This is a genomic window from Paenarthrobacter sp. DKR-5 (genome assembly GCF_018531425.1).
Lineage (GTDB): Bacteria > Actinomycetota > Actinomycetes > Actinomycetales > Micrococcaceae > DKR-5.
In genome coordinates this window covers 283,130-339,115 of record NZ_JAHBOI010000004.1, presented here as the reverse complement: position 1 = coordinate 339,115, position 55,986 = coordinate 283,130, and the positions used below count along the sequence as shown (strand labels likewise).

55 protein-coding genes, 1 other RNA gene, 1 pseudogene and 1 riboswitch (2 of these 58 only partly in view) are annotated in these 55,986 nt (G+C 68.7%); of the genes and pseudogenes, 23 read left to right on the top strand and 34 right to left on the bottom strand.

Features of this window, described 5'->3' with window-relative positions; translation table 11 throughout:
* On the bottom strand, positions 1–628 hold the 5' portion of the coding sequence (locus KIH31_RS10765) for a GuaB1 family IMP dehydrogenase-related protein (protein ID WP_214427109.1). Its footprint begins 818 nt before the window's first position; the window shows 628 of its 1,446 coding nt (coding positions 1–628); the start codon lies at positions 626–628; its stop codon lies beyond the left edge, outside the window.
* A gap of 297 nt (positions 629–925) precedes the next feature.
* On the opposite strand from KIH31_RS10765, the gene KIH31_RS10760 reads away from it, so the two are divergent.
* The 4 genes from KIH31_RS10760 (at position 926) to KIH31_RS10745 (ending at position 7,015) form a co-directional block, all read left to right on the top strand.
* On the top strand, positions 926–4,777 hold the full coding sequence (locus KIH31_RS10760; protein ID WP_214427108.1) for a multifunctional oxoglutarate decarboxylase/oxoglutarate dehydrogenase thiamine pyrophosphate-binding subunit/dihydrolipoyllysine-residue succinyltransferase subunit: 3,852 nt from the start codon (positions 926–928) through the stop codon (positions 4,775–4,777).
* Positions 4,778–4,870: 93 nt separating this feature from the next.
* Positions 4,871–5,473, top strand: coding sequence for a GDSL-type esterase/lipase family protein (locus KIH31_RS10755; protein WP_214427107.1), 603 nt, complete (start codon positions 4,871–4,873; stop codon positions 5,471–5,473).
* A 118-nt stretch (positions 5,474–5,591) separates the two neighbouring features.
* The gene (locus KIH31_RS10750) at positions 5,592–6,410 is read left to right on the top strand and encodes a DUF4097 domain-containing protein (RefSeq protein WP_214427106.1); all 819 of its coding nucleotides are present in this window, start codon (positions 5,592–5,594) and stop codon (positions 6,408–6,410) included.
* On the top strand, positions 6,410–7,015 hold the full coding sequence (locus KIH31_RS10745) for a PadR family transcriptional regulator (RefSeq protein ID WP_214427105.1): 606 nt from the start codon (positions 6,410–6,412) through the stop codon (positions 7,013–7,015). Before KIH31_RS10750 ends, KIH31_RS10745 begins: the two co-directional genes overlap by 1 nt.
* A gap of 15 nt (positions 7,016–7,030) precedes the next feature.
* On the opposite strand, the gene KIH31_RS10740 is transcribed toward KIH31_RS10745, so the two are convergent.
* Positions 7,031–7,993 (bottom strand): zinc-binding dehydrogenase, encoded by a 963-nt coding sequence (locus KIH31_RS10740; RefSeq protein ID WP_307857621.1) that lies wholly within the window; start codon positions 7,991–7,993, stop codon positions 7,031–7,033.
* A 129-nt stretch (positions 7,994–8,122) separates the two neighbouring features.
* Between KIH31_RS10740 and KIH31_RS18490 the strand changes: the two genes are divergently transcribed.
* On the top strand, positions 8,123–8,197 hold the full coding sequence (locus KIH31_RS18490) for a 50S ribosomal protein bL37 (RefSeq protein WP_369299106.1): 75 nt from the start codon (positions 8,123–8,125) through the stop codon (positions 8,195–8,197).
* Positions 8,198–8,303: 106 nt separating this feature from the next.
* Here KIH31_RS18490 and rsrA read toward each other — a convergent pair whose 3' ends face one another.
* The gene (gene rsrA, locus KIH31_RS10735) at positions 8,304–8,558 is read right to left on the bottom strand and encodes a mycothiol system anti-sigma-R factor (RefSeq protein WP_214427103.1); all 255 of its coding nucleotides are present in this window, start codon (positions 8,556–8,558) and stop codon (positions 8,304–8,306) included.
* The gene (locus KIH31_RS10730) at positions 8,555–9,259 is read right to left on the bottom strand and encodes a sigma-70 family RNA polymerase sigma factor (RefSeq protein ID WP_284676011.1); all 705 of its coding nucleotides are present in this window, start codon (positions 9,257–9,259) and stop codon (positions 8,555–8,557) included. Before KIH31_RS10730 ends, rsrA begins: the two co-directional genes overlap by 4 nt.
* A gap of 280 nt (positions 9,260–9,539) precedes the next feature.
* Between KIH31_RS10730 and KIH31_RS10725 the strand changes: the two genes are divergently transcribed.
* The 8 genes from KIH31_RS10725 (at position 9,540) to KIH31_RS10690 (ending at position 18,288) form a co-directional block, all read left to right on the top strand.
* On the top strand, positions 9,540–10,088 hold the full coding sequence (locus tag KIH31_RS10725) for a DoxX family protein (RefSeq protein WP_214427102.1): 549 nt from the start codon (positions 9,540–9,542) through the stop codon (positions 10,086–10,088).
* A gap of 6 nt (positions 10,089–10,094) precedes the next feature.
* A complete protein-coding gene (gene aroA, locus KIH31_RS10720) occupies positions 10,095–11,450 on the top strand; it encodes a 3-phosphoshikimate 1-carboxyvinyltransferase (RefSeq protein ID WP_214427101.1) in 1,356 nt (451 codons plus the stop codon).
* Positions 11,451–11,452: 2 nt separating this feature from the next.
* Entirely contained in the window at positions 11,453–12,553 is a 1,101-nt protein-coding gene (locus tag KIH31_RS10715; protein ID WP_214427100.1) for a ribosome small subunit-dependent GTPase A, read from the top strand.
* 55 nt (positions 12,554–12,608) lie between these two features.
* Positions 12,609–13,421, top strand: coding sequence for a histidinol-phosphatase (gene hisN, locus KIH31_RS10710; protein WP_214427099.1), 813 nt, complete (start codon positions 12,609–12,611; stop codon positions 13,419–13,421).
* Positions 13,422–13,503: 82 nt separating this feature from the next.
* Positions 13,504–13,618: riboswitch (SAM riboswitch) on the top strand.
* Positions 13,619–13,654: 36 nt separating this feature from the next.
* Entirely contained in the window at positions 13,655–15,022 is a 1,368-nt protein-coding gene (locus KIH31_RS10705; RefSeq protein WP_214427098.1) for an aminotransferase class V-fold PLP-dependent enzyme, read from the top strand.
* 88 nt (positions 15,023–15,110) lie between these two features.
* Complete coding sequence (locus KIH31_RS10700; protein ID WP_214427097.1) at positions 15,111–16,349, top strand: Nramp family divalent metal transporter; 1,239 nt, start codon at positions 15,111–15,113, stop codon at positions 16,347–16,349.
* A 19-nt stretch (positions 16,350–16,368) separates the two neighbouring features.
* Entirely contained in the window at positions 16,369–17,079 is a 711-nt protein-coding gene (locus KIH31_RS10695) for a metal-dependent transcriptional regulator (RefSeq protein WP_214427096.1), read from the top strand.
* Between the two features lie 102 nt (positions 17,080–17,181).
* Positions 17,182–18,288, top strand: a complete 1,107-nt coding sequence (locus KIH31_RS10690; RefSeq protein ID WP_214427095.1) for a glutamate--cysteine ligase — start codon at positions 17,182–17,184, stop codon at positions 18,286–18,288.
* 103 nt (positions 18,289–18,391) lie between these two features.
* Here KIH31_RS10690 and KIH31_RS10685 read toward each other — a convergent pair whose 3' ends face one another.
* The 4 genes from KIH31_RS10685 to KIH31_RS10670 all read right to left on the bottom strand — a co-directional run bounded on the left by KIH31_RS10685 (position 18,392) and on the right by KIH31_RS10670 (position 22,132).
* Positions 18,392–18,757: a YrdB family protein gene (locus KIH31_RS10685; RefSeq protein WP_214427094.1), complete on the bottom strand. Its 366-nt coding sequence runs from the start codon at positions 18,755–18,757 to the stop codon at positions 18,392–18,394.
* A gap of 75 nt (positions 18,758–18,832) precedes the next feature.
* Positions 18,833–20,224: an MFS transporter gene (locus tag KIH31_RS10680; RefSeq protein ID WP_374224868.1), complete on the bottom strand. Its 1,392-nt coding sequence runs from the start codon at positions 20,222–20,224 to the stop codon at positions 18,833–18,835.
* A gap of 90 nt (positions 20,225–20,314) precedes the next feature.
* Positions 20,315–21,601, bottom strand: coding sequence for a glycoside hydrolase family 3 N-terminal domain-containing protein (locus KIH31_RS10675; RefSeq protein ID WP_307857620.1), 1,287 nt, complete (start codon positions 21,599–21,601; stop codon positions 20,315–20,317).
* Between the two features lie 171 nt (positions 21,602–21,772).
* The gene (locus KIH31_RS10670; protein WP_214427092.1) at positions 21,773–22,132 is read right to left on the bottom strand and encodes a MerR family transcriptional regulator; all 360 of its coding nucleotides are present in this window, start codon (positions 22,130–22,132) and stop codon (positions 21,773–21,775) included.
* A gap of 97 nt (positions 22,133–22,229) precedes the next feature.
* Here KIH31_RS10670 and KIH31_RS10665 point away from each other — a divergent pair, with 97 nt between their 5' ends.
* On the top strand, positions 22,230–23,741 hold the full coding sequence (locus tag KIH31_RS10665) for a SulP family inorganic anion transporter (protein WP_214427091.1): 1,512 nt from the start codon (positions 22,230–22,232) through the stop codon (positions 23,739–23,741).
* A gap of 6 nt (positions 23,742–23,747) precedes the next feature.
* On the opposite strand, the pseudogene KIH31_RS10660 reads toward KIH31_RS10665, so the two are convergent.
* A pseudogene (locus tag KIH31_RS10660) lies at positions 23,748–24,721 on the bottom strand (IS481 family transposase).
* A gap of 160 nt (positions 24,722–24,881) precedes the next feature.
* Here KIH31_RS10660 and KIH31_RS10655 point away from each other — a divergent pair.
* Positions 24,882–26,285, top strand: a complete 1,404-nt coding sequence (locus KIH31_RS10655) for an HNH endonuclease signature motif containing protein (RefSeq protein ID WP_214427090.1) — start codon at positions 24,882–24,884, stop codon at positions 26,283–26,285.
* Positions 26,286–26,397: 112 nt separating this feature from the next.
* Positions 26,398–26,535, top strand: a complete 138-nt coding sequence (locus KIH31_RS10650; protein WP_214427089.1) for a hypothetical protein — start codon at positions 26,398–26,400, stop codon at positions 26,533–26,535.
* Between the two features lie 19 nt (positions 26,536–26,554).
* Here KIH31_RS10650 and KIH31_RS10645 read toward each other — a convergent pair whose 3' ends face one another.
* From KIH31_RS10645 to KIH31_RS10635, 3 genes are read right to left on the bottom strand one after another with little or no spacing between them, the layout of a single operon-like run.
* Complete coding sequence (locus KIH31_RS10645) at positions 26,555–27,424, bottom strand: ABC transporter permease (protein ID WP_214427088.1); 870 nt, start codon at positions 27,422–27,424, stop codon at positions 26,555–26,557.
* Positions 27,411–28,388, bottom strand: coding sequence for an ABC transporter ATP-binding protein (locus tag KIH31_RS10640; RefSeq protein ID WP_214427087.1), 978 nt, complete (start codon positions 28,386–28,388; stop codon positions 27,411–27,413). The genes KIH31_RS10645 and KIH31_RS10640 overlap by 14 nt, the downstream gene beginning before the upstream one ends.
* Entirely contained in the window at positions 28,385–29,446 is a 1,062-nt protein-coding gene (locus tag KIH31_RS10635; protein ID WP_214427086.1) for a hypothetical protein, read from the bottom strand. Before KIH31_RS10635 ends, KIH31_RS10640 begins: the two co-directional genes overlap by 4 nt.
* A 58-nt stretch (positions 29,447–29,504) precedes the next feature.
* On the opposite strand from KIH31_RS10635, the gene KIH31_RS10630 reads away from it, so the two are divergent.
* Together KIH31_RS10630 and KIH31_RS10625 are read left to right on the top strand one after the other, a co-directional pair.
* Positions 29,505–29,921 (top strand): YchJ family metal-binding protein, encoded by a 417-nt coding sequence (locus tag KIH31_RS10630; protein ID WP_307857619.1) that lies wholly within the window; start codon positions 29,505–29,507, stop codon positions 29,919–29,921.
* Positions 29,922–30,003: 82 nt separating this feature from the next.
* Positions 30,004–30,876, top strand: coding sequence for a glycosyltransferase family 2 protein (locus tag KIH31_RS10625; protein ID WP_214427085.1), 873 nt, complete (start codon positions 30,004–30,006; stop codon positions 30,874–30,876).
* Here KIH31_RS10625 and KIH31_RS10620 read toward each other — a convergent pair.
* Entirely contained in the window at positions 30,864–31,382 is a 519-nt protein-coding gene (locus tag KIH31_RS10620; RefSeq protein WP_214427084.1) for a hypothetical protein, read from the bottom strand. The two genes, KIH31_RS10625 and KIH31_RS10620, sit on opposite strands and share 13 nt — an antisense overlap.
* A 186-nt stretch (positions 31,383–31,568) precedes the next feature.
* Positions 31,569–31,935, bottom strand: a transfer-messenger RNA (tmRNA) gene (ssrA, locus tag KIH31_RS10615).
* A gap of 190 nt (positions 31,936–32,125) precedes the next feature.
* On the opposite strand from ssrA, the gene KIH31_RS10610 reads away from it, so the two are divergent.
* Complete coding sequence (locus tag KIH31_RS10610) at positions 32,126–33,196, top strand: hypothetical protein (RefSeq protein WP_307857618.1); 1,071 nt, start codon at positions 32,126–32,128, stop codon at positions 33,194–33,196.
* 220 nt (positions 33,197–33,416) lie between these two features.
* Here the strand turns inward: KIH31_RS10610 and smpB are convergent, their stop codons facing one another.
* The 5 genes from smpB to prfB all read right to left on the bottom strand — a co-directional run bounded on the left by smpB (position 33,417) and on the right by prfB (position 38,228).
* Positions 33,417–33,890: an SsrA-binding protein SmpB gene (smpB, locus tag KIH31_RS10605; protein ID WP_214427082.1), complete on the bottom strand. Its 474-nt coding sequence runs from the start codon at positions 33,888–33,890 to the stop codon at positions 33,417–33,419.
* A gap of 49 nt (positions 33,891–33,939) precedes the next feature.
* Positions 33,940–35,301: a M23 family metallopeptidase gene (locus KIH31_RS10600; protein WP_214427081.1), complete on the bottom strand. Its 1,362-nt coding sequence runs from the start codon at positions 35,299–35,301 to the stop codon at positions 33,940–33,942.
* A 42-nt stretch (positions 35,302–35,343) separates the two neighbouring features.
* Entirely contained in the window at positions 35,344–36,258 is a 915-nt protein-coding gene (gene ftsX / locus KIH31_RS10595; RefSeq protein ID WP_214427080.1) for a permease-like cell division protein FtsX, read from the bottom strand.
* On the bottom strand, positions 36,255–36,968 hold the full coding sequence (gene ftsE, locus KIH31_RS10590; protein ID WP_214427079.1) for a cell division ATP-binding protein FtsE: 714 nt from the start codon (positions 36,966–36,968) through the stop codon (positions 36,255–36,257). Before ftsE ends, ftsX begins: the two co-directional genes overlap by 4 nt.
* Positions 36,969–37,112: 144 nt before the next feature.
* Positions 37,113–38,228, bottom strand: a complete 1,116-nt coding sequence (prfB, locus tag KIH31_RS10585; RefSeq protein WP_214427078.1) for a peptide chain release factor 2 — start codon at positions 38,226–38,228, stop codon at positions 37,113–37,115.
* 47 nt (positions 38,229–38,275) lie between these two features.
* Here prfB and KIH31_RS10580 point away from each other — a divergent pair, with 47 nt between their 5' ends.
* The gene (locus KIH31_RS10580) at positions 38,276–39,706 is read left to right on the top strand and encodes a hypothetical protein (RefSeq protein WP_214427077.1); all 1,431 of its coding nucleotides are present in this window, start codon (positions 38,276–38,278) and stop codon (positions 39,704–39,706) included.
* Here KIH31_RS10580 and KIH31_RS10575 read toward each other — a convergent pair.
* The 9 genes from KIH31_RS10575 to KIH31_RS10535 form a co-directional block, all read right to left on the bottom strand.
* Positions 39,703–39,918 carry a hypothetical protein gene (locus KIH31_RS10575; protein WP_214427076.1) on the bottom strand — a complete coding sequence of 72 codons (216 nt, stop codon included), beginning with the start codon at positions 39,916–39,918 and terminating at the stop codon, positions 39,703–39,705. The genes KIH31_RS10580 and KIH31_RS10575 overlap by 4 nt on opposite strands.
* A gap of 375 nt (positions 39,919–40,293) precedes the next feature.
* Positions 40,294–40,704, bottom strand: coding sequence for a pilus assembly protein TadG-related protein (locus KIH31_RS10570; RefSeq protein WP_214427265.1), 411 nt, complete (start codon positions 40,702–40,704; stop codon positions 40,294–40,296).
* A gap of 38 nt (positions 40,705–40,742) precedes the next feature.
* Positions 40,743–41,213, bottom strand: coding sequence for a hypothetical protein (locus tag KIH31_RS10565; protein WP_250545808.1), 471 nt, complete (start codon positions 41,211–41,213; stop codon positions 40,743–40,745).
* Positions 41,194–41,577 carry a TadE/TadG family type IV pilus assembly protein gene (locus KIH31_RS10560; protein ID WP_214427075.1) on the bottom strand — a complete coding sequence of 128 codons (384 nt, stop codon included), beginning with the start codon at positions 41,575–41,577 and terminating at the stop codon, positions 41,194–41,196. The genes KIH31_RS10565 and KIH31_RS10560 overlap by 20 nt, the downstream gene beginning before the upstream one ends.
* On the bottom strand, positions 41,574–41,834 hold the full coding sequence (locus KIH31_RS10555) for a hypothetical protein (RefSeq protein ID WP_214427074.1): 261 nt from the start codon (positions 41,832–41,834) through the stop codon (positions 41,574–41,576). The genes KIH31_RS10560 and KIH31_RS10555 overlap by 4 nt, the downstream gene beginning before the upstream one ends.
* Before the next feature lie 52 nt (positions 41,835–41,886).
* Positions 41,887–42,825 (bottom strand): type II secretion system F family protein, encoded by a 939-nt coding sequence (locus tag KIH31_RS10550; protein ID WP_307857616.1) that lies wholly within the window; start codon positions 42,823–42,825, stop codon positions 41,887–41,889.
* A complete protein-coding gene (locus KIH31_RS10545; protein WP_214427073.1) occupies positions 42,822–43,676 on the bottom strand; it encodes a type II secretion system F family protein in 855 nt (284 codons plus the stop codon). Before KIH31_RS10545 ends, KIH31_RS10550 begins: the two co-directional genes overlap by 4 nt.
* A complete protein-coding gene (locus KIH31_RS10540; protein WP_214427072.1) occupies positions 43,673–44,902 on the bottom strand; it encodes a CpaF family protein in 1,230 nt (409 codons plus the stop codon). Before KIH31_RS10540 ends, KIH31_RS10545 begins: the two co-directional genes overlap by 4 nt.
* 180 nt (positions 44,903–45,082) lie before the next feature.
* On the bottom strand, positions 45,083–45,436 hold the full coding sequence (locus tag KIH31_RS10535) for a hypothetical protein (protein WP_214427071.1): 354 nt from the start codon (positions 45,434–45,436) through the stop codon (positions 45,083–45,085).
* A 189-nt stretch (positions 45,437–45,625) separates the two neighbouring features.
* Between KIH31_RS10535 and KIH31_RS10530 the strand changes: the two genes are divergently transcribed.
* Entirely contained in the window at positions 45,626–46,156 is a 531-nt protein-coding gene (locus tag KIH31_RS10530; protein ID WP_214427070.1) for a DUF1992 domain-containing protein, read from the top strand.
* A gap of 30 nt (positions 46,157–46,186) precedes the next feature.
* Here the strand turns inward: KIH31_RS10530 and KIH31_RS10525 are convergent, their stop codons facing one another.
* Positions 46,187–47,767, bottom strand: coding sequence for a DUF2142 domain-containing protein (locus KIH31_RS10525; protein WP_214427069.1), 1,581 nt, complete (start codon positions 47,765–47,767; stop codon positions 46,187–46,189).
* 19 nt (positions 47,768–47,786) lie between these two features.
* Positions 47,787–48,770, bottom strand: coding sequence for a UDP-glucose 4-epimerase GalE (gene galE / locus KIH31_RS10520; RefSeq protein ID WP_214427068.1), 984 nt, complete (start codon positions 48,768–48,770; stop codon positions 47,787–47,789).
* A gap of 217 nt (positions 48,771–48,987) precedes the next feature.
* On the opposite strand from galE, the gene KIH31_RS18145 reads away from it, so the two are divergent.
* The gene (locus KIH31_RS18145) at positions 48,988–52,485 is read left to right on the top strand and encodes a GH25 family lysozyme (RefSeq protein ID WP_250545807.1); all 3,498 of its coding nucleotides are present in this window, start codon (positions 48,988–48,990) and stop codon (positions 52,483–52,485) included.
* Between the two features lie 97 nt (positions 52,486–52,582).
* Positions 52,583–53,545: a glycosyltransferase gene (locus KIH31_RS10510; RefSeq protein WP_214427067.1), complete on the top strand. Its 963-nt coding sequence runs from the start codon at positions 52,583–52,585 to the stop codon at positions 53,543–53,545.
* Positions 53,546–53,573: 28 nt separating this feature from the next.
* On the opposite strand, the gene KIH31_RS10505 is transcribed toward KIH31_RS10510, so the two are convergent.
* The 4 genes from KIH31_RS10505 to KIH31_RS10490 all read right to left on the bottom strand — a co-directional run.
* Positions 53,574–54,716 carry a glycosyltransferase gene (locus KIH31_RS10505; RefSeq protein ID WP_214427066.1) on the bottom strand — a complete coding sequence of 381 codons (1,143 nt, stop codon included), beginning with the start codon at positions 54,714–54,716 and terminating at the stop codon, positions 53,574–53,576.
* A 32-nt stretch (positions 54,717–54,748) separates the two neighbouring features.
* Positions 54,749–55,129, bottom strand: coding sequence for a DUF2304 domain-containing protein (locus tag KIH31_RS10500; RefSeq protein WP_214427065.1), 381 nt, complete (start codon positions 55,127–55,129; stop codon positions 54,749–54,751).
* A gap of 4 nt (positions 55,130–55,133) precedes the next feature.
* On the bottom strand, positions 55,134–55,772 hold the full coding sequence (locus tag KIH31_RS10495) for a glycosyltransferase family 2 protein (protein WP_214427064.1): 639 nt from the start codon (positions 55,770–55,772) through the stop codon (positions 55,134–55,136).
* A 72-nt stretch (positions 55,773–55,844) separates the two neighbouring features.
* Positions 55,845–55,986, bottom strand: the 3' portion of a protein-coding gene (locus KIH31_RS10490; RefSeq protein ID WP_214427063.1) for a glycosyltransferase family 2 protein. 962 nt of this gene lie beyond the right edge of the window; only the last 142 of its 1,104 coding nucleotides appear in the window; the start codon falls outside the window, past its right edge; it ends in the stop codon at positions 55,845–55,847.

Genomic DNA, 55,986 nt, shown 5'->3' with positions numbered 1-55,986 from the left:
GCTGGTAGATGGTCGAGCGCAGCGCCCCGGTCCGGGTGATCACCCCGGCGAGGGCTCCGCCGCGGGTCACCGCGGCCAGCGACGCCCCGGCCTGGTCGAGGGTCTCGAAGGCCTTCCGCAGCGCCTCCTCCGAGTCGCCGAACTCCTCAGCCCGCAGCGTCGGAACCGGCCGGAGCACCGATTCCAGCGAGGCGAAGCGGTCCACGCCTTCGCAGTCGGCAGCCCGGACGACGCCGAGCGGCGCCGCTGCGTCGTCCACCACGACCGCAGCGCCGTGCGCCCTCTTGTTCATCAGATGCAGCGCGTCGATGACCGTGTCGGACGGGCCCAGAGTCACCGGCGTCTCGAACAGGACGTCGCGGCTCTTCACCCACGCCGTCACCTCGCGGAGCACTTCCAGCGGCACATCCTGGGGCAGGACGGCCAGGCCGCCGCGGCGGGCCATCGTTTCGACCATCCGTTTGCCCGTCACCGCCGTCATGTTCGCGACCACGAGCGGCACCGTGGTACCCGTGCCGTCGTCACTGGAGAGGTCCACGTCGAGCCGCGAGATCACCTCGGACCGGGACGGGACGAGGAAGACGTCCGAATAGGTCAGATCGGCCCCGGGCTCATTGATAAACCGCATTGCGACGCTCCTGATTGCGCTGGAAAGCTGGATCCCCGTCGAGTCTAGCCGCGGGTCGCGCGGCTCCGGAGCGGCGGCCCCGGCGGGATGTGACCAAGTTAACAGTGCCAAAAGACGGCGCGGGCGCGGGCAGCCGGCGGGACGGGACCAAAAGTGCCGTCTAGAGTTGGAAAGCGCGTAATAAACCTCACTAGACTGGCTAGAGGCCCGCGGGCAGCCGCCGGGCCGAGGTTGTAGCCACCAGGGCGTGCCCTCAGCGGGGGCGATTGAAGAATTATGGAACGAGGCGTATTTCAAGTGCCAGAACAACCCACTCACCGTCTGCCTGAGGAATTTGGCGGCAACGAATGGCTCGTCGACGAGCTGTACGAGCGCTACCAGCAGAACAAGGGCTCTGTGGACGCGAAGTGGTGGCCGCTTTTTGAACAGTTCGACGCCGAAAACGGCGCCGGGGCAAACGGCAAGGCCGCGGCCCCGAGCGAACTCGGTTCGAACCCGGTGACCCGCCAGCTCCCCGTGGTGAAGGCCGCCGATGCGGCCCCTGCAACGACGCAGGCAGCACCGCAGGCAGCAGCTCCTGCCGCTCCCCCGGCTCCGGCGTCCGCGCCGGCCGCACCTGCAGCTGCCGCGGCAGCCGCCCCTGCACCGGCAGCTCCCCCGGCGCCGGCCAAACCGGCGGCCCGCACCCAGGCCCGTGACGGCGCGGCCCCGACGTCGGGCCTGATCCCGGCGCAGCTGCCCAAGTCGGACAAGAACAACGTCCCCACCGAAGAAGACGTCGTCAGCGTGCTGCGCGGCCCGGCGAAGGCCATCGCGGCCAACATGGTGACCAGCCTGACCGTGCCGACCGCCACGAGCGTGCGCGCCGTACCGGCCAAGCTGCTCATCGACAACCGCGTGGTCATCAACAACCACCTTTCCCGCGCCCGTGGCGGGAAAGTCTCCTTCACCCACCTGATCGGCTACGCCGTGATCCGGGCGCTGTCCCAGTTCCCGTCGCAGAACGTCTACTACGACGAGGTCGACGGCAAGCCGGTTGCGGTTCAGCCGGCGCACGTGAACTTCGGCATCGCCATCGACATGCCCCGCCCGGACGGCTCCCGCCTGCTCGTGGTGCCGAACATCAAGAAGGCCGAGACGCTGAACTTCTCGGAGTTCTGGCACACCTACGAGGACCTGATCAAGCGCGCCCGCGGCGGCAAGCTCACGGCCGACGACTACGCCGGCACCACCGTCTCGCTGACGAACCCGGGCGGCATCGGCACCGTGCATTCGGTGCCCCGCCTCTCCAAGGGCCAGGCCTGCATCATCGGCGTCGGCGCCCTCGAGTACCCGGCCGAATTCCAAGGTTCGAGCGAAAAGATCCTGGCCCAGCAGGCCATCGGCAAGATCATCACGCTGACCTCCACCTACGACCACCGCGTCATCCAGGGTGCCGGCTCGGGCGAATTCCTGCGCATTGTGCACCAGCTGCTGCTGGGCGAGCAGGGCTTCTACGACGAGATCTTCGAGTCACTGCGCATCCCCTACGAGCCGGTGCGCTGGAGCCCGGACGTGCAGGTGGACCCGGCGGACCAGATCAACAAGGTCGCCCGGATCCAGCAGCTGATCCACGCCTACCGTGTCCGCGGCCACCTGATGGCGGACACCAACCCGCTGGAGTACGTCCAGCGCAAGCACCCGGACCTGGACGTGCTCAACCACGGTCTGACCCTGTGGGACCTTGACCGCGAGTGGCCCACCGGCGGCTTCGGCGGCAAGCCCTCGCTGAAGTTCCGCGAGATCCTCGGCGTCCTGCGCGACGCGTACTGCCGCACCACCGGCATCGAGTACATGCACATCCAGGACCCCGAGGAACGCCAGTGGTTCCAGGACGAGCTGGAGCACCCCTACTCCAAGCCCAGCCGCGAGGAGCAGCTGCGCATCGTCTCCAAGCTGAACGCCGCCGAGGCGTTCGAGACCTTCCTGCAGACCAAGTTCGTCGGCCAGAAGCGCTTCTCGCTCGAAGGCGGCGAGTCGCTGATTCCGCTGCTTGACGCCGTGATCTCCAACGCCGCCGACGACGGCCTCGACGAGGTCGCCATCGGTATGGCCCACCGCGGCCGGCTGAACGTGCTCACCAACATCGCCGGCAAGACCTACGCCCAGGTGTTCCGCGAGTTCGAAGGCACCCAGGACCCGCGCTCGGTGCAGGGCTCCGGCGACGTCAAGTACCACCTAGGCACCGAGGGCACCTTCACGTCCGACAACGGCAACGAGACCAAGGTCTACCTGGCCGCCAACCCGTCCCACCTCGAGGCCGTCGATCCGGTCCTCGAAGGCATCGTCCGGGCCAAGCAGGACCGCCTGAACAAGGGCGAGGGCTTCCCGGTGCTGCCGATCCTCGTCCACGGCGACGCCGCGTTCGCCGGCCAGGGCGTGGTCGCGGAGACACTGAACCTGTCGCAGCTGCGCGGCTACCGCACCGGCGGCACGATCCACGTGATCGTCAACAACCAGGTCGGCTTCACCACCGCGCCCTCCGCGTCGCGGTCCTCGGTGTACTCCACCGACGTCGCCAAGATGGTCCAGGCGCCGATCTTCCACGTCAACGGCGATGACCCGGAGGCCGTGGTCCGCATCGCGCAGCTCGCCTACGAGTTCCGCCAACGGTTCCACAAGGACGTCGTCATCGACATGGTGTGCTACCGCCGCCGCGGGCACAACGAGGGCGACGACCCCTCGATGACCCAGCCGCTGATGTACAACCTGATCGAGGCCAAGCGCTCGGTGCGCAAGCTGTACACCGAGGCGCTGATCGGCCGCGGCGACATCACCCAGGAAGAAGCGGAGCAGCTGCTGCGCGACTACCAGGAACGCCTGGAGCGTGTCTTCGCCGAGACGCACGCGGCCCAGACGTCGCCGATCCCGGTGATCACCAAGGACGCGGCCGCCGTCTCCGACCTCGAGCGCCCGTCGGCGCAGCAGGCGGACAGCGGCGTCGGCTCGCCCTCGAGCACCGCGATCCCGGCCGCCGCGCTTGCCCGTATCGGCAAGGCGCACGTCGAGATCCCGGACGGTTTCACCGTGCACCCGAAGCTGCGCGCCCTGCTGGAGAAGCGTGAGCAGATGTCGCGTGAAGGCGGCATCGACTGGGGCTTCGGCGAAATCGCCGCCTTCGGCTCGCTGCTGCTCGAAGGCGTGCCGATCCGGCTCGCCGGCCAGGACTCGCGCCGCGGCACCTTCGTGCAGCGCCACGCGGTCTTCCACGACCGGGCCAACGGCAAGGAATGGTCGCCGCTGACCAAGCTCTCGGAGGACCAGGCCAAGCTCTGGATCTACGACTCGCTGCTGTCGGAATACGCCGCCATGGGCTTCGAGTACGGTTACTCGGTCGAGCGCCCGGACGCCCTGGTGCTGTGGGAAGCGCAGTTCGGCGACTTCGCCAACGGCGCCCAGACCGTGATGGACGAGTTCATCTCCTCGGCCGAGCAGAAGTGGGGCCAGCGTTCGTCGCTGGTGCTGATGCTGCCGCACGGATATGAAGGCCAGGGCCCCGACCACTCCTCCGCACGCATCGAGCGGTACCTGCAGATGTGCGCCGAGCAGAACATGATCGTGGCGAACCCGACCACCCCTGCCAGCCACTTCCACCTGCTCCGCCGCCAGGCCTACAGCCGGCCGCGCAAGCCGCTGATCATCTTCACCCCGAAGCAGCTGCTGCGCCTGAAGGCTGCAGCCTCCGCGGTCGAGGACTTCACCACGGGCTCGTTCCAGCCGGTGATCCCGGAACACGCGGACCTGGCCGCCAGCGAGGTCACCCGGGTCCTGCTGGTCTCCGGCCGGCTCTACTACGACCTGCTGGCAGCCCGCCAGAAGTCCAACGACCGGTCCACGGCCATCCTGCGCGTCGAGCAGCTCTACCCGCTGCCGGTCGCCGAGCTGCAGCAGCAGCTGGCCAAGTACCCGAACGCGGACATCGTCTGGGCGCAGGATGAACCGGCCAACCAGGGTCCGTGGCCGTTCATCGGCCTGAACCTGCCGGGCGAACTGGGGACGGCGGTCCGGCTGGTGTCCCGCCCGGCGTCGGCGTCCACCGCCACCGGATCGGCCAAGCGCCACGCCGCCGAACAGGAACTGCTGGTCAAGCAGGCGTTCGACCGCAAGTAGCGTCACGGCTCCGCCCGGCCCCGTTCAGCGGGCCGGGCGGAGCCGTATCCACCGGCAACAACAGCGGCGCCGCCGCACAGGGAAGGTTTGATTGTGGAGGACAGGAAACTGCGGATTGCCGCCGTTGGAGACGAACTCCTGGCCGGCGTCGGTGATCCCCGAGCGCTCGGCTGGTGGGGCCGGACCATCGCACGCACCCCGCAGGACGGCCTCGCCTCGCTGGAGGCGTTCGCCCTGGCTGCGCCCCAGGAAGGCACCGAAGCCCTCGCCGCACGCTGGCTGCAGGAGGCCGGCCGCCGCTTCGACGACTACCACGAGAACCGTCTCGTCATCGGCCTCTCCGGCCGCGACATCGAGTTCGGCCTCTCCCCCGCCCGGAGCCGGCTCAACCTTGCCAACATCCTCGACGGAGCCGCGCAACTGAACATCCGGGTGTTCGTCGTCGGCCCGCCGCCGGCGCTGGACCCGGTGCAGAACAAGCGCCTCGCCGAACTGAACGCCGCCTTCGCGGACGTGACCACGCGGCGCAAGCACGTCTACGTGGACACCTTTTCCCCGCTGCTCAACCACGAACAGTGGCGCACCGACCTCGCCGCCAACGGCGGAACTCCCGGGCAGGCCGGCTACGGGCTGATCGCCTGGCTGGTGCTGCACCGCGGCTGGTTCCAGTGGCTGGACCTGCCGCAGGGCGAGTAGCAACCAGGCAGGAACACGGCCGTCCCGGCTGTTTCCTGACCAAAGGCTCTTGCCGCCGCCCTACTCGAGATATATCGTGTCTTCATTCACACGATATATCTCGACTTGAGGAGTTTCCGTGGCAGCAGAGAACTGGTCCGTGGCAGAACCCCGGACCATCGACGTGGACGGGGTCACCGCACTAAGAGCCGCCATCATCGGCGGCCGGCTGGACATCGTCTCGCACGAACAGCCCACCACCCGGATCGAAGTGACCGAGGTGTCCGGCCTTCCGCTCGACGTCAACTTCGACGGTTCGAAGCTGGAGATCAAGCCCTCGCAGCTGAGCTGGGACAAGTTCAGCTGGGAAGGCCTCAAGGGCATCTTCGCCAAGGGCGGCAAGGACGACCGGGCCGTGGTCAGCATTCTGATCCCCGCCGGCATCCCTGTTTCCGCCGCCACCGTCGCAGGCGAGGGCCTGGTCTCCGGCGCCGGCGGCAAAGTGACCGTCAGCACCGTCACCGGCTCCATGATGGCCGACGCCACCGCCGGGAAGCTGACCGCCAACACTGTCTCCGGCGAAGTCATCGTGCGGGACCACGAGGGCACACTGGTAGGCAACAGCGTTTCCGGGGAACTGACCGCCTCCGGCACGCTGGACCACGTCCGGATGAACACCGTCGGCGGCGACGTGAGCCTGGACCTGATCGGCCAGCCCTCGGACCTGGCGGTCAACACCGTCTCGGGTGATGTGCTCGTGCGGGTCCCGGCCGGAACAGGAATCACGCTCAACGCCAATACCGCCACCGGCACCATCCTCGTCAACGACGAGAAGTTCCCCGGAGCCGGACGCAGTGTGCACCGGCAGGTCGGCCCGGCCGAACCGAGCCTGAAGTTCAACGCCAATACGGTGTCAGGCAATGTCTCCGTGTTCCAGCCGGCGGGAGCGCAGCACTGATGCCCCCGGTCTTCGCTCACGGCGCCCTGCGCCTGTACCTGCTCGCCCTGCTGGAGAACGGGCCAAAGCACGGCTACGAGCTGATCCGGGACCTCAGCAGCCGCTTCGGCGGGACGTACTCCCCCAGCGCCGGGACCATCTATCCCCGGCTCGCGAAGCTGGAGGAGGACGGCCTCGTGGCGACCACACCGGAGGGACGCCGGACGATCTACTCGATCACGGAGGCGGGCCGGTCCGAGCTGGACTCCCGGCGCAGCGAGCTCGTCGACGTCGAGGACAGCATCACCGCCTCGGTCCGCCGTCTGGCCGACGATCTGCGCGAGGACATCCGCGCCAACATGCGCGGCCTGCGCGCCGATTTGGCTGCGGCCGCGGAAAACGCCCGCCACGGGGCGACGCACGCTCCGGCAGCGGAGCCGGGGCGGCACAGCGACCTGCGCACCCTGAAAGAGGCGGAGATGCTGCTGCAGCGCTTCCGGGACGACCTGCGCGTCGAACTGCGCCTGCAGGCCAGCCGAGGCACGCTCGGGGAAGCGACCCTGGAAACGGTGCGGACTGTCCTGGACCAGGCCCGCGCGTCCGTCCGGGCGACCTTCGGTTCCTGAAGCGGCGCTCCTTCCCTAATGGGTGAAGACGACCTTGCCCTTCACATCCCCGTCCAGCATCCGGGCGAAGCCGGTGCGCGCGTCGGCCAGCGGCAGCACCGAGTCGATGACCGGTCGCACCCCTGTCGCGACCAGGAAGCGGGTCAGGCGCTGGAGTTCCTCGCGAGTGCCCATGGTCGAGCCGAGGACCTTCAACTGGGTGAAGAAGACCCGGTTGAGGTCGGTGCTGGCAGCGCTGCCCGACGTCGCCCCGCAGGTGACAATGGCGCCGCCCGGCCGCAGGGACTTCAGTGAGTGCGCCCAGGTGGCCTGGCCCACGGAGTCGAAGACGACGTCGACCCGCTCGGGGAGCCGGGCGCCGTCCTCGAAGACCGCAGCCGCGCCCAGCGTCAGCGCGAGGTTCCGCTTGTCCTCGCTTCGGCTGGTCACCCACACCCGGAAACCGGCGGCGGCCGCCATCGCGGTGAGAGCCGTGGCCACCCCGCCGCCCGCGCCCTGGATGAGGATGGTGGAACCGGGGGCCGCGGGCGAGACGGAGAAGAGCATCTTGTAGGCGGTCAGCCAGGACGTGGGCAGCGACGCCGCTTCCTCCCAGCTCAGTTCGGCCGGCTTGGGGACCTTGTTGCCCGCGGGCACCCAGACGTGGTCGGCCATCGTGCCGTAGTGGCGTTCGGACAGCAGCGTGCGCCGCGGGTCCAGGGTCTCGTCGCCGCGCCAGCCGGGTGAGGCGACGACGGCGTGCACGATCACCTCGTTGCCGTCGGCGTCGATTCCCGCGCCGTCGCAGCCAAGGACCATCGGCAGGTCGTCACTGGAAAGCACCGACCGGAGCGAGAACAGGTCGTGGTGGTTCAGCGCGGAGGCCTTCAGGGTGATTTTCTCCCAGCCGTCCGGGCCCTGCTGGTCGGGCAGCTCACCCACCTCGAGCCCCGAGAGCGGGTCGTCGGCGGATACGGACTTTGCGTAGACTGCGCGCACTGCGGACTCCTTTGCACCGGGCATCTCCTGAGGGCACCAACCACTGAACCCTACCCCGATTTACCTGCTGCTGTGTTGGTGTGGGAGACTGGGAGGCGACTCTTTCGAGGACAAAAGTTAGGAGCAGCTATGAGCAAGCGAGCACGCAAGCGTCGTGACCGTAAGCGCGGCGGCGCGAACCACGGCAAGCGCCCCAACACCTGAGCCACCGGCTCTCGTCAGCTACGCAGAAGGACCCCCGCGCCATCCGGCACCGGGGGTCCTTTCGTTTGCGGGCAGTGCCGGCGGCTGCAGCCAGGGCAGCGCGGCCTCAGGCGCTGCGCGTGGAGTGGATGCGGTCCAGGATGGAGTTCTTCAGGTTCTCCGGAGCCGCTTCCTTGCAGGACCGCTTGACCACAGTCCTGATGACGCACTCCAGATCGTGCTGCTCCCGGCAGTCGGGGCATTCATCAAGGTGCTTCTTGATCTCGACGATGTCGGCCTTGGGCACAGCCCCGTCGAGGTATTCGTAAATCCGCTCGATGCGGGAATCGTCGCAATCGCCCAAACTCTGGCAGTCGCTCATTGCTTGCTCTCCTGGTAGTTTCCTCCCGTGAAACCGCGCTCATGTGCGTAATCCGCCAGCATGTCGCGCAGCATCTTCCTGCCGCGGTGCAGGCGGGACATGACCGTCCCGATGGGGGTGTCCATAATTTCCGATATTTCCTTGTAGGCAAAGCCTTCGACGTCGGCGAAATACACCGCCAGTCGGAATTCCTCCGGGATGGCCTGCAGCGCGCTCTTCACATCGGAGTCCGGCAGATGGTCCAGCGCCTCGGTCTCGGCCGACCGCAGGCCCGACGACGTGTGCGACCCGGCGCGCGCCAGCTGCCAATCCTCGATCTGGTCTGACTGCGACTGCAGCGGCTCGCGCTGCCGCTTCCGGTACAGATTGATGTACGTGTTCGTCAGGATCCGGTACAGCCATGCCTTGAGGTTGGTACCCGGCTTGTACTGATGGAAGGCCGAGAAAGCCTTCGTGTACGCCTCCTGCACCAGGTCTTCCGCGTCGCTCGGGTTGCGGGCCATGCGCATGGCGGCCGAGTACAGCTGGTCCACGTACTGCATCGCGTCGCGTTCGAACCTGTCGCGGCGTTCGTCCTCGGATTCCGCGGACACGTCCGGAACGGATTCGTCAACCTTGTCGGCCTTCGCGGCCGGATCCACGGTACTCATTGTGCTCAAGTCTACTGCGCGCGCTGCGCCCGCCCGGCGGGCCGCCGCCAGCGGACCGGGCGTTCGGAGAGCGGGCCGCCGACTGCGCGGCTGCGCCTGGGTCTGAAGTGTCTGCGTTGGTCCCAACGTGTGGTTTCTCCCCTCCGTACGACACGTTTCCGGCACGTCCCGCCGCTACTGCAGCAAGGCGTCTTTCGCTGTTTCCAACCACCGGCCGGAAGCAAATATTCCGCAAAAATGTAAGACTAGAAAGGCTTCACCACGCTCTGCCCGAATTACCCAAGCACACTGAAACAGACAGATAACACTTCAGGATCAGCAGGAGGCAGTCATGACCGTCATTCGCTCGCTCGCCCGTCCCATGTTGGCGTCAAGCTTCATCGTCGCCGGCGCAGACCGGCTCCGCAAGGCTGACGAGACGGTCGCCCAGCTCTCACCCGTGCTTCGCCGCGCGGCTGACGCCTTGCCGTTCCCGACCAACGAGAAAATGCTTGCCCGCGTCATCGGCGGCACCCAGATCGGAGCCGGCGCACTGCTGTCGATCGGCAAGTTCTCCCGGCTGTCCTCCTGCCTGCTCGCGCTGACCTCGGCACTGAACACCTTCGTGGAGTACCGCTCCGCGGACATCACCACCAAGGAGGGCCGCGAGCACCGCCGCAACCAGCTCCTCAAGAACGTCGCCCTGACCGGCGGCGTGCTGCTGGCCGCGGTGGACACCGCCGGCCGTCCGGGCCTGGCCTGGCGCGCCGAGCACCTGGCTGCCGACGCCCGCCGTTCCTCGAAGAAGCTCACCGCCGATGCCCGCCGTTCGTCGAAGAAGAACCTCAAGCGCGCCGACAAGGCGGTCCGCGGTGCTGCCTCCTCGGTGACGGGGGCCTAGCACCCGATGACCTCGCTGCCCGCGGACGCCGCCGTTCCAGCTGACGGGCGGAGCGCCGCAACTGTTCCCGGCCACTGGCCGGCGCCGCGGGCGGCGGAGCCGGTGCGGGCCACCGTGTCCGTGCCGGCGTCGAAGTCGCTGACCAACAGGTACCTCGTGCTCGCGGCCCTCGCCGACGCTCCGTCGCGGCTGAGGGCGCCGCTGCATTCCCGCGACTCCGACCTTATGGTCCAGGCCCTGCGGCAGCTGGGCGCCACCATCACCGAAGTGCCCGGCGACGGCCGGTTCGGCCCGGATTTCACTGTCGGACCGATTGCGCATGGACAGCACGGCAGCGCCACGATCGACTGCGGCCTCGCCGGCACCGTGATGCGGTTCGTCCCTCCGGTCGCGGCCCTCGGCAGCGGCAGGTTCACCTTCGACGGCGACCCGCACGCACGCAAGCGCCCCATGGGCACCATCATCGAGGCGCTGCGCAGCCTCGGGGTCGCCGTGGACGACGGCGGGCGCGGCTCGCTGCCGTTCAGCATCGACGCAACCGGATCGGTTGCCGGCGGCCGGCTGGTCATCGACGCCAGCGCCTCCTCCCAGTTCGTTTCCGCCCTCCTGCTGGCCGCCGCCCGGTTCGAAGAGGGGTTGGAACTCGAGCATTCCGGCAAACCGATGCCGAGCCTGCCCCACGTTGAAATGACCATCGAGGTGCTGCGCCAGGTCGGCGTCGACGTCGACAGCTCGGTCAAGGACCGCTGGCGCGTGCCGCCGTCGGCCATCCGCGGCTTCGACGTGCGCATCGAGCAGGACCTCTCCAACGCCGGGCCCTTCCTCGCCGCGGCGCTCGCCACCGGAGGCACGGTGCGGGTGCCGGACTGGCCGGAGCGCACGACACAGGGCGGGGACCATTGGCGCACCATCCTCACGGCTTTCGGCGGCCGCGTCGACGCCGCGGACGGCACGCTAAGCGTGAGTGCCGGGCCGCAGCTGCAGGGCGTGGACCTGGATCTTTCCGAGGCCAGCGAACTGGCTCCCACCGTCGCCGCCCTGGCCGCCCTCGCCTCCACCCCCTCCCGCCTGCGCGGGATCGCCCACATCCGCGGCCATGAAACGGACCGGCTCGCGGCCCTGGCCGCCGAAATCAACGGTCTGGGCGGCAGCGCCCGGGAGACCGAGGACGGGCTGATCATCGAACCGGCGCAGCTGCACGGCGGCGTCTTCCACAGCTACGCCGACCACCGGATGGCCACCGCCGGCGCCATCATCGGCCTCGCCGTCGACGGCGTCGAAGTTGAGGACATCGGCTGCACCGCCAAGACCATGCCCGAATTCCCGCAGCTGTGGCGGGACATGGTCGGGGCCCCGGCCTGAGCATGGCACGCACCTGGGACGAGTCCGATGTGCGGATCCGGCCGAACAAGAAGGGCAGCCGGCCGCGCACGAAGGACAGGCCGAGCCATGAGGACGCCGCCGTCGGACGGATCATCACCGTGGACCGCGGCCGCTACACCGCCGTCGTCGACGAGGACACTCCGCGGGAACGCGTCGTCATCGCGGCCCGGGCCCGCGAACTGCGCCGCACCCCCGTGGTGGCCGGGGACTTTGTCGCCCTGGTCGGGGACGTCTCGGGACGGCCGGACACGCTCGCCCGGCTGGTCCGGGTCGAGGAGCGCCGGACCCTGCTGCGGCGCAGTGCCGACGACACCGACCCGGTGGAACGGGTGGTGGTCGCCAACGCGGACCAGCTGGTGATCGTGGTGGCCACCGCCAACCCCGAGCCGCGCACCGGCTTCATCGACCGGGCCCTCGTGGCCGCCTATGACGCCGGCATCGAACCCCTCCTGCTGGTCACCAAGGCGGACCTGAAGGATCCGGCGGAGCTGCTCGAGAACTACCGGCATCTCGACCTGACCGTCGTGGTCAGCCGGGCCGCAGCCTCGGCCGAGCCGGACGAGGAGGAGCCCGGAGGGTCGACGCCCCTGGATGAGGAGGCGCTCAGCCGTCTGCATGAGCTCCTGGAGGGCCACGTCTCGGTGCTCCTGGGCCATTCCGGCGTCGGCAAGTCCACCATGGTCAACGCGCTCACCGGTTCCCGTCGCGCCACCGGCGGGGTGAACGCCGTGACGGGCCGCGGCCGGCACACCTCCTCCTCGGCCCTGGCTCTCCGGCTTGCCGACGCCGCCGGCGGAAGCTGGATCATCGACACGCCGGGGATCCGGTCCTTCGGCTTGGCCCACGTGGACCCGGACAGGATCCTCAAGGCGTTCCCCGACCTGGCGCCGGGAACGGACTTCTGCGAGCGCGGCTGCAAGCACGACGCCGACGCCGTCAACTGCGGCCTGGACCGCTGGGTGGCGGAAGGATCCGCCGGCGACGCCGGACCCTCCCGGCTGGCGTCGCTGCGCCGCCTGCTGGGCGCCGGGGTGCGGACGGAGAACCGCGCGGAGGCAAAGGAACTGGGCACCGTCCAGTAGCCGCCCGGGCCGCTGCCTCCCCGAGGGCGCCGGCAAATACCGGTACCGTGAGGCTATGAACCTTGCGCCCTCGAGCTACAACGACGACCTCCGCCTGGCCCACGTGCTGGCGGATTCCGTTGATGCCCGGACCATGGACCGTTTCAAGGCCCTCGACCTGCAGGTGGAGACCAAGCCGGACATGACCCCGGTGACGGATGCGGACAAGGGCGCGGAGGACGCCATCCGGGGCCAGCTCTCCCGCTCGCGGCCGCGCGACGCCGTACTCGGCGAGGAATTCGGCAGCACCGGCCACGGCGCGCGGCGCTGGATCATCGACCCGATCGACGGAACCAAGAACTTCGTCCGCGGCGTGCCGGTCTGGGCGACACTGATCGCGCTGGTGGACGAGGGCCAGCCGGTGGTCGGCGTCGTCAGCGCCCCGGCCCTGGGCAAGCGCTGGTGGGCCGCACGCGGCACCGGCGCCTTCACGGGGCGTTCCCTTGCCAGCGCCACGCGGCTGAAGGTCTCCAACGTGTCCCGGCTCGCGGACGCCTCGTTGTCCTACTCGAGCCTCACCGGCTGGCGCGAGCGGGGCAACCTCGACGAGTTCCTGGCGCTCACGGACGATGTGTGGCGTACCCGGGCCTACGGCGACTTCTGGTCCTACTGCCTCGTGGCCGAGGGAGCCGTGGACATCGCCTGTGAGCCCGAGCTGAACCTGTACGACATGGCCGCCCTGGTGCCGATCGTCACCGAGGCAGGCGGCCGTTTCACCTCCCTCGAGGGCGCCGACGGGCCGTTCGGCGGCAACGCGCTGGCCACCAACGGCATCCTGCACAGCGAGGTGCTGCACCGGCTCAACCCGAACCTGGACGACCTGCTCTAGCGCCAGCCCGCTCCAGCCCCGGCGTCATATTGGGCGTAACAGACTCGCAGGCCGGCGCACGGATGCCCTAGTGTGCTGTGCAGGTCACGAGTGCCAGCGCGAAACCCCGGTTTGCTGGCCGGCAACCCTCCTTCCGCGGCGGGGTGCCCCGGGTGACGACCTGGCCGGCCCGGAATGCGGGTCGGCAAGCGCGGGCCCTGCACCATGGCGGGGTCCTGTCGAAACGAGGGCCCATGAGCACACCCACCCTTTCCATCCCTTCCGCCCCTGCGGGCGCGGCTCCGCTGCTGCCGGTGGTCGGAGCGGACCTCCAGGCGCCGCTGGTCCACGGCGGCAGCATCCGGTATGCCAACCTCGATTACGGCGCTTCGGCGCCGGCGCTGGCCGAGGTGGCCGCCCACCTCACCGGGATCCTGCCGTATTACGCCAGCGTGCACCGCGGGGCCGGCTACGCCTCGCAGATCAGCACGTCCCTCTACGAGAATGCCCGCCGGACGGTGCGCACGTTCCTGAACGCCCGCGACGACGACGCCGTCATCTTCACCCGCAACACCACCGACTCGCTGAACCTGCTGGCCGGCGCCGTGCCCTGCGGCGAGGTGCTCTACCTCGACGTCGAGCACCATGCCAACCTGCTGCCTTGGCAGGCCCTCCCGCATCGCAGCCTCGCCGCCTCGGAGACGCTCGCGCAGACCCTGGAGAACCTCCGGCTCGAGCTGGCTGCCGGCAACGTGTCGCTGCTGGCCGTCACCGGGGCGTCCAATGTCACCGGCGAGCTGCTGCCGGTTGCCGCGCTCGCCGCCCTGGCGCACGAGTACGGGGCGCGGATCGTCGTCGACGCCGCCCAGCTGGCTCCCCACCGCCGCATCGACGTCGCCGGCTGGGACATCGACTACCTCGCCTTCTCCGGCCACAAGCTCTACGCCCCGTTCGGCGCCGGCGTGCTGGTGGGCCGGACCGACTGGCTCGACGCCGGGCGGCCGTATCTGGCGGGCGGCGGCGCGGTGAAGGAAGCCCGGCTGGAGTCCGTCTCCTGGACCACGGGCCCCGCGCGCCACGAGGCCGGCTCCCCCAATGTGCTCGGCGCTGCCACGCTCGCGAAGGCGGCCGAGATCCTTGGCGGCCTCGACCCGGAGGCGTGGCACGCCCACGAAGCGGGCATCCGCCGGCGCCTGGTGGAGGGCCTTGAGGCGATCGACGGGGTGAGCGTGCACCACATTTTCTCCGACTCGGACCGGGACCAGGGCACGATCGGCGTGGTCAACTTCTCGGTGGGCGGCTACGACGCCGGCCTGGTTGCGGCCTACCTCTCCGCCGAGCACGGCATCGGGCTGCGGGACGGCAAATTCTGCGCCCACCCGCTGCTGAAGCGGCTCGGCCTGCCCTCGGGCTCGCTGCGGGCCAGCTTCGGTCTCGGCTCCCGGCTGGAGGACGCCGACCGGCTCGTCGCCGGCGTCCGCGCGCTGACGGAGCAGGGCCTCGGCTGGGACTACGTCGTCGACGCCGGCCGCTGGGTGCCCGCCAACGACACGCGCGAGTATCCCGAGTGGGCGCCGAACACCCCCGGCACTGCGGGGGCCGCGCCCTGCAACACCGACTGAAGCCGTTGCCGGAGGCCGCGGGCGCCCCGTAAAATTTCGGCATGCCTAAAAAATTGCTTTAGGCAGGCGGAACAGGCAGGAGGCCCCGGTGCTACGGGTCGAGAAGCGCCTTGGCAGGCCGAAGCCGGCAGCTGCGGCGGCAGTCGGCCTCATCGGGCCTGCGTTCGTGGCATCCATCGCCTACGTGGACCCCGGCAACGTCGCGGCCAATCTGACCTCCGGGGCCAAGTACGGCTACCTGCTCGTATGGGTGCTCGTCGCCGCCAACCTCATGGCCGTGCTGGTCCAGTACCAGTCTGCCAAGCTGGGCGTCGTCACCGGCCGCTCCCTGCCGGAACTGCTGGGCACGCGGATGCGAACCGGCCCCCGGCGCGCCTTCTGGCTGCAGGCCGAACTGGTCGCCGTGGCAACCGATCTGGCGGAAGTGGTGGGCGGCGCCGTCGGCCTGCACCTGCTGTTCGGCCTCCCCCTGCCGCTGGCCGGGGCGATCATCGGCGTGGTCTCCGTGGGCCTGCTGACTGTGCAGAACAGAGGGGGCCAGCGTCCCTTCGAGTTCGTCATCATGGGCCTGCTCGTGGTGATCACCCTCGGCTTCCTGGCCGGCCTGGTGGTCAACCCTCCGGACCCGGCTGCCGCAGCGGCGGGACTGCTGCCCCGGTTCGACGGCGCCGGTTCGGTCCTGCTGGCCGCCAGCATGCTGGGGGCGACCGTGATGCCGCACGCCATCTACCTGCATTCCGCCCTCGCCCGCGACCGGCACTACGGCAACCACGAGACGACCCGCCTCGTGCGGGCCACGCGATGGGACGTGGTGAGCGCGCTGGCGGTGGCCGGGGCCGTCAACATCGGAATGCTGCTCCTCGCCGCCGCAACCCTGCCGGGCGTGGACGGGACCGGGACCATCGAAGGGGCGCACGCCGCCATCGTGCAGCATCTTGGCCCTGTCATCGGCGTGGTCTTCGCGGTGGGCCTCCTCGCCTCGGGCCTGGCATCCACGTCGGTAGGCTGCTACGCCGGTGCGGCGATCATGCAGGGCCTGCTCCGCGTGCGGCTGCCGCTCGTGGCGCGCCGGGTCGCCACGCTCATTCCGGCGCTGCTGTTGCTCGTCCTCGGCGTGGACCCCACCTGGGCGCTGGTGATCAGCCAGGTGGTGCTCAGCTTCGGCATCCCGTTCGCCCTCGTGCCGCTGATCCGGCTGACCGGAAGCCGCGACGTTATGGGCGAGCACGCGGACGGATGGCCGCTGCGCATTGCCGCCGGGGCGAGCGTGAGCCTCGTCGTCGCCCTCAACGCCGCCCTGTTGTTCCTCACCCTGACCGGCCGCTGACGGCGGTAGGCTGGTCCGTGTGAAAACCTTCCCGACGTCCTCGAGCGTGGAGGACTACGTCAAGGTGATCTATGCGTTCACCGAGTGGCAGGACAAGCCCATCACCTCCTCGCAGCTGGCCGTTCGGCTCGGCGTGGCGAATTCGTCCGTCTCCGAGATGGTCCGCAAGCTGCGCGACCAGGGCCTGGTGGACCACCGGCCGTACAGCGCCATCCGGTTGACCCCCGAAGGCCTGCGTCTGGCACTCGCCATGACCCGCAGGCACCGGCTGCTGGAGACGTACCTGGTCCGCGAGCTGGGTTACAGCTGGGACGAGGTGCACGACGAGGCAGAGCTGCTCGAACACGCCGTCTCGGACACGTTCATCGAAAGGCTCGCCGAAAGGCTCGGCCACCCGGTCCGGGACCCGCACGGCGACCCCATTCCCGACGCGCACGGGGCCGTGGAAGCGCCGCCCGCGCGGCGCCTGCTGGAGCTCGACGCCGGCCACAGCGGCCGCATCGCGCGGATCAGCGATGAGAACCCGGACCTGCTCCGCTACCTCAGCGCCGAGGATATCGGCCTGGACGCTGCCGTTGAAGTGCTTGGACGCAAGCCCTTTGGCGGCCCGCTCGCGGTGAGGGTCGGCAGCGGTCCCTCGGCCCGGACCCTCGACCTCGGGGACGAGATCGCAGCCGCCCTGTGGGTGCACAGCGAGCACGGCCACGCCGGATGCACCCTCTCCGCCTAAGCGTCCGGCTCAGCGTCCGTCCGGGCGTCTGTCCGGGGCAGGGACGGACGTCCCGATAGGCTACGGAGAGACGAGTTCGCCCACCGACCCGATGGAGAAACCGTGCCCACCTTCGGCATCGAAGAAGAATATCTGCTGCTCGACCCGGCGACCGGTTTCCCCGCGTTCGCCAGCTCGGAGGTGGAGGAGTACCTGCACCGCTCCCCGCGCGTGGACAACGCCGACGTGCAGCGCGAGCTGCTCAGCTGCCAGCTCGAGACCTCGACGCCGCCCTGCGCGACGCCGGCGGAAGCCCTTGCTTCGCTGGCCGGTTTCCGGTCCGAGCTCGGCGCCGCCGCCCTCAAAGCGCGGGTGAAGGCCGCCGCCGTCGGAACGGCGCCCTGGTTCGACACCGCCGCCACCGAGCTGACCGACAAGGCCCGCTACCACCGGATCAAGGAGAACGCGCGGGCCATCGTGGTTGACCAGTACTGCAACGGCCTGCATGTGCACGTGGAGGTACCGGACCGGGAATCCGGCGTCGAGGCGCTGAACCGCATCCGCCCGTGGCTGCCGGTCATCACCGCGCTCAGCGCGAATTCACCGTACTGGCAGGGCCAGGACAGCGGGTTCGCCAGCTGGCGGACGGTGCATTTTCGCCGCTGGCCGGTCCAGGGCGTCCCGCCGCTGTTCGTCGACGCCGCGGACTACGACCACCGCGTGGAGGGCCTGGTCCGCACCGGCGCTATCTTCGACCGGGGGCTCGTCACCTGGATGGCGCGTCTGTCGGACAACTACCCCACCCTTGAGGTTCGGGCCGCGGATGTGCAGCTGACAGCCCGGGATTCGGTGTTGCTGGGGGTGCTGTGCCGCGCCCTCGTGGTCACGGCACTGGCCGAAGGCCGCCAGGGAACACCTCCGCAAGAGGTGGCACCGGAACTGCTGGACGCAGCCCTCTGGCAGGCGGGACGCCACGGCCTCGACGGCGAGCTGGTGAACACCCGATCCGGCGGCCTGGTTCCGGCCCGGGAGGCCGTCGGCGCGTTCCTCGAGCACATCGGTGCTGCGCTTGAGCAGAGCGGTGACACCGCCTACGTCGCGGCGGGCATGGCCCGCCTGAACGAACTCGGAACCGGCGCACAGCGGCAGCGGGCCGCTTACGAACGCGGCGGCCTGCCGGCCCTGGTGGATCTGTTCAGCTCCTCGCTGACCGAAGCCCCCGGCGACTAGCCCGATGCCGCCGGCGGCTGGGCCGATGCCGCCGGCGGCTGGGCCGATGCCCCCGGCGGCTGGCCCGATGCCGCCGGCGCCTGGGCGGTCCGGCCGCGAAGGCTTAGCTGCGGCGCTCGAGGTAGAAGCTCAGCACCGTGTTGCCTGCTGCGACGACGGCGAAGACCACGCCCGCCGCCGGCTGTCCAGCGGCTGCGAGCGCCAGGGCGCCGAGCAGGAACAGGCCCAGTGCGACCAGCGGCTGCAGCGGCCAAGGCAGCCTGCGGGAGCTTTTCGGCGCCATGAAAACGCTCCAGAAGAGCACGACCACGGCGGGCAGGCCTATGCCGGCAACGAAGTTCCAGGGGGCCGGGGCATGAAAGCCAAAGACCGCCACGGCCACAAGCAGCGCCACCTCGAGCAGGAACGCCACAGCTTGCTGCACTCCGGTCACGGCCAGGGGTGCACTCGGGGCCCTGCGCCTGCTCATCGATCTCTCCGCCGCATCGTGCTGACCATGATCAGATGTTACCCAATCGTGCCGGGCCTTCCGGCCCGGCCGGGATCAGCGCGCCGGGTTCCGGATACCGGCAGCTGAAATCGCCGCCCCGACGAACAGCAGGACCGCCGTGACCAGCACGGCCCGGTGCAGCCCCGCCAGGTCGAGGCTGGAGCCGGTCACGACGCCGGCGAACGCGATGGTCACCAGCCCCGCGACGCGCGCAACGGCGTTGTTCACTGCGGATCCGATACCCGCCCGCGCCGCGCTCACGGACCCGAGAATCGCCGACGTCAGCGGTGCCACCGTGACGGCCAGCCCGAGGCCGAACACCAGGATGCCGGGGAGCACCTGGCGCCAGTAATCGAGCTCCGGCCGCATCTGCAGGAGCAGCAGGAAGCCCAGACCTCCGAGTGCCGGTCCGGCCGCCATGAAGAGCCGCGGGCCAAAGTGGCCCGAGAGGCGGCCGAAACTGGACGAGAGCAGCAGGAGCAGCACCGTCGCGGGCAGCAGCGCGACGCCGGCCATCGTGGCACTCATCCCGCCGACCTGCTGCAGGTAGAGCCCAAGCACGAAGAATCCCAGCGACATCGCTCCGTACACCGCCAGGGTGGCCCAGTTCCCTGCGGAGAAATTGCGGATCCGGAAGAGTTCCAGCGGCATCAGCGGGTTCGGCGCGCGGGATTCCCGCACCAGGAAGGTCGCCAGCGCAGCCGCCCCCGCTGCCAGGGGGCCCCAGACCACCGGGCTCCCCCAGCCGTAGGCGCCCTGCTGGATCAGCGCAAACACCGGGCCGCCGAGCCCGGCAATGGCAAGGCCGGCGCCGGGCCAGTCGACGGCGACGGAACGGTCCCGCGGCGCATCCGTGGACCGCAGACCGGTCAGGACCGGCAACGACAAGGCGACGGGCAGGAGGTTGATGAAGAACACGAAGCGCCAGGAAAACAGGTCCACGGCGAGCCCTCCGATCAGCGGCGAGACGATCGTGGACGCACCCGTCCAGGCCGTCCACTGTCCAATGGCACGGCCCTGCGCCGGTCCGCTGAACTCGCTGATGATCAGCGCCAGTGAGCTGGGGACGAGCAGGGCCCCCGCCATCCCCTGCAGCGCCCGGCCCGCTACGAGCACGAAGGCACCGGGGGCCACGCCGCAGACGATCGAGGTTGCTGCGAACACCACCAGCCCCCACTGCAGCACCCGGACCCGGCCGAACAGGTCCGAGAGGGACCCGGCCACCAGAATGAGCGAACCGAGGGTGAGCAGGTAGGCGTCCATGACCCATTGCTGAACCAGCAGGCCGCCGCCCAGCTCCCTTCCGATGGCAGGCAGCGCCAGGCCCACCACGCTTCCGTCCAGGATGGCCACGAACGAGGCCACGACGGCCACGAGGAGCACCCGCCGCTCGTGCGATGTCCGGGCGGGAACGAAGGATCCTCCGGCGGCGGTCACGACTGCCACGGTACCCCTCCGCCCCGGCAGCGGCCAGAGCCGGGAAACCAGCACAGGAAAGGCCAACGCAGGAAAGGCCAGGCAGGAAAGGCAGAGGCCTCAGCCGCCGGCCTTCACCTGCAGCACCTTCAGCGCGGCGGCCTCGACCTTGGCCCGGAAACCGGCGTCCTTGCGGGCGAGCGCGAGCGCGGCGTCATACATCGGCGCCAGCAGGTTCTGGTTCGTGCACAGCGCCATCGTCCCGCCGGCGGCCAGGAAGCGCGTGGCCCGCTCCCCCGGCGTCCAGGGCGACAGCGCCTTGGCGTTGCAGAGGTCGTCCGAGACCACGATGCCGGTGAAGCCAAGGTCGTGCCGCAGCATGCCCTGAATGATGGTGGGGGAAAACGGACCGATGTTCGCGGGGTCGATCCGCTGGTACCGGGCGTTGGAGAGCATCATCCAGCGGGCGCCTGACGCCACGGCGGCGCGGAACGGCCCCAGAGCCGCGTCGTTGCGCGTGGTGCGCACGTCGGTCACGTCCGCGGCGGTGTCGGTGTTGGCGGGGACCCGGCCAAGGCCCGGGAAATGCTTCGGCACCGCGGAGATTCCGGCGTCACGCATCCCTGCCGCGAACGCCGTTGCATGGGCAGTCACCACCGGTGGTGTGTAGCCGTACTCGCGCAGAAAACGGCCGATCGGCGGGTTCGCCGCTGCGGCTGCCGCCGAGTCCACGGTGTCCATGACCGGGGCAAAGTTGACGTTCACTCCCGCCCGGGCCAACTCGCCGCCCCATGTCCTGGCACTGATGCGCAGGTCAGCCGGGGGCAGCCCTGCTTGTTCAAGAGCGCTTGGGATGCGGCTGAAGCCGGGGCCCGTGAGCACCTGCACGTAGCCGCCCTCCTGGTCGGTGGCCACAAACGGCTGCACGCCGGAACCAGCAACTGCTGCCCTGCGCAGCGTCCCCGTCACCGCGGCAGTGGCGCCGACGCCGGAGCCGGACCTGCCGGCGAGGAAAACGTTGCCCACATGCCGCTCCTGCAGCGCCGCGAGTGTCACGGCGTCGGGTCCCGCCACCGCCGACTTCACCATGAAGAGCTGCCCGACCCGCCGTGGCAGATCGAGCGAGTCAAGCTGCCGGCGGGCCGCGGCCAGGGCCGGGTCCGCGGGCGCGGCGGACGGAGAAGGGCTCGACGGCGCCGCAGCCGAAGGCGCAACAACAGAGGGCCGCGCGGGCTGCGGGGACGGTGGGACCGGCGAGGGCGATGCGGTCGCGGGGGCCGTCGCACGGGTCGCTGAGGGCGCCGCCGGGGGCTCGGGCCACCATCCGTTGACCACCACGACAACCAGAACCACAACGGCAAGGGCCGCCACCAAGGCCGCCCCGGCTGCTTTGCGCGCTCTCGTCACTGTCCACCTCCCCGGCCCCACCAGCCTACAGGTGCCTTTGCGGGCACCGGACAGCGAGCGCCTGATCGTGGGCTTAGGGCACTGTCCTTCCGTCGCGCTCATGCCCTTTCGTCGCGTTCGTCGCGGCGCAGACGCTTTTGGAACGGCTCCTCCGGGTCCGGCCCGGGTCGGCTAGTCCTGCAACCGGCGCAGATCCGCCAGGAACTCGTCCGCGCGTGAGAGGTTCAGGGCCAGCTTGTCCCGCTTGGCTTCGGTCTCGTCGATGTACCGGCCGAGCAGCCCGCGCCGGGCTGCGTCGCCGCTCCCCGCCGTCAGAGCGTCCACGAGTTCGAGCAGTTCCGCCATCTCATCGAGGCTGAAACCCAGCGGCTTCATGGACCTGATCACCAGCAACCTGGCCAGATCCGCGTCTGTGTAGACGCGGAAACCGCCTTCGCTGCGGGTGGTCGCCGGAAGCAGGCCAATCTCGTCATAATGGCGGATCGTGCGCAGGGACAGACCCGTCTTCTCCGCCAGTTCACCGATGTGCATGGTTGGAACTCTACCCTTACGTTAGGGTAGAGTTCCAACCATCCCCGACGACGCTCCCGGCGTTTCGTCCTGCCGCAGCAACCCGAACGGAGCCTTCTTGGCCACCGCCCTTGCCGATCCTTCACCCGAACAACTCCAGTCCATCCGCGCGACGCTGGCCTCACCACAGCGCCTCAAAACCGAGGTGCTGGCCGGTCTTGTGGTCGCCCTGGCCCTCATTCCCGAGGCGATCGCGTTCTCGATCATTGCCGGCGTGGACCCGCAGGTGGGACTCTTTGCTTCCTTCACCATGGCCGTAACGATCTCCATCGTGGGAGGCCGGCCCGCGATGATCTCCGCGGCCACCGGCGCCGTCGCCCTGGTGATCGCCCCGCTGGTCCGCAGCCACGGGGTGAATTACTTCGTGGCCGCCGTCATCCTCGCGGGCGTGTTCCAGATAGTGCTCGGTCTCGCCGGGGTCGCGAAACTGATGCGCTTCATCCCGCGCTCAGTCATGGTCGGCTTCGTCAACGCGCTCGCCATCCTCATCTTCAGCGCCCAGGTCCCCGAACTGATCAACGTTCCGTGGATGGTGTATCCGCTGACAGCCCTCGCGCTCCTGATCATCTTCGGCCTGCCGAAACTGACCAAGGCGGTCCCGGCACCGCTCGTGGCCATCATCATCCTGACCCTCGTGGCCGCAGTAGCCGCCATCAAGGTACCCACTGTCGGAGACAAGGGCGAACTGCCTCACAGCCTCCCGTCGTTCTTCATCCCGAACGTGCCGTTCAGCCTCGAAACGCTGCAGATCATCTTCCCGTTTGCCTTGGCGATGGCACTGGTGGGGCTGCTTGAGTCCCTGATGACCGCCAAACTGGTCGACGACGTCACCGACACCCGCTCCCCCAAGGGCCGGGAAGCCTGGGGGCAGGGCATCGCCAACATCGTCACCGGCTTCTTCGGCGGGATGGGCGGCTGCGCCATGATCGGCCAGACCATGATCAACGTGAAAGCCTCCGGCGGCCGAACCCGCATCTCCACCTTCCTCGCCGGGAGCCTGCTCCTGGTGCTCGTCGTGGCCTTCGGCGGTCTCGTCTCGCAGATCCCGATGGCTGCGCTCGTGGCGGTGATGATCTTCGTTTCCGTGGCCACCTTCGACTGGCACAGCATTCGCCCCTCCACATTGAAGATGATGCCCAAGAGCGAAACCGCCGTCATGCTGGCCACCGTGCTGGTCGTGGTTGCGACGCACAATCTCGCCATCGGCGTCGGCGTCGGCGTGCTGGTAGCGATGGTTCTCTTCGCCCGCAGGGTGGCGCATCTGGTGAGGGTTGAAAGGTCTGTCAGCGGGGACAACGACGGTGGCACCGCCACCTACACGGTCACCGGCGAACTCTTCTTCGCCTCGTCAAACGAGCTGTACACGCAGTTCGAATATGCCCACGACCCGCGGCACGTTGTCATCGACCTGGCCGCATCACATGTCTGGGATGCCTCCACCGTCGCCTCGCTCGACGCCATCGCGGAGAAGTACCGGCACCACGGCAAGGACGTGCAGGTCACCGGCCTCAACGAAGCGAGCGCGGCGATGCGGCGGCGGCTCGGGGGCAAGCTGGGCGGCGGCCACTAGGTGTACTCAGTCAGTAGGTTGGTTGCATCTACTGATGGGTGGGTTTCCTCCGAGGCTGCCGTGTGGGCGGTGGTTGTTGTAGAAGTTTAGCCATGGCTGCAGGGCGTCCGTGCGGGCTTGGTTGGAAGTGAATGGTTGGCGGTAGGCCCAGCCTTCTTGCAGGGTGCGGTTGAAGCGTTCTGCTTTGCCGTTCTGCCATGGATGGCGGGGGTTGATCAGGATGTGTTTGGCCCCCAGCCGGGCAGGGCGTCCTGGAAGTCGCGGGAGAGCCGGTAGGCGAAGGCGTTGTCGGTCATGACCCGTTTGACCGGTGCGCCGTTGGCTGCCATGGCCGCGGCGGCCCGGGTGAGGAACCCGGCGCAGGTCGGGCCTTTCTCGTCGGGTAGGACCTCGGCGTAGGCCAACCGGGAATGGTCGTCCACGGCCACGTGGACGTAATCAAAACCGGCCCTTGTGTGGCCTGTGGAATGGTTGCGGGCGGATTGGTTCGGGTCTGCCCGCCAACCGCCGCCGTCGGGAATCCTGCCGAGTTTCTTGACATCGATATGGATCATGTCTCCCGGGGCGTCGCGCTCATAGCGGCGGTCGGAGGCACGGGATGCCCGGATACGTGTCCCCGTTACCGGGTCCAGGTCCCGGAGCCGGGGCATGCCGGCCCGGGCCAGGATCCGGGAAACCGTCCGGGCGCTGACCCCGCAACGGACCGCCAGGTCCGTTGGCCCTTCACGGTGTTCGACCCGCTGACTCAGGACTTCGGCAACAACCTTCGCCGGCGTGGCGTGCGGGCATGACCTTGGACGGGAACTGCGATCTTCAAGGCCGTCCCAGCCGTGGGACCGGTAACGGCTGATCCAGCGGTGCGCGCACGTCCGTGAGACGCCCATCTCCTTGGCCACGTGGGCGACGGGACGGCCGGCGAGGACGCGCTCGATGATGATCCGCCTACCGTTCGGAGTAAGGCGGGCATTACCGTGGGACATGAGGACCTCTTAATCGTTGGCTGTGTGTGGTAACCACCAACCTAAGAGGTCCTCACCTATTCACGATGTAACCAACGTCCTGACTCAGTACAACTAGGCCCGCTCCCCGCCGCCGTGCACGCGGCCCGGAATTGTCGGAGGCGGGTGCGACCATGTGGTTATGGACGACCCGGTGGTTTTGGTCGACGACGACGTCGACCATGGAGACGGCGGCTTGAGTTTCGCGCCAGTGAGTGCGGAGGAACGCGCGCTGGCCGCCCGGGTGCGCTCTGAGCAGTTCGACCTGCTCGCCGCCGACGCGAGCACCGGGACCGGATCCGAGGCGGACGCGGATCCATTCCTGGCGCTGGAACTGTTGACGATGCTGCCGGCGGACCGGCTCGGCTATGACCAGGCGCTCTCGGCGCTGCAGGCCGCCCAGCGGCTGGCCTCGTTCGCGGACGCGTGCCGGGCGGTCCTGATGCACGCGCTGTTGGCCGCCGCCAGCGATGACCCGGCGTCGGCGGCCTTCGTCCCGGACCCGGCCCTGGCGGCGTCACTGACGGTCACGGACATCGCCGCGGCCCTGGGCCTGCCCGAACGCACCGCCGGGGATCTGACCGTGCGCTCCGGTGAGCTCGTGCAGGACTTCCCCGCGACGCTGGCCGCCTTGGCGGCCGGGACGATCACCTGGACCAAAGCCGTCACCATCACCGAGAACGCGCACGGGCTGCCCGCGCACGCGAACAAAACCTACGAACGCGAACTGCTCACCGCCGCCGCGGCGGGCTGCACCCGTCCCCAGCTGGCAGCCCGCGCGCGCCGGTACCGGGAACAGCACCACCCCGAAGCCCTCACCCGCCGCCACCGGGCCGCGGTGGAGGACCGCCGGGTGTGCTTCGACCCGGCCCCGGACGGCATGGCCTGGCTGGCCGCCTACCTTCCCGCCGACACCGCCCTGGCGGCCTACCACCGGCTCCGGGCCGACGCCGCCGCCGCGAAAACCGAAGGCACCGCCGCCACCGGCGCCCAGCTCGAAGCCGACCTCTTCACCCGCCTCCTCCTGCACAACGACAGCACCGCCGGCCCCGGCCAGACCGGGAGCCGGGCAGGGGTGTCCCCGCGGGCGACCGTCTCGGTGACCGTGCCGCTGCTGACCCTGCTGGGCGCGGACATCCCCGCGGACCTGGACGGGTACGGGCCCATCCCCGCCGAAACCGCGCGCCGGCTCGCAGCCGGCTGCCCGTCCCTCTACCGGTTGCTCACCCACCCCGAGACCGGAGCGGTGCTCTCCGTCGGCCGCGACGCCTACACGGCCCCGAAATCCCTCGCCCGCTACCTCGCCCAGCGCGACGGGACCTGCCGCTTCCCCGGCTGCAACCGCGCCGTCCGCTCCTGCCAGCTGGACCACACCACCGAATGGCAGCACGGCGGCACCACCAGCGCCGGCAACTTGGCCCACTTGTGCCCCAAACACCATCGCTTCAAAACCATCGGCCGCTGGACCTACCGTCATCTCAACCACGGCACCCTCGAATGGACCTCACCCACCGGCCGCATCTACCTCACCCAGCCTCGAACCTGAACCGTCCTTCGCGGACAGTAGCGGGGGCCGTGCAACAGGCGTAGCGTGAAATGCGGGGGGGATGCCTACAGGGTCTCGGGCCCGCTCGGCCCCGACGTTAGGGAGCAGGACCATGCCTGACAAATCGCCTCACCGGCATCTGACGAAGAAGCCTGTGAAAACCATCAAGGAAAAGCGCGCGGACAAGCGTGCGAAGGGTGTTGCGGAGAACGCTCCGGACCCCGTCGCCCACATGAAGAAGCGCTCCTAGGGCACCGACGGTTCACCGCCTAGGCCAGGACGTCCTTGGTGGTGAACCGTCCGTACGCGAGCGCTCCGAACACCGCGACATAGCCCGCCTGAAGGGCGGCGTTCGCGGTGAACGAGTCCCAGGAAACGGGTTGCCGCAGCAGATCGGCGAAGTCCAGCCAGTAGTGGCTGAGCAGCCACGGATGCAGCCAGTCGAGCTGTGGCAACGCGTCGAGGACCTGGGACACCACAGCCGCTACCACCGTCGTCGCCATTGCCCCGACCGGCACGTCCGTCAACGTCGACATGAACAGGCCGAGGGCGGACAGGCCGAGCAGGGACACCGCGATGTAGAGGGCCACCAGCCACAGTCGTTGCACCGCTTCACCGACGCCAACGGTGTCGCCGGAGAGCAGGGTGACCGGACCGACCGGGAACAGTGCTGCTCCAATCGCCATACCGGCTCCGGCGACGGCGGCGGGCGCTGCAAGGCTGAAGGCCGCCGCCCCGGCATACTTCACCGCCAGCAGGCGCACCCTTCCCGCAGGAGCGACCAGCAGGTAGCGCAGCGTTCCCAGCCCCGCCTCCCCGGCGACGGTGTCCCCCGCCACGACGCCGACCGTCAAGGGCAGGAACAGCGGCGTGGACACCACCAGGGCCGTAACGCCCACGAAGAGGCCGTTCTGCGTGACCCGGTCCAGGAAGGGAGGTCCCTTTCCGGGTGCGGGCGCGCTTGAGGACAGCTTGACGGCGACGGCGATGAGCACCGGCACCGCGGCGAGCGCCAGGAGCATGGCCCAGGTGCGGCGCCGCCGGAAGAGCACGCCCAGCTCGGAGGCCAGCAGCCCCCACCCCGCGGAGGGCCGCCGGCCGCCGGCGGGCCTCCCGTCGGCGGCCTCAGCGCGCAACATCGAATCCCTCCCCTGTCAGCGCCACAAAGCGCTCCTCAAGGGTCGTGCCTTGGATGTCGAAGCCCCGGACCCGGACCCCGCCGCGCACCAGTTCGGCCGCGATGGTTTCCGGCAGGATTCCTTCCCCACCTCCGTCGGCCCCGTCCAGGGAAGCCCTCACCGCATCGTCGGGGCCGGGCGGCAGGAGGTCCAGGCGCAGCGTCCGCAGGACGGTCCTGGCCAGTTCGACGTCGGGAGTCCGCACAAGGACGCGCCGGCCGCTGCCCTCCCGCCGGAGCTGGTCCAGGGTGCCTTGGGCAACCAGCCGCCCGGCGCTCATGACCGCCGCGTGGGTGCAGATCTGCTCGACTTCCGCCAGCAAATGACTGGAGACGAAGACCGTCGTGCCTTCTTCGGCAAGCGACCGCACAAGGCTCCGCACCTCCCGCGTGCCCTGCGGGTCGAGCCCGTTGGTCGGTTCGTCAAGGACGAGCAGCTCGCGCGGAACCAGCAGGGCGTTGGCGATCCCGAGGCGCTGCTTCATGCCGAGCGAGTAAGCCCGCACCTTCTTGTCCGCGGCATGCGACAGGCCAACCCGCTCCAATGCCGCGCGGACCCTCGCTCTCCGGGTGGCCCGCGACGCATAGCGGTCAGCCGAGTCCAGCCGCGCAAGGTTCGCCGCGCCGGAAAGGAACGGGTAGAAGGCAGGTCCCTCGACCAAAGCGCCTACCCTCGGCAGCACGGTACGGACGTGGCGGGGCATCTCCTCCCCCAGCACACTGACCTCTCCGCTGCTCGCCGCGGCAAGCCCGAGCAACACCCGGATGGTCGTGGTTTTGCCCGACCCGTTCGGGCCCAGAAAACCGAAAACGGAGCCCCGCGGCACCGCGAGCCCGATGCCGTCGACGGCGGCGGCATGCCCGAACCGCTTCGTCAGGCCGCGGGTTTCGATCGCCAGTCCGGCGTCCGACGGCTGCTCCGTCACCGGCCGGCGGCAGCCGCTTGGAGCCGCTCCGGGGCAACGGAACCGGCCAGGACGCGCCCGTCATCCGTGAGCAGTACGTTCACAAGCGAGGTGGAAAGCAGCCGCCCTCCCGCCACCGGTCGGGACAGCTGTGACAGCACCCCGGACGAGGCGAAGCCGGCGGGCAACGAACCGGCGGGCAGCTCGGCGACGGCGTCCCAGCCTCTTCCGGACGTCTTCGCCTTCGCGCCCTTGGCGGCCGGGTGGGACGCCTTTGTGGAGGGCGCCGCCTGCGGAACCGTCTGCTGCTTCACGGTCGCGCCAGCCGGAGGCTCGAACCGGAACAGGTCCGCCGACGGGGTCTGGAAGCTCACGCTTTCGAAGGCGAGGCGGAAAGCCGGATCCTGCTGGCCGCGGGCCCGGACACTGACGCTGAGCGGCAGCCCGTTCCCCGCGTCGACTGCAACTGACGCCTGCCCAATGAGGGTGTCGGCGGCGCGCGGCGTGAGCATCAGGGTGTAGGCCTTCCGGCCCGCCACCTGGGTGTCGGGGCCGACCGACACCTCCGTGCTGCGGTCGGCAGCGGCTAGCAGGCGTTGTGCGAGCTCGGCGGGGGTGCCGGTCTGCGCCGGTGCAGGAACTTCGCGGCGGGAGGAAGCGGCAGGCAGGGTCAGATGCGAGGCAGTGTTGTCCTTGGATGTGTAGAACCAGAGCTGGTTTCCGCTGCGGACGACGTCGCGTTCCGCCAGCCTGTCCATCACCTGCAGACGGACCTTGGAGGGGCCGCCGAGGTAGATCCGCGCCGTGTGCGAACCGGTTAACAACTCAAGCGCGGAGGCCGCCCCTGCGTTCGCGCCCGGCCCGGTGGCGGGCAGCTCGGGCAGTCCGAGGTCGGACGTCTGCTCCAGCGTCCCCGAAAGAGTGTCGACTTTGCTAGCGGCGATCATCTCAATGAGCTGCGCCGGGGTCTTGGCCGGGAGGTCGGCCGTGTTTGCCTGAAAAGCGCTCACAGCGGTACCCGCCGCCAGTACCGCAGGAACCACTGCTGCCGGCATCCACCGCTTCCAGGTCCGGTTCATGTCCGGCTCATTCCGCCGTCGGAATCCATAGTTCAAGGGTACGCCTGATAATGGGACGGTGAGCATTTCTTTCGGACCGCCGGGCCCTTCCGACCGCTGCCCCTGCCTCAGCGGGGACAGCTACGGGTCCTGCTGCGCCCGGTACCATCGCGGCGAGGCTGCGGCACCCACCGCGGAGGCGCTGATGCGCTCGCGGTACTCCGCTTTCGCCGCGAACGACGGCGGGTACCTGCTCCGCACCTGGCACTCCAGCACCAGACCCGCCGGACTGGATCTGGACCCGCAGACGCACTGGCGCCGGCTCGACATCCTCGGCACGGTGCGCGGCGGCTTCCTCGACGCCGACGGCGTGGTCGAGTTCCGCGCCTACAGCCGGCGCGACGACGTCACCTCGGTGCTGCACGAAACCAGCAGCTTCGTCCGCGAAGACGGACGCTGGGTCTACCTGGAGGCGAAGCACCTCGAGCTCTCCTGACGCGGGGCGCGCCAAGGCAACCGGCATTCCCCCACTGCCCGCTCCCCCTAGACTCGGACATGAGCCAAACGAAAGGTCCACCGTGCCACAGCTGAGCGTGCTGATTCCCGTCAAGGACGGGATGCCGTACCTGAAGTCAACCGTGTCCAGCACCCTTCGGGCGATGCCGCGGGACGCCGAGCTTCTTGTCCTTGATGACGGCAGCACGGACGGGACCGGTACGTTCCTTGCCTCCGTGCGCGACAAGCGCCTCAGGGTCTTCAGAAATGAGCAACCGGCCGGCGTCGCGGCGGCGTCGACGGCGCTCCTCTCGCATGCCAGTGGCGAACACGTGGCCCGCATTGACGGAGACGACATCTGCCTTCCGTGGAGGTTCACCGTTCAGCGCCGCGCCCTCGAAGGCGTCGACATGGTCTTCTCGCAGGCCTTGATGATCAATGCCAAGAACGTGCCGTACAGGCCACACTTGGAGCCGGGAATCTCTCCCGAGGCGATGCCGCTGCACCTGCTGATGACAAACGTGCTGATGAACCCGACAATGTATGCCGCCCGCTCGGCGCTGGAGTCCCTCGGCGGCTACCAGCCGACTCCTGCCGAGGACTACGACTTGTGGCTTCGCGCAGCGGCTGCCGGGCTGCGCATGCTTCGTATCCCGTGGCTTCCCACCATCGCCTACCGTCGCCACCAGACCCAGCTCAGCCAGAGACGGGCCTGGTCCGACGAAAACGGAGACAGGATCCTGGCCGACTCCTTCGGCAAGCTTGCGGCGGACCGGATCGGTTTCCATGGGTCGGCGTCCACGATCCTATACAACCGGCCCGCGCCGGGGAAGCCCTACCCGGAGGATCCCGATGTCGCCGACTTCGCCCGGTGCATGATGGAAGCGGCCAGCCGGCTGGGCAAGCGCGACCGCCACGGCGTGGAAGCGCGTCTAAGGGCCAGTTACCGACTCTGAGAATACTGGTCCCAGTCGTCCAGCAGATTGACAAGGTGGGGCACCGCGTTGTCGAGGGCGTCCACTGAGTTGTAGCAGGGGTCACTCGTTAGGTCCTGGCAGGTTTGGTCAGTCTTTGACTTCGCTACCGGGTCCAGCGCCTTCAACGTGCGAGCCACCAGCGCCTTGATCTCGGCCGGCGGTGTGTGCAGGGCTTGGAGCTCTTCCTCCGCCGCCCGCGCGGTGGCGGCCACCGTCTGCGCATTCTTCGTGCAGGCGGTCGCCTTGGCGAAATCATCGGGATTCACTCCCTCGCCTGCCTTGTTGCAGCCGTCGAGGTTGGAGTCATAATCACGCCAAATCGGCGCCTCCCTCGATATGACGGCGGCAAACTGATCCGTGGTGGCCGCCGTTGCCGACGCTGCGGCAGGCGACCGGTCCGAAGCCGGCGTCCTCCCGCCCGCGGGGGATCCGCATCCCGCCAGCAGCAGCGGGACAAGAACGAGTCCGGGCAGAATTTTCTTCATCGTTCCCCCTGACAGGCCGTGCCTGCGGTGCTCATGTCCGTCATCGGTTCACATGATGCCAGCGGATGGGTCAGCGCGACAGGGTAGAAGGCTCTTGACGTGGTAGCGAAAACAGGTAGTGCGCGGAAAAACGGTCCCCGGACACAGCAAGAGCCCTGGGAATCCAAGGCTCTTGCTGTGTCTGGGGAGTGGAGATGGGGGGAATTGAACCCCCGTCCGATGTCGTGTTGTCAGGGCTTCTCCGGGCGCAGTTTGCGTCGGTTTTTCTCAGCTCCAGCAATCATGCAAACAAGTTGCTGCCAAGCTCAGTCACATAAAAGTCCCCTAAACCCCTGCGACGAGGGTTTAGAGCAGTGGCCCTCTAAATGACGCCAGGATCCGGGTCGAGAGCATACCCGGTCTGACGGACTCGTTCGCTACTTAGGCAGCGAGAGCGAAGTCAGTGCGCGTAGATTTGGCACTTATTGGTTTACAGAGAGCGTTAACGAGATAACTCTGTATCCTCGGCCCGCTTCACCTGTCGCGACAAACATCGTCGAAACCTGTCATCCCCTTATGGTGTTATCAAAATCCCGAGGCGCCGGTTTCCCGGTTCCGTCGAGACATCCAGTCTAACGCACGAGGTGATGGATGTATTCCTACCCGCTGCCGGCGGAAGGTAGACACCGCACCGCCGATGGGTCAAGACTAAGGGAGTCAAGAAGTTTGGCAACCGAAGCACCTCACAGTTGATGGAGGCCCTCGTGAAGCCCTCAACAGCGCGCCGCACGGGAGTCCTGGCGGCAGCATGCCTCACCGCCTTGTTCTGCCAAACCGGTCCAGCCTCGGCTGCTCCCCCTGCGCCTTCCGCCGCTCCCGCCACCACTTCCTCCGCAGCCCCGGCCCCGCTGCCGTCAGCCGCCGCGGATCCCGTTGCCCACCTGCTCAGCGAGGCCCAGAGCGGCAATGCCCCTGAGAGATATTGGACGCCGCAGCGGATGAGAGCCGCCCGCGACGCCTCGGACTTGGTCGCGGCAGCACCGCGGCTGAACAGCGCGTCCGCCGACGTCGCCGGGGCGCTCCCCACGGCCGTCGAGCCGGTGGCCCCGGTGCCGGTTTCTTCCGCCGTCCGTACAGCGCCCGCCTCCCAGGTGTCCGTCTCCGACCCTGCCGCGGCAGCCCTGCGCCGGGCACCGGTGCGGACCATCGGCAAGGTGTTCTTCACGATGAACGGCGGCGACTACGTCTGTTCGGCCAACTCCGTCGCCGCGGGCAACCGCAACACCGTAAGCACCGCCGGCCACTGCGCCAAGGACATGAACGGCGGCGCCTATGCCACGAACTTCGCGTTCGCTCCGGGCTACAGCAACGGGTCGGCCCCCTACGGCTTGTGGAGCGCCAGGGCCATCGTGACCACCTCCGGCTGGGCGTCCTCCGGGGACATCAACGTGGACACCGCTTTCGTGGTCGTCAACCGGCTCAAGGGAAGGAACCTCGCCGACGTCGTCGGCGGGTCCGGTGTCGCCTTCAACCAGCCGCGCGGCCTGACCTACTCTGCCTTCGGCTATCCGGCGGCGCCCCCCTTCAGCGGCCAGTCCCTGTACTCCTGCGGCGGCAGGGCCAAAGCCGACACCTATGAGGGCAGCCAGTCCCAAGGCATCCCCTGCTCGCTCAACGGAGGTTCCTCCGGCGGTCCCTGGTTCATCGGTTCCGGGTCGGGGGGCTACCAGAACTCAGTCAACAGCTTCGGGTACTCGGCGGTGAAGAACACCATGTTCGGTCCGTACTGGGGAACGCAGGTGCAGCAGGCCTATGCCCGCGCCTCAGCTTCCTGACCCGCCGCAGCCGGCGGACGGATACGGCGAGGAGCAGCACGATCCCCGGGAACCAGTTGTCCATGAGACGGGCCAGACCGGGGAGGATGCCGCTGCGTACTGGACGCGGCGACGCCGGGACGAGGCCTCGCCGCGGCACCTGACCGATCCGGACAGGCAAACCCTGCAAGCCCGGGAGCCCGGCGCAACGGAGGATGAGCGGCCCGGGTCCAGCAACTGATCAGCGGGCGAGGTTCTTCTCACGCATCGCGCGCAGGGCCTCGCGCGTGTCCTGCTTCTCACGCAGGCTTTGACGCTTGTCGTAGTCCTTCTTACCCCGCGCAATGGCGATTTCCACCTTGGCGCGGCCATCCAGGAAGTACAGCTGCAGCGGGACGATCGTGAAGCCGGACTCGCGGATCTTGTGCGAGATCTTCGTCAGCTCGTCGCGGTGCAGCAGCAGCTTCCGCCGGCGTCGGGACGAGTGGTTGGTCCAGCTGCCCTGCATGTACTCCGGAATGTGGATGCCCTCGAGCCACAGTTCGTCGTTGTAGAAGGTCGCAAAACCGTCCACCAAGGACGCCCGGCCTTCCCGCAGGGACTTCACCTCGGTGCCCATCAGCACCAGGCCTGCCTCGTAGGTATCCAGGATGTGGTAGTCATGCCGGGCCTTCCGATTGGTGGCCACAACCTTCCGGCCACTCTCTTTCGGCACGGTCGAACTCCTTCTGGCTAGATAGAAAGAACTATTCTACGCCACCGCGTCAGAGCAGGGTCATCGGGTCCACCGGCGAACCGTTCAGCCACGTCTCAAAGTGCGCGTGGCAGCCCGTCGAGTTGCCCGTGCTGCCGCTGACGGCTATCTGCTGGCCTTGGTCGACGTGCTGGCCCGGCGAGACGAGCACGCGCGTGTTGTGGTAGTAGACCGTGGTCAGCGCGTTGCCTTGGATGACGCCGTGGTTGATCATCACGGTGAAGCCGCCGCCCAGGTTGGTCCAGCCGCCCACGGTGACCGTTCCCGCCGCTGCGGCGTAGACAGGCGTTCCGCAGGTGGCGCCGAAGTCGACGCCGGTGTGCATGTAGCCGCCGGTGCCGTAGAAGTCGATGGTGCCGGGCGGCGTCAGCCGGTAGCCGAACCCGGAGGTGATCGGAATGTCCCCGGCGAACGGGTGCCGCAAACCAAAGGCGGACGGGTTCCCGGCCGGCGGCGGGGTGTAGTTGTTCTGGCCCGCGGCTGCCGCGGCACGGCGCTGGGCCGCCAGCCAGGCCTCCCTGGCCTTGCGCTGCTGCTCGGCGATCTGCGCCGCCACCTGAGCCTGTTGTTTCTTGACCGAGGCGAGCTCAGCCTGGATCTGGGGCTTCCGGGCCTGCAGCTGGGAATTGAGCTTCCTGGTCTTGGCGATCAGCGCGTCAACGGCCGCCTTCTTTGCCTCGGCTTCGCTGCGGGCGACCTTTTCGCGGGCCAGCGCGGCGTCGGCCTTGGCTTTGAGGTCCTTGATCTCGGACTCGACAGCCTGCAGGCGTGCCTGCGAGTTGACGTTCGTGGCGTTCTGCTGGGTCAGCTTTTCCATCGCCGCGTTCTGCGTGCGCAGCGCCTGGTCCGCCATGTCGAATGTGCCGGCCAGGTCCTTGGCGTCCTTGGTGCCGAAGATCAAAGACAGGTCCGCGGGCACCCCACCGCTCTTGTAGGCCTGGGTGGCGATCTGGCCGATCATCTTCTTTGTCTCGGACATCCTGCTGCGGTCCGCGTCGATCTGCTGGTTGATCTTCGCCTTCGTCTGCTCGGCCAGGTCAACCCGGGCCGCCAGGGCGTCGACCTCCTGGCTGGCGCTGGCGACGCGCGCCTCGGCGTCGGCGAGGGCGCGCTGGGCTCCCGGAAGCTGGCCTTGGTAGAGGGTGAGGTCCGCCGCGGACCGGGCGATGCCGGCGTCGACGAATTCCAGCGAGTCAGCCACCTGGGCAGCCTGCTGGCGCAGGGCGTCCTGCTGGTCGGAAAGGTCGTCAGCCTGGACCGGGGTGGCAGCCAGCAGCCCCAGCGACAGACTGAAGCACGTGACCGCGCTGAAGACCGACAGGCCCTTCAGCCGGCGCTTGCCGTCCGCCCCCCGGCGGATGAACTCGCTCATGCGTATTCCTTTGTTCGAGACCCGCGAAAAACGTAAGACAGATCAGACTTTGAGGTAGCGCCTCAGGGTCAGCAGCGACGAGACGCCGGCCAGCACGACGCCGAGGCCGATGAGTAGCGGAGACACCAGCAGCACCTGGCTGGAGGATATGAATGGCGTGTCCTTGAACTGCTGCGCCAGGGTGTCCCCCACGAAGAAGCGCAGCACCGCCCACAAGGTCACCGATGCCAGGACCGCGCCGACGACGGCGGCAATCACGCCCTCCAGGATGAAGGGCAACTGGATCACCATCTTCGAGGCGCCCACCAGGCGCATGATTCCCGTCTCCCTGCGTCTGCTGAACGCCGAGAGCCTGATCGTCGTCGCGATCAGCAGGATCGCGCAGATGATCATCACGCCCGCGATCCCGACCGCGACCAGGGAGGCCCCGTTCATGAAGGTGAAGAGTTTCTCCAGCAGCTGCCGCTGGTCCACCACCGTGTCCACCCCGGGGGTCGAGGAGAAGGTCTCGTTGATGATCGGGTACTTCTCCGGGTTCACCAGGTTGATCCGGAAGGACTCGGGCAGCTGGTCAGCCGACACGGAGTCCACGATCGGGGAGTTCGCGAACTGCTCCTTGAAGTGCTTGAGCGCGTCGGCCTGCGACTCGTACTGGTAGTTGGCCACGTACTGGGAAACGGCCGGGGACTTCAGCATCGCCTCGATGTTGGCGCGCTGCTCCTTGGTCACCGGGCCGGACGCGCAGGAGGGGGCCGTGGAGTTGCTGACGCAGAGGAAGACGGCCACCTGGACCTTGTCGTACCAGAAGCCCTTCATCTGCTGGATCTGCAGCTGCAGCAGGCCCGCCGCTCCCACGAAGGTGAGCGAGACGAAGGTGACCAGGATGACCGAAACCACCATGGAGAGGTTGCGGCGCAGGCCGCCCCCGATTTCGCTGAGAATGAAGGCCAGTCTCATCGTCCGGCCTCCTTCACGGCCGGAATCATCGAGGTGTAGAGCGCGCGGGCCTCGTCACGCACGACGGTGCCGCCGCGCAGTTCAATCACGCGCTTGCGCATGGAGTTGACGATGTCGTCGTCGTGAGTTGCCATCACCACGGTGGTGCCGTTCTGGTTGATTTTGTCCAGCACGCTCATGATGCCCTGCGAGGTGGTCGGGTCAAGGTTGCCGGTCGGCTCGTCGGCCAGCAGGATCCCGGGCTTGTTGACGACGGCGCGGGCGATCGCCACGCGCTGCTGCTCGCCGCCGGAGAGCTCGTGCGGCATGCGGTGGCCCTTGCCTTCGAGGCCGACCGTCTTGAGCACCTCGGGAACCGTCTCCCGGATGATGCCGCGGCTGCGCCCGATCACCTGCATCGCGAAGGCCACGTTGGCGAACACCGTCTTGTTGGGCAGCAGGCGGAAGTCCTGAAAGACGACGCCGATCCCCCGGCGCAACCGCGGAACGCGCCAGCTGGAGATGTTGGCCACGTTCTGCCCGGCTACGTAGACGGTGCCGCGGGTGGCCTTGTCCTCCTTGAGGACAAGGCGCAGGAAGGTGGACTTGCCTGACCCGGAGGCACCGACCAGGAATGCGAACTCCCCGCGTTCGATTTCCAGGCTTACGGAATCCAGCGCAGGCCGCGCCGTCTGGTCATAGACCTTGGTCACATTATCGAAACGAATCATGGCTTTCCATGCCCGTCCGACAAGGAGCCGGGCGTCGGGGGACGGGCGCATTTGCTTGGGGGCAAGACCTCCGGCCCTTCGACTATAGGCACGGAGACAGGGGCAGTTGGGGCACCTGCGCGGGCGTGTCCCCCAAAGAAGCGGCTATTCGGCGGCGTTGCGCGCTTCGGCGCGCCAGCGGATGCCGGCGTCGATGAAGTCGTCGATGTCGCCGTCGAGCACGGCCGAGGTGTTCCCCACCTCGTGCTCAGTGCGCAGGTCCTTGACCATCTGGTACGGGTTGAGCACGTACGAGCGCATCTGGTCACCCCAGGACGCCTTCACGTCCCCGGCGAGCGCCTTCTTCTCGGCGTCCTCCTGCTCCTTCTTCAGCAGCAGCAGGCGGGACTGGAGCACGCGCATGGCAGCGGCCCGGTTCTGGATCTGGGACTTCTCGTTCTGCATCGACACGACGATGCCGGTGGGAAGGTGGGTCAGGCGCACCGCCGAGTCGGTGGTGTTCACGGACTGGCCGCCCGGGCCGGAGGAACGGAACACATCGACGCGGATCTCGTTGTCCGGGATCTCGATGGAGTCCGTCTGCTCGATCAGCGGGATGACCTCGACGGCGGCGAAGGAGGTCTGCCGGCGGCCCTGGTTGTCGAACGGGCTGATCCGCACCAGGCGGTGCGTGCCGGCCTCGACGCTGAGCGTGCCGAAGGCGTACGGCGCCTTGACTTCGAAGGTCGCCGACTTCAGGCCCGCTTCTTCGGCGTACGAGGTGTCCAGCACCGACGTCGGATAGCCGTGGCGCTCGGCCCAGCGCAGGTACATGCGAAGCAGCATCTCCGCGAAGTCCGCCGCATCGACGCCGCCGGCGCCGGACCTGATGGTTACCACGGCCTCGCGCTCGTCGTACTCGCCGGACAGCAGCGTGACCACTTCGAGTTCTTCCAGCGCCTTGCGCACCGAGGCGAGTTCCTTGGCGGCCTCCTCCATCGAGTCGGCGTCGTGCTCGTCCTGGCCGAGCTCCACCAGCACCTCGAGGTCATCGATCCGCGCTGCCAGCTTTTCCAGCCGTTCCAGCTCGGACTGCCGGTGTGAGAGCCGGGAGGTCACCACCTGCGCGGCAGCCGGGTCGTCCCACAGGTTAGGCACTCCGGCCTGTTCACTCAGGTCCGCGATCTCGGCCCGGAGAGCCTCGACGTCGGAGACCTTTTCGATAGAGCTGTAAGTGGCCCGAAGGGCGCGGATTTCTGCGGGAAAGTCAATCTCAGCCATGGTGTTTCCAGACTACGCCATGCACGCCATGGCCTATGGTTGTCCGCATGCGGACTCTCAGCCATGTGGCCTCCGGTGCTGGTCGACGCCTTCGCAGGCTGCTGGGCCAGCCAGTCCGCCCCCCGCACGAGGATGCGGGCAGCGTCTGGTCACCCATCACGTTCGAGGAACACGAGCGTTTCCGTCCCTTTGACCTTCTGCCGGACGCGGGGGTGTTCCACGACGAGGATGACGTGGATACCGGTGAGCGCCGGTATCTGGACCACGCCCTGCAGGCGCCGTACCTGACCGTCGAGCTCACCCCGAACGCCAGCCCCGCGTTCTCCGCTGCGGGCGTGGCCTGCTCCTCCGGAACCGTCGAGGCGGAGTACGACCCCGGGGCCGGCACCGCCCGGATCACCTTCGACGCCGGTCACGGGCCCGTGCAGCTGGCCGCGACTGCCCTCAAGGGGCCCTGGGGGCGGCTGGCTGTGACCTTCACGGAGAACGTCGTCGTTCTCTGGCGTGAGGGCCCGGCGGGCTGGGAGGTCCTGCTCAAGCACGCCCTCGACCGTGACAAGACCGTCGACCTGCGGACAACCGGTGAAATCACAGGTTCCCGGCTCTACTGCCGGGGTGGTTTCCGCAGGGTGCGTGCGGGCTACTTCGGCTACCTCGGGCTGCGTGACCCCCAGCTGATCCGCCACCCCGAGGGCGAGCCTGTCCGGCGTGACGGGAGGGTGTGGATCACGGCGACCTGTGCCGGGCCGGGGTTCTTCCCCGCCGCTCACTGGGCTGTTTTTTCCTTCCCGGCGGAGGACCCGAATGACCTGCGGCTCGAAAGCCACTTGTTCTTCGAACGGGACGGACTCAGGCTCGGCGACCACGCCGGGTTCATCCTGCACGACGGTGGTTCCGCGCTTCTCGGAGTGAGCTCGTGGGGCGACTTCGCGGAGAACGCGCACATCCGGCGGGCCTCCTCCCAGCGGGACCTCCTCACCGGCGTCCACGTCCTCGAATCCCAGCGGTGGGAGCTCCCGACCGAGCACGACAGCTGGGACCCGTCCATGCTGCTGCACGACGGCAAATGGTGGCTAGGGCTCGTCGAGTGCACCGGGTACAAGCCACGCTTCACCTTCCGGCCCGCCCTGGCGGCAACCCAGGTTGGCGCCGGCTGGGATTCGCCCCTGGCCTACATCGGCGCCGACAAGGTGCACCAGCAGACCGAAGGGACCCTACTCACCCTGCACGCCGGAACACTGAATCTGCTCGCCAGCGACGGGGATGCCCGCGACTATCCCGTGTACGACCCCGAAATGAACAGGATCGACACCCTGCACGCGCCTTATCCGACCAATATTCCGCACCCGTTGGTGATCGACGTCGGGGGCAACCCGTTCATCCTGACCTTCGACGGCACACCGGTGAGCGGGAAGGAACTGGGATACGGCACACACGGGGACGTGATCATTCTGCGGCCGACGGCCGAACAAGCCTAGGAGTATCTCAGGCTCAGGAGCATCGTCCTGAGCTGCGCGTATTGTCCGATGCCCATCCAGGCTTTGGCAGCGGCCGGGGAAGCAAAGGCTGGACTGCGGGATTGGTCTCCCAAGGAGACCCGTGCAGCCATGATTCCGTTGGGCAGGCTCAGCTGGTTTGTGCCGGAAGAGTTGGTCGTTGCCAGGAACTCCTTGGCGCTGCGGACGTCCATGAAGTAATAAGGCGACCCGCCGGCCGCAGGGTACGGCGGCGTCCGAGATGACTGCCTCGAAGGAGGTCTTCCGGGCTTCCGCGCTGAGGGCCGGGCCCGGTCTGAGCTTGACGTGCCATTGGCCGGGGCAGGTGAAGGAAATGTGGCGGTCCGGGAAAGTGAACGTATGAAGTGCCGCGGACTCTGCCCGGGACGCAGCCGCTGTGCTGGAGGTTGGCGCGGCCGTGGCAGCGGGGACTAGCGTGCCCTGCTGCGGCGGGGCGCAGGCGGCGGCATTGAAGAGCACGGTCGTCAGGGCGGCTGCGGCCGGCAGCCGGCTGGTGCGGGCTTTCATGGATCCCCACTATCCGCCGATTGCGGCCCACCTGTCGATGGCTATCGGGTGAGGCGGGAACGGGCGACGCTGACGGCGGTGATGGGGATGCCGTCCGGGACCAGGAAGTTCACCAGCGGCGGATGCGCGACGGCGCTCAGCTCCACCTGCGCGGTGCGGCCGTCCGGCGTGCCGGTCCCCTGCCCAACCGCCAGCCCGTCGAAGCGGGCAGCCGCCCCGTACTTCTGCACATAGCCGGCCACCGTGCTGCGCACCCGCTCCGCGCTCAGTGCGGCCACCGGCGCTCCGCCGGAGGACTGCACCTGCCCGAGCGTGAAACTGTCGGCTGCGGCGACCGCGGCACCGTCGGCCAGCGCGAGCAGCTTCTTGTGTTCGAGGTAGACCCCCGAGGCCGCGACTACCACGGACACCAGCAGCAGCGACAGCAACAGGTACCCGATGACGAGCACCATGATCTGGCCTTGCTCCGGATCCTCGGCGGTCCGGCGGCTCACCGGAAGCGTCCCTGGAGCTGCGTCGCGCTGGCTTCGACCGTGCTCGCTGAGAGCTGCAACCCCGGCACCGACGGCAGCAGCGGGAGCGGAACCGCAAGGCGCACCGTCACGGTCACTGCGCTTCCGGCAGCCCCGCAGTCCGCGGGATCGCAGCTGATCTGCGTTGTTGCCGCCCGCGCCTCGAACCCGAAATCCGCAGCGGTGAGCGCCACAGCCCGCGCCGCCTGCGCCTCGGCATCGGCCGGGTCCGAAGCGACAAATACCTTGGCGGCCTGGTCCGCCGCTCCCGCGGCGGCGTACGCTCCGCCCTGCAGCTGGGCCACGACCAGGATCAGGTAGACCACCGGCACCAGCAGCAGGACCGCGAGGAACACAAACTCGACGACGGCGCTCCCCTCCTCCCCCACCCCCGCTTCTTCGGCAGCGGGCGGATGAGCGCCCTCGGGGTCAACGCTGGATCGCCGCATGGCCGCCAACCTCCAGGCCTGCTGACGGCCCGATCAACCCGATGACGGGTAGCGGCGCCTTGATATGGACTTCGAGCACGGGCACGCCGGACCGGTTCACTTCGGCCGCGCTGACGTCACGGGCGTAGCCGGCACCCAGCGCGCTGCTGATCAGATCCACGGCGCGACGGCGGGCGTCTTCCGCTCCGCGATCCGCCAAGGCCCCGTACCGCGCGCCGGATGAAGCGGCGTCCGTGAGCGTGTTGCGGACGTGGAGGACCAGCGCGAGCTGCACCACCGCGAGGAAGAGCAAAGTCAGCAGCGCACTGACCAGGACGAAGTCCACCACCGCGGCGCCCTCCTCCCGGCCGTCCCCGGCCGTCATTTCCCGGGGCTCACCTGGTCGATCGCGGACCGGAAGAGTCCTTCCAGTGCTGGTCCGGCGATGGCCAGGAGTGCCGCAACCAGCACTGCCGACATCAGGGTGATCATGACCCAGCCGGGGACGTCGCCGCGTTCCGGGCCGTCCCCGGTCTGCGGGGCGGCGAGGTGGCGGCCGCGTGAGCGGCCCGCGGCGGGATGCGCCGACGCAGTGACCTGACAGAGAACGACTATCCAGAATCTGGTCAACAAGGTGCCCATGGCTTCTCCTGTCTTCGGGGTTACGATGCGATTGGGTTCCCGGGCTGCGCCATCACAGCCCCAGCTTGAGCAGGGCCAGGCCCGGATAGACGGCAAACAGCACGGTCAGCGGGAGGACGCCAAAGACCACGGGCATCATCATGGCGATTTCCTTCTTGCCGGCCGACTCCATCAGCTCCCGCTTGGCGACGTCGCGCACGTCCTGCGCCTGTGCCCGCAGCACCTCCGCGAGCGGGGTGCCCCGCTGCAGCGCCACGGTCAGCCCGTCGACGAAGCGGACCAGCGGCGGCAGCTTGGTCGCCGCGGAGAACGAGGCGAGCGCTTCCGCGAAGGGCGTCCCGGCCCGCGCCTCCGCCAGCACCCGTTCGAACTCAGTGGAGAGTTCGCCCTGCGAGCGCCGGCACACCCGTTCGAGGGCCCCGGGTGCGCTCTCGCCTGCTCCCACGGCGAGTGCCATTAGGTCAGCCAGGGAAGGGAATTCGGCCAGCATGCGGCGTTCCCGGCGCTTGATCTGCTCCCCGAGCCAGTAGTCGCGCGCGAAGAACCCGCCGACGGCCGTCGCGGCCACGATGACCACACCGAGCGGAACATTCAGCCGACCGGCAGCGGCAGCCACCCATGCCCCCGCGGCGGCCAGGACGAAACCGAGGCCGGCCCACAGCAGCTGCTCGGCCCGGAAGTCGACGACGGACTGTCGCCCGCCGGCCTGCAGCAGCCGGCGCGCCAGCGCGGCGTTGCCGGGGTTGAAGCGCGCGAGCCTCCTGACGGCGTCGCCGACGAGCGGTCGCAGAATCCGCTCCAGCGGGCCGAAGGCAGCCGTCGGCGACGGCGGCGCAAGCAGCCGTGACGTCGTCGAAACGGCCCGCAGCCGCGGCTCGAGCCGGTCCGCGAAGCTCGGCGCGCGCATGAACGGGAGCCGGACCAGCACCAACCAGAGTCCGGCGCCCAGCACGAGGCCCGCGACGACGGCCAGGGAACCGGGCGCCGTCACCGCAGCACCCGCTCTTCGCGGGGCAGCGACCCAATGCGCAGCATGATGCGGTAGCAGACCACGGAAACGACCAGTCCGCCGCCGAGAACGAGCAGGCCGGCCGCGGAATTGTAGGCGGCGACGGCTTCCGGCCTGGTTGCCAGCAGCAACAGCACCACCCAGGGCGCCGCCACGGCCAGCCGGGCCGCGTTGATGGTCCAGGACTGACGCGCTTCCAGTTCGCTGCGCGTCCTGCTGTCCTCGCGAAGGAAATCACCCAGCGTGCCCAGCAGCCGGCCGAGGTCCGAACCGCCCACCTCGCGGGTCAAGCGGAGGGCTTCGATGATCCGGTCGGACACCGGGTCCGCAAGCCGGTCCTTGAGCTCGTCGAGCGCGAAGTCGAATCTGCCGCCGGCCCGGTAGTCCGCGGCGAAGTCGGCGAAGAACTGCCTGAGTTCGGCCGGTCCTTTTTCGCCCACCTGGGCCAGTGCCTCCGCCAGCGACAGGCCCGCACGGATCGCGGATCTGAGGTGGTCCACGACGTCGGGCCAGAGCTCACGGAGCATCGCAGTGCGCTTCCGGGCGCGCCACCGCACCAGCGCGAGCGGCGCCGAGCCGGCGAAAAGCCCGAAGCACAACGCCATCGGCACCGACCGGCTGGCCACATACAGGGCCAGGACGCCCGCAAGTCCGGTGACGGCACAGCTGCCCATCAGACCCGCGGCGCTGACCTTCTCGATACCGGCCCTGCGCAGCAGGTCCTGAAGCCGGCTCGGCCGCCGCACCGCCGGCACTCCGCGCGGCTGGTTCCAACAGGACCACCAGATCAGGAACAGGCCCAGACCGCCGATCAGTCCCGCCGTCGTACTCATGCCGCCTGCTCCAGGAGTTCGGCCACGTTGTAGCCCGCTCGCTCAAACTTGTCGGCAGCCGGCATTCCGCTCGTCGCCACCGCCTGCAGCGAGCCGCCGGACATCCGGAAAAGCGTCGAGGACTCGATAATGCCGTTCTCCACCCGCCGGCCCAGGGCGAGGATCTCCGTGACCTGCCGCTGCCCGCTGGGCCGGCGGGTGCAGTGCACCACCAGATCGATGCAGGACGCCACCGTCGGAACCACGAAGGCACTGGAGATGTTCTGACCCGCCAGCAGGGGCAGCGTGCTGATCTTCGTCACGGCGTCGCGAGCCGAATTCGCGTGCACGGTGCACATGCCCGGCAAGCCGGAATTCAGCGCGATGAGCATGTCGAGGCTCTCGGCTTCGCGCACCTCGCCGACGATCAGCCGGTCCGGGCGCATCCGGAGCGCTTCCTTCACGAGCCGGCGCAGCGGGATTTCGCCCGTGCCCTCCAGGTTCGGCTGGCGGCATTGCAGGCCGACAACATCGCGCAGGGGAAGCTGCAGTTCAAAGATCTCCTCGACAGTGACCACCCGCTCCCGTGACCCGATTGCGGCACCGAGGCAGTTGAGCAGCGTCGTCTTGCCCGCCTGGGTCGCACCCGAAACGAGGATGTTCATCCCGCTCGCCACCGCCGCGTCGAGGAAGCGGGCCGCGTGCGCACTGAGCGTCCCGAGCTCCACCAGATGCTCCAGCCGGGCCGCCCGGACAACGAACTTGCGCACGTTCACCGCCCAGTGCCGGCGCGTCACGTCCGGGATCACCACGTGGAGCCGGGACCCGTCGGGCAGCGCGGCGTCCACGAACGGCGACGAGAGATCCAGCCGCCGGCCCGAGCTCTTGAGCATCCGTTCCACGAGGTCGCGTACCTGCTGCGCCGTGAGCGTCACTGACGTCAGCTCCGACTCGCCGTCCCGGGCCACGTACACTTCGGAGGGCGAATTGAGCCAGATCTCCTCCACTGAGGGGTCGTCAAGGAACGGCTGCAAGGGCCCGAAGCCGGCGACCGCGTCGAACACCTGCCGGCGCACAGCCTCGGGCGCGCCGAGCGGCGGCACCACCCCCTGCAGGGACCGCTCGTCGTAATCGCTGACCGCCGCTTCCACCAGCCGGCGGACCTCGGAAACCTGCTGAAGCGGGTCCAGCCCGCGGCGGCGGATGAGCTCACGCACCTCATCCTCGACGATTCGTGCTGCTTCCACCTGCCACCCGCTCCCCACAGCTCCTGACGGAATCCTGTGAGAAGACTAGGAGCCAACCGGGAGCCGGTCTACAAGTAGCGGCGCCCTGTGGAGAAGCAGCCTCTGTAGGCCGCCCGGTCCGTCCGGTGTTGTCATGGGCGTTGTAGCATGAGGCGCAATGGACACCCGAAAAGCGGCTCTTCAGGCAGCCACGGCGGCTTTCGCCCTCGGCGCCGTCCTTGTGCTGCCCGCGCTGCCCGCGGCGGCTGCTCCGTGCCCGCCGCTGCCGGTGCTCGGCGCCGTGTGCGCCCCGGCGACGCAGACCACGGCACCCACACCGCCGCCGTCCAGCCCTCCGACCGCCTCGCCGGCACCCGGCCCGCGACCCGGCGGCCCCTCCCCTCCGCCCGCCCCCGCGCCACCGCCAGCCGCACAGCCCGGAAGCCCGAAGCCGGCGCCGGCCGCTGCAAAGGCCGGCGCCGCCCCGGCCGGGACCCGCGGCGCGGCCACGGCGGTGAAGGCACAGGTGAGGGCAACGCCCTCGTCCTCACCCACGAATACCCCCATGAGTGAGGCGGTGAATGAGGCGGTGTCCGCCCGCCGCACGGCCACCGCTGGGGCGTCGGTCAGACGGCCGTCGCCGGGGGTCCCGACAGCCGCCTATTTCCTCGTCGCCGGCGGGTTGCTGCTCACCGCCGGAGCCGTGCTCGGCCTGAAAGGGACGGGGGCGAAAGGAGGCCCCGGATGAGCGGGGACGCTGCGCGTGAACATGAACGCCGGATGCGCAAGGCGGCGGAATACCTTGCCGCCCGCAGGCGCGCCGAAGGACCCCAGAAGGAAGAAGAAGCCGCCGCCGACTCGCCCGGCGACAGCGACGTCACCCCCTCGGCTCTTGCAGGAAAGCCTCTTCCCGGCCTGGGCCGGCCCTTGGATCCGGACTGGTGGGTCAAGGAACTCATCCGGCGCGAACAGCTCACCGGACTTGCTCCGGCTCCGTTCCTGCTGCGCAAGGAGGATGCGGAGCTCGACGGCGTGCTGGACGCCCAGTACTCGGAGCGGCGGGTGCGCGAAATCCTCGAAGACTTCAACGCCCGGGTCATCGAGGCGCGGCGCCAACTCCTTGGCGGCCCGCCCGTGGTGACACCGACGCGCGACGTCGAGCGGGAAGTCGAACGCTGGAAGCAGCGTCGTGCCCCGCAGCCGCCCGCGGGTACCGGGAAGTCTCCGGCGCACAGGTCCTGGTGGCGCCGGATCCTGCGCGGCGACAGCGGCTAGCCGTAGCGGGGACATCCCGCAGCACCGGACCTACGCGTGGTAGCCGGGCACGTACATCATGACCCAATACCTGACCGCTGCGATCACCAGCGCGGCGGCACACAACGCGAAGACTGCAGTTTCGGCTCGGCGCATGGCGCGCTCTGAAGCCGTGTGCACCCCGGGCAGCAGCTGGAGCAGGACCGCCGCGGCCAGCATGGCCAGCGGAACGAAGTACCGTCCCTGCACCCCGGTCACCACTGGCAGCTTGATCGGTGAGAAGGCCAAATACAGGGTGCCGAATACGGCCGCGGCGCTCAGCAGCCATACGGCGGCGAGCCCCGCCGTCCGCCAGCGGCCGATGGGGACACGGCCGCCATAGACAAGGCCGAGGGTCAGCGCCGCGGCCGTGCAGACCGCCCCCGCGACGGGAGTGACCAGGTTCCCGCCAAGGGCGTAGCCCATTTGGCCAAAGAAGCTGCTCAGGTAGCTCCAGTCCGAGCTGATCAGGGTGCGCAGGCCGATGCCCGCAGCGTCGACCGGGTGGCCCAGCACGAAGGCGAGCTGGTTCGCCGGCTGCACCAGATGCCGCTCGGACGGTCCCCGCAGCCAGCCCATGGCGTCGGCTGTGCCAGCGGACAACCGCATCCACCAGGCCAGCGCGACAGCGGCCGCGGCCACGGACACCGCCACGGGAACAACGGTGCTCCACCGTACCCGGCCCTGCCCTTCGCCGGCCGCCCGTTTGAAGGGCAGCGCCAGCAGGAGCAGCAGCAAGATGGCGTACGTGGGTTTGAGCAGCGGCAGTGCGACAGCGCCGGCCAGCAGGACACCGAACTCCCAGCGGCGCAGGGACAGCCCCCCGGCGCGCGGAGTAAGCATCAGGGCCTTGGCCAGGATGGCCAGGAAGGTGAAGGCGATGGCGTTCGTCAGCGCGTCGGCGGAAATGACGCCGGACTGGTACACCGCCGTGGGCAGCAGCGCCACGGCGAGTGCTGCCCACCGGAACCGGTTCCGGCGCAGGGCAAAGAGGCCCACGGCGGCCACGAGGGTGTACGCGAGGACCTGCGCCAGCCGCATCAGCTTCCACGCCTGCCCGATGCTCAGGTCGAGGGCCTGGGCGACTTTCACTCCGGCGGCGGCAGGAAGATAGGCGACGGGTGAATACGCGGCCGTGTTAGGGAAGCTCGTGACCACCAGCGGCGCATTGACCGGTTCCCCCGCGGCTGCCGCGAAGGCCGGGCTGGGGCTGGCAAGCTGCTGCCAGATGGTCGGCAGCTTGCCGGGCGGGCCGGCGAATTTGGAAAGGTCGATGGCGCTGCGCGGGACTGATCCTCCGTACTGCGGGAGCCCGTCCGCATCGGGCAGGCGCTGCGGAGCCACCCCGCCCGATGCCACCTGATAGGCGCGGTTGAAGTGAGCCTGCTCGTCCGGCCCCCACCCCAGCGGCGCTGCGAGCGCGAAAAAGGTGCCGAACAGCAGCGAAAGCACCACAAAGACGGACGTCGTGGCATCCGGGCGGCCAACCCGGCGCGGGCCGGCCGGACGGACAGAGCGGCGCGGCCGGCCCTGCGGTCCGTCGGAAGCGGGCGCCTGGTCCGCCTCGGACGCGGTCACGGAGTCGCGGGACATCAGCAGCTTCCCCGGCCTTTCAGGTGGCCGAAGTGCCGCGGCGGACGACTTCGGCGTTCCACGCGGATTCGACGATCTCCGAAAGCCCGAGCTTGGCCTTCCACCCGAGGGCGCGTTCGATCAGCGAGACGTCGGCAACGAGCTTGGGCGGATCGCCCGCGCGGCGGCCGACAATGGTGGGCGTGACCTCGCGGCCGGCCACTTCCCCGACCAGTTTGACCACTTCGAGCACTGAGGCGCCCATGCCGGTGCCGACATTGAGGACGGTCTCGAGCGGACCGTCCCCGGCGGTCGAGTCCAGCGCCGCGAGATGGGCGGAGGCCAGGTCGGAGATGTGGACGTAGTCACGAACGCAGGTGCCGTCCGGCGTCGGATAGTCGTCCCCGAAAATCACCGGTGCCTCCCCGTTGAGGACCTTGCCGATGACGATCGGGACCAGGTTCAGGGCCGCAGGGTCCGCCAGATCCGGAGACTGGGCGCCGGCGACATTGAAGTAGCGCAGGTTCACCGGACGCAGCCCCCAGGCCCGGGCCGACGCCTCGGTCATCCACTCGCCGATGAGCTTCGTCTGGCCATAGGGGTTGATGGGCTGGCACGGCGTCTTCTCCGTCACGGTGGTCTCCTCAGGCATGCCGTAGGTGGCAGCCGAAGAGGAGAAGACGAAACGGCGCACACCGGCCTGCTGCATAGCGCTGAGGAGGTTGGTCATGCCGCCGACGTTCTGCCGGTAGTACAGCAGCGGATCCGCCATCGACTCGCCGACCTGCTTGAGCGCCGCGATGTGGATGACGGCGTCCACCTGTTCTTTGACCAGGAGCGCCTCAAGGTGGGCGGCAGCACCGTCCGCACCCAGGTCGAGGTCCACGAGTGCCGCACCGGAAACGCGCTCGGGCCTGCCGGTGGAGAGCGAATCCACGACGACGACGCTCTCACCGCGCTCGAGCAGCAGCCGAACCACATGCGCGCCGATATATCCGGCTCCCCCGGTCACAAGAATTGTCATGGTCCAACCCTACCGAACCGCGGCACGCCTGCCTCGCCCCGCCGAAGGGGTCACATTGGTAACATCAGTAACATCCGTGGTAACCTGTCCCGGTCATTGGTGTCGCTAGCCGGATTCGCGGGGAAACAGCCAAGGCTGCCCCGCTTGGTCTCAACCGTCTATTGTGCGAGCGATCGCCTTCGTCTGGCTTCGGCCCGATTTTCACGGAGACTCGCACATGCAAGAACTGGGGGGACTCTTCTCGGGTCTGCGCCGCTCAACGGCTAAAGCCCGCCTTCCCTTATACGTGGGGCTGACAGCGTTCGGTCTCATCCTTCCCGCAGTGGCCTGCAGCGCGCCGGCCCAGGCTGCGCCCGAACCGGCTGCCCCGGCGCCGATCACCACCTCGAGCCCCACGGCACCGGCTGCGACAGCGCCGGCTCCGGCTCCGACATCGCCCCCGGCCGACAGTTCGCCGACGGCGGTTCCCCCGGTGACGCTGGCGCCTGCGCAGACCGCGTCGCCGAGCACCGGCCCCGTCACCAACGCGTCCGAGATGAACCCGTCGGTGCTGCCCAAGATGCCGGAGATCAAGGCCGAGCGCGGGATCGGCGGCGCGACGCTCGGGCAGGGCCTGACGCGCCTGAAGAAGAGGCACAGCACGCAGGACAACACCGACAACGAGACGAACAAGCGCCTGCAGTCCGGCGCCAACGTCTCGACCCAGAGCCTGACCCGAGTGCTGCCCTCCCTCGTCCCCGCCACATGGATGGCCCCCGGCGTCCAAGGCCTGGATGTCAGCGGCTGGCAGTCGAGCGTGAACTGGTCGACGCAGTGGAGCATGGGCGCGCGTTTCGCCTACGTGAAAGCCACCGAGGGGGTGGACTTCCAGAGCAGCGGCTATGCGACCCAGTATGTTGGCGCAGCCAACGCCGGGTTCATTCGGGGCGCCTACCACTTTGCGCTCCCCAGCCAGTCCTCGGGCGCGACGCAGGCGGACTACTTCGTCAACCATGGCGGCGGCTGGTCCGCCGACGGGAAGACCCTCCCGCCGCTGCTGGACATCGAGTACAACCCGTACTCGACGCTGGGGAACACCTGCTACAACATGTCCGCGTCCGCCATGGTCGGCTGGATCAAGGACTTCTCCAACCGCGTCCTGTACCGCACCGGCCGGTTGCCGATGATCTACACCACCACCGACTGGTGGAGCAAGTGCACGGGCAACTCCGCCGCCTTCGGCAACCAGCCGCTGCACATCGCCGCCTACAGCCAAATGCTCGGCGCCCTGCCGCTGAGCTGGAGCACGTACAGCGTGTGGCAGTACAGCAGCACCGGCCCCTTCGCCGGTGACTCCAACGCCTGGAACGGCACCTACACCAACCTGCAGAAGTTTGCGACGACACCCGACGGGGCGGCCCCGCAGGCCGCCATCTCCTCCACCGCCGACGTGGTCGCCGCCGACTCGAACGGCGCCCTCTGGGACTACTCCGCCAACGGCGCCGGCGGCTTCTCCGGACGGAAGCAGATCGGCAACGGCTGGACCGGCCTGCGCTCGATCAACGTGATCGACTGGAACGGCGACGGCGTCCTGGACATTGTCGCCCAGTGGAACACCGGCAAGGTGAACGTCTACCTCGGCAACACCTCCTCCGGCTTCAACGCCGGGCCGGTCCTGGCCTCGAGCGGCTGGGCGGGGTACCAGCTGACCATCAGCTACCCGATTTCGAGCAGCTACTACCCGCAGATCATCAGCCGGGACAACTCCGGCAACCTGCTCCTGTGGCGCAACAACTCGGGTAGCACGCTGTCCTCCCCGCAGCAGATCGGCAACGGCTGGGCCGGCCTGAACATGTTCATGATCGACTACGACGGGGACGGCAACCAGGATGTCCTCGCCCAGGACACCTCCGGCTACCTGAAGCTGTTCCGCATGGACGGAACCGGCCACTTCATCTCAGAAGCACGCAAGGTCGTCGGCAGCGGCTGGAACACCATGACCAGCGTGACAGTAGGGACCGGCTTCGCCGGCTCGACGTCGGTCGGCCTGATGGCGCGTTCCAACGACGGCAGCTTCCGGTACTACCCGGTGCCCGGCAACTCGACGATCGGCTCGCCGCTGCTGGCCGGCAACGGCTGGAACGGGTTCCTCATTGCCGGCGGCGAGAACATCAACATGACCGCCCCGGCACCCTCGCCCAGCCCGACGCCCACGCCGACCCCGACGCCCACGCCCGCTCCAACGGCTTCCCCGTCGATCACCTCGGCCAGCAACGTCGTGACCGTCGACTCCTCGGGTGCGCTCTGGCGCTACTCGCCGGCCAACGGCTCGCTGGGCACCGGCACCAAGATCGGCGGCGGCTTCAGCACGGCCCTGTCAGTGCACGTTGCCGACTGGAACAGCGATGGCGTCCAGGACCTCGTGGTGCAGTGGTCCGACGGCCGGCTGAGCCTGTACACCGGCGCCGCAGCCGGCGGATTCGACGGGCCCACCGCCTTGGCCACCGGCTGGGCGGACGCCGACCTTGTCGTCGGCAAGTGGGTGAGCGCGGGCAAATACCCCGGGATCATCGCACAGCGGCCGGACGGCACCCTGACCTATTACGCCAACGCCTCAGGCGGCGCGCTGTCGGCAGGAACCCGTATCGGCAGCGGCTTCATCCGGATGCATCCGGTGCTCGCCGACGTCGACAACGACGGCAACCTGGACGTCGCCGTCGTGGATAACATGGGCCAGTTCATCGTCTACCGCGGCAACGGCACGGGCGGATTCATCTCCGAGGCGCGGCCGGTCATCGGCAACGGCTGGAACACCAAGTCCAGCATCTCCTCGGCCGCCGGGTTCACCGGCGGCAGCCAGCCGGGCGTCCTCGCCGCGACGTCCGCGGGGGCGTTGACCTACTACCCGTTCGCCGGCGGACGCTTCGGCTCGCCGGTCCAGCTCTCCGGCACCTGGGCCAAGACGCTCTTCGACGGCAGCCGCACGCTCACGGCGCAGCCGCCGCTGCTGAGCACCAACGATGTGCTCTCGGTGGACGGCTCGGGCCGGCTCTGGAACACACCGTCAACCGGCTCCGCATCGCTCTCCGGGCCCTTCCAGATCGGCAACGGCTGGTCCTCGGCCAAGGCGCTGCAGGTCACTGACTGGAATGCCGATGGCGTGCCCGACGTCGTCGCCCAGTTCAGCGACGGCTCGGTGGCCGCCTACCTCGGGTCCGCTGCGGGCGGGTTCTCGCAGAAGATCGTGCTGGCTTCTTCCGGTCTTGGCGGCGTGCGGATGACGACCGGATACTGGCTCAAGGGCAGCAAGTACCCGGGCATCGTGGGCATCACTTCCTCCGGCGCCCTGATGTACTGGGGCAACCCGTCAGGCGCCGCGCTCGCTGCGCCGCAGCAGATCGGCACCGGCTGGGGTTCACTGCGCATCGCCATGGCGGACTTCGACTCGGACGGCAACCAGGACCTGCTGGCCGTCGACGGCGGCGGCACCATGCGCCTGTACCGCTCCAACGGCGCCAGCGGCTTCATTTGGGAGGCCCGCAAGGTAATCGGCGGGGGCTGGAACACGATCACCCAGTTCACCGGCAGGACCGGGTTCGCCGGCAGCGGCAGCCAGGGCGTCAGCGCCATCGTGTCCGGCGGAACGATGCGCTACTACGCCATCCTGCCCGGCGCCACCTGGGCCGCGCCGGTTCAGGTGTACCCGCAGATAGGCTCGGTCCTCACCTCCTTCTGAACCGAAGCTGCCGCTGAGCCGCCACGCTTTACTCCCGGCGCCCGCCGGGGCACCCCTCGCGGGGCGCCCCGGCGGGCGCTGCCGATAGAGTGGCAGGATGCGAGTTTTGCACTTGGGCGACATCTCCGGGACCTCCCGCAACGTGATCGACGTCGCCCGCAGGAAGGGACTGGACTGGGAGCTCCGGGCCGTCCCGGCGGGCCGCGGCGCCCACCCGCTGGCCGTCGCCGCGCGGCGCGCACTGGACCTCGCCGCGGTGCGGCTTGCCCGTCCGCGGCCGGATATCCTGCACATCAACTACGGTGTTTCGGGTTACTACGGCTGGGGCCGGCGCGGAACGGTGCTGCACCTGCACGGCACCGACGTCCGCCAGGACCTGCACTCCCGCTTCCTGGGTCCGGTCGTGCGCCGCTCGATCCTCACTGCCTCCGCGGTCCTGTACTCGACGCCGGACATGGGCGACGCCGTCCGGGCGCTGAGGCCCGACGCAGCCTGGTTCCCCGCCCCGCTGCCGCTCGCCGCCATTGAGCCCGTCCCCGCCGGGGAGCATGCCGGCCAGCGGCTCTTCTTCGCCTCACGCTGGGACGAGTCCAAAGGGGCGCCTGAGCTCATCAAACTCGCTGCACGCCTGCGCGCGACCCACCCGGAGGTCGTCCTGGAAGGCCTCGACTGGGGCCATCTCGCCGGAGCGGCGCGGGAAGCCGGCGTGCTCCTGCTCCCGCACATGCCGGAGTCCGACTACCGGCGCAAGCTCGCCGAAGCCGACGTCGTCGTCGGCCAGCAGCGCTTTGGTGTGCTCGGTTTGAGTGAACTGGAGGCCATGGCCCAGGGGACGCCGCTGGTGGCGGCGTTCTCGGCCCAAGATGCCTACGGGGACGAGGCCCCGTTGCACAACTCGCGGACGGCTGACCCCCTGGAGCTCGTCGGCAGGATCCTCGCCGATCCCGCCAAGGCTGCTGCCACCGCCGCGCTCGGCCGCGAGTGGGCGCTGGCCCACCACTCGCCCGTCGTGCTTGAGGAACGGCTGGAAGAGCTCTACGCCGCTGTGCTCCAGCAGTGAAGCTCCGGCGGCGGTGCGCTGCCTGCGCCTAGCCGGCGGCCGGGGCCTTCTGCGCGAGGTGCGCGATCTTCTCCTCCCAGAGCCTGACCTGGGATTCGGCGGAGAGCGGAACAGCCGCGGCGTCCGCTGCTTTCTTCCAGGTCGCGACCAGCTCCGGGGTGAGGCTGTGGAGGGTCTCGGAAAGCTTCGCGGCGCTGAAGTCCTCGGTGACCCCACCGAAGCCATACCGCTCCACCAGCGCCACCATCGCCGGCGACGGCCCCACGATCACGCCCAGGCGTGCCTGGACCGCTTCGAAGAACTTGTTCGGCAACGCGTTGCGGAGGTTGAAATTGGTCGGCGGCAGGAAAACGATGGACACGTCGTATTCGCTCAGCGTCCGCACGAGTTCCTTATAGGGCACTGGGTCACGCAGTTTGACTCCGGGGACGCCCTCCGCCAGCTCCCGCAACTCGGCCACGTAGTCCGGCTCGTTGGGCATCACGATCAAGTCAAGGGTGAGCCAGTCGGGCGCCGTGCGCATGGCCTCGATGAAGTTCTCGATCTTGCGGTAGCGCTGCCCGGCGGCACTGTGGATGAGCCGGATTTTCTCCCCCACCGGATGCACTTCGCCCTCCACATACGGCGCTGCGTTCGTGACGACGCCGGCGTCGACGCCGTAGTCCTTGCTGTACTGGGCGGCGATGCCATCCGACACCGTTGTCACCGACGCGGCCTTCGGCAGGTATTTGCGGCAGAGCCAGCGCAGGTAGGGAGCCACGAACAGGCGCCATTTGGGGTCTTCGTCCTTTTCCCGCGGCGCGAACTCATGCAGGTCCGAGTGAACCCCCAGGCGCGGCTGCAGCTCAAGCGCCAGCGGCAGCGTGTTCAGGTCGTTGGCGAGAATGATGTCGAAGCGGGCCTTCGGGAGCGCCCGGCGCGCCGCGACGACCGCGCTGAGGCCGTTATAGACCTTCGCATAGCGGCGGGTGATCAGAGCGGCCTTGTCCGAGGCCCACCCCTGCGCATCCTCGGGGAGCGCATAGTGCTCCTCGACGCCCTCCGGCGCCGCCCCGTAGCCGCAGGTGGCCAGCCGGTACTTGTCCTTGAACAGTTCCACCTGCTTGAGCACGCGCGGGTCGGACCTGATGGGCGAGAAGGACAGGATCAGCAGCAGGGGACGCTCAGTCATGTCTCCCATCATCCCAGAAAGCCGCGGCGCAATTAGCGCTGCGCGTGCTCGCTCGGGCGTTCGGTCCCTTCGGTGGCATAGGGCCGCGGAGCCTCATCGATCGCGATGCGGCGAGCCAGACGGGTCAGCGAGGTTTCAAAGTGCCGGAACCGCTGGTAAGTGGTGGCCATGAAGACCAGGACGGTGACGATCAGCGCGTAGAGCACAAGGTCGGTGCCGCGGCCGATGCCCATCAGGCGGGCAACGAACGTCAGCACTTCCGGGAAGAAAATGGAAAACGCCGCGGTCGTGGCGAACAGCACCAGCATGATCCGGCGGATGGCGAGGTGCCGGGCGTTGGACCCGCCGCGCATCAGCGCCAGGGAGACGACGACGACCGCGAGGACGAGGACTATCTGCACGATTATCTGCACGATTTCACCTAAAGAAGAGATCCGCGACGATGTTCACGGAGTTGAGCAGCGACTGGCCTTTGGCCTTGGAGTAGTCGGTGTAGACGATTTCCACGGGGTGCTCCACCCAGCGGGTGTCCATCTGCGCGATTTGATGGATCAGTTCGGAGGCGTGGGCCATCCGGTTCTGGGTCAGGTTGATCCTCCGCGCCACCTCGGGGTTGAAGGCGCGCAGCCCGTTGTGGGCGTCGGTGAGCGGAAGACCGGTGGATATCCGGGACTGGGCCGCGGCTGTGCGCAGCACCAGGCGCTTCATCGGCGCCAGTTTGGTCCGGTTGTCCAGGAACCGCGAACCGAGCACGATGTCCGCCTCGCCGCTGCGGACCCGGTCGGCCATCGCCCGGGCGTCCTCGACCCGGTGCTGGCCGTCGGCGTCGAAGGTGACAATGCATTCGGTCTCGGGGTCCTGGAGCACGTATTCGATGCCGGTCTGCAGGGCAGCTCCCTGGCCGAGGTTGACCGGGTGCTGGACGACGACGGCGCCTGCCTCGCGTGCCGCCTGCTGGGAGCCGTCGCTGCTGCCGTCGTCGACGCACACCACGTGCTCGAATTCAGCCATCAGACCTTCGATAACGGTGCCGACGACCGAGGCTTCGTTATACATAGGTATGACTATCCAGGTATGACTCACTGCTCCAGTATCCCATAGCGGGCTTCGCAGGCGGACAATTGGCCGCTACAAAAGCGCCGATGCGGCGATGAAGCGCAGCGGCGCTTCGGGGTTGAACTGCGCCGTCAACCCGGCGGCGAACACCGTGGCGGGACGGCCGAACCGGCGCCGCTCATGGGCGCGGCGGACCAGCACCGCCTCCGGGGAA

What these genes read in the sequence shown, in the direction of transcription:
- KIH31_RS10745 (WP_214427105.1), top strand. Translation starts at nt 6,410, where the DNA reads ATGCCCCCGGTCTTCGCTCACGGCGCCCTGCGCCTGTACCTGCTCGCC.
- rsrA (WP_214427103.1), bottom strand. Translation starts at nt 8,558, where the DNA reads ATGAGCGACTGCCAGAGTTTGGGCGATTGCGACGATTCCCGCATCGAG.
- KIH31_RS10725 (WP_214427102.1), top strand. Translation starts at nt 9,540, where the DNA reads ATGACCGTCATTCGCTCGCTCGCCCGTCCCATGTTGGCGTCAAGCTTC.
- aroA (WP_214427101.1), top strand. Translation starts at nt 10,095, where the DNA reads ATGACCTCGCTGCCCGCGGACGCCGCCGTTCCAGCTGACGGGCGGAGC.
- KIH31_RS10715 (WP_214427100.1), top strand. Translation starts at nt 11,453, where the DNA reads ATGGCACGCACCTGGGACGAGTCCGATGTGCGGATCCGGCCGAACAAG.
- hisN (WP_214427099.1), top strand. Translation starts at nt 12,609, where the DNA reads ATGAACCTTGCGCCCTCGAGCTACAACGACGACCTCCGCCTGGCCCAC.
- KIH31_RS10705 (WP_214427098.1), top strand. Translation starts at nt 13,655, where the DNA reads ATGAGCACACCCACCCTTTCCATCCCTTCCGCCCCTGCGGGCGCGGCT.
- KIH31_RS10685 (WP_214427094.1), bottom strand. Translation starts at nt 18,757, where the DNA reads ATGAGCAGGCGCAGGGCCCCGAGTGCACCCCTGGCCGTGACCGGAGTG.
- KIH31_RS10670 (WP_214427092.1), bottom strand. Translation starts at nt 22,132, where the DNA reads ATGCACATCGGTGAACTGGCGGAGAAGACGGGTCTGTCCCTGCGCACG.
- KIH31_RS10655 (WP_214427090.1), top strand. Translation starts at nt 24,882, where the DNA reads ATGGACGACCCGGTGGTTTTGGTCGACGACGACGTCGACCATGGAGAC.
- KIH31_RS10650 (WP_214427089.1), top strand. Translation starts at nt 26,398, where the DNA reads ATGCCTGACAAATCGCCTCACCGGCATCTGACGAAGAAGCCTGTGAAA.
- KIH31_RS10645 (WP_214427088.1), bottom strand. Translation starts at nt 27,424, where the DNA reads ATGTTGCGCGCTGAGGCCGCCGACGGGAGGCCCGCCGGCGGCCGGCGG.
- KIH31_RS10635 (WP_214427086.1), bottom strand. Translation starts at nt 29,446, where the DNA reads ATGAACCGGACCTGGAAGCGGTGGATGCCGGCAGCAGTGGTTCCTGCG.
- KIH31_RS10620 (WP_214427084.1), bottom strand. Translation starts at nt 31,382, where the DNA reads ATGAAGAAAATTCTGCCCGGACTCGTTCTTGTCCCGCTGCTGCTGGCG.
- KIH31_RS10600 (WP_214427081.1), bottom strand. Translation starts at nt 35,301, where the DNA reads ATGAGCGAGTTCATCCGCCGGGGGGCGGACGGCAAGCGCCGGCTGAAG.
- ftsX (WP_214427080.1), bottom strand. Translation starts at nt 36,258, where the DNA reads ATGAGACTGGCCTTCATTCTCAGCGAAATCGGGGGCGGCCTGCGCCGC.
- ftsE (WP_214427079.1), bottom strand. Translation starts at nt 36,968, where the DNA reads ATGATTCGTTTCGATAATGTGACCAAGGTCTATGACCAGACGGCGCGG.
- prfB (WP_214427078.1), bottom strand. Translation starts at nt 38,228, where the DNA reads ATGGCTGAGATTGACTTTCCCGCAGAAATCCGCGCCCTTCGGGCCACT.
- KIH31_RS10580 (WP_214427077.1), top strand. Translation starts at nt 38,276, where the DNA reads ATGCGGACTCTCAGCCATGTGGCCTCCGGTGCTGGTCGACGCCTTCGC.
- KIH31_RS10575 (WP_214427076.1), bottom strand. Translation starts at nt 39,918, where the DNA reads ATGGACGTCCGCAGCGCCAAGGAGTTCCTGGCAACGACCAACTCTTCC.
- KIH31_RS10570 (WP_214427265.1), bottom strand. Translation starts at nt 40,704, where the DNA reads ATGGTGCTCGTCATCGGGTACCTGTTGCTGTCGCTGCTGCTGGTGTCC.
- KIH31_RS10565 (WP_250545808.1), bottom strand. Translation starts at nt 41,213, where the DNA reads ATGCGGCGATCCAGCGTTGACCCCGAGGGCGCTCATCCGCCCGCTGCC.
- KIH31_RS10560 (WP_214427075.1), bottom strand. Translation starts at nt 41,577, where the DNA reads ATGACGGCCGGGGACGGCCGGGAGGAGGGCGCCGCGGTGGTGGACTTC.
- KIH31_RS10555 (WP_214427074.1), bottom strand. Translation starts at nt 41,834, where the DNA reads ATGGGCACCTTGTTGACCAGATTCTGGATAGTCGTTCTCTGTCAGGTC.
- KIH31_RS10545 (WP_214427073.1), bottom strand. Translation starts at nt 43,676, where the DNA reads ATGAGTACGACGGCGGGACTGATCGGCGGTCTGGGCCTGTTCCTGATC.
- KIH31_RS10530 (WP_214427070.1), top strand. Translation starts at nt 45,626, where the DNA reads ATGAGCGGGGACGCTGCGCGTGAACATGAACGCCGGATGCGCAAGGCG.
- KIH31_RS10525 (WP_214427069.1), bottom strand. Translation starts at nt 47,767, where the DNA reads ATGTCCCGCGACTCCGTGACCGCGTCCGAGGCGGACCAGGCGCCCGCT.
- galE (WP_214427068.1), bottom strand. Translation starts at nt 48,770, where the DNA reads ATGACAATTCTTGTGACCGGGGGAGCCGGATATATCGGCGCGCATGTG.
- KIH31_RS18145 (WP_250545807.1), top strand. Translation starts at nt 48,988, where the DNA reads ATGCAAGAACTGGGGGGACTCTTCTCGGGTCTGCGCCGCTCAACGGCT.
- KIH31_RS10510 (WP_214427067.1), top strand. Translation starts at nt 52,583, where the DNA reads ATGCGAGTTTTGCACTTGGGCGACATCTCCGGGACCTCCCGCAACGTG.
- KIH31_RS10505 (WP_214427066.1), bottom strand. Translation starts at nt 54,716, where the DNA reads ATGACTGAGCGTCCCCTGCTGCTGATCCTGTCCTTCTCGCCCATCAGG.
- KIH31_RS10495 (WP_214427064.1), bottom strand. Translation starts at nt 55,772, where the DNA reads ATGTATAACGAAGCCTCGGTCGTCGGCACCGTTATCGAAGGTCTGATG.